The sequence below is a fragment of the Clostridium sp. UBA5712 genome (genome assembly GCF_002419845.1).
GTDB lineage: Bacteria > Bacillota > Clostridia > Clostridiales > Clostridiaceae > Clostridium_J > Clostridium_J sulfidigenes.
Map to the genome: position 1 here is coordinate 251,258 of NZ_DIGW01000011.1, position 57,671 is coordinate 308,928.

61 protein-coding genes and 1 pseudogene (1 of these 62 cut by a window edge) are annotated in these 57,671 nt (G+C 29.9%); 5 read left to right on the forward strand and 57 right to left on the reverse strand.

What is annotated here, in order from left to right; translation table 11 throughout:
- The 20 genes and pseudogenes from B3B03_RS07455 to B3B03_RS07550 all read right to left on the reverse strand — a co-directional run.
- Positions 1-553 (reverse strand): annotated as a pseudogene (locus B3B03_RS07455) (collagen-like protein); the annotation flags it as partial.
- A gap of 158 nt (positions 554-711) precedes the next feature.
- Positions 712-1,194, reverse strand: a complete 483-nt coding sequence (locus B3B03_RS07460) for a GNAT family N-acetyltransferase (protein ID WP_346876893.1) — start codon at positions 1,192-1,194, stop codon at positions 712-714.
- 70 nt (positions 1,195-1,264) lie between these two features.
- Positions 1,265-1,516, reverse strand: a complete 252-nt coding sequence (locus B3B03_RS07465; RefSeq protein ID WP_346876894.1) for a GNAT family N-acetyltransferase — start codon at positions 1,514-1,516, stop codon at positions 1,265-1,267.
- Positions 1,507-1,725: a hypothetical protein gene (locus B3B03_RS07470; RefSeq protein ID WP_346876895.1), complete on the reverse strand. Its 219-nt coding sequence runs from the start codon at positions 1,723-1,725 to the stop codon at positions 1,507-1,509. The genes B3B03_RS07465 and B3B03_RS07470 overlap by 10 nt, the downstream gene beginning before the upstream one ends.
- Before the next feature lie 246 nt (positions 1,726-1,971).
- The gene (locus B3B03_RS07475; protein ID WP_346876896.1) at positions 1,972-2,610 is read right to left on the reverse strand and encodes a nucleoside deaminase; all 639 of its coding nucleotides are present in this window, start codon (positions 2,608-2,610) and stop codon (positions 1,972-1,974) included.
- Positions 2,591-3,637 (reverse strand): NUDIX domain-containing protein, encoded by a 1,047-nt coding sequence (locus tag B3B03_RS07480; RefSeq protein ID WP_346876897.1) that lies wholly within the window; start codon positions 3,635-3,637, stop codon positions 2,591-2,593. The genes B3B03_RS07475 and B3B03_RS07480 overlap by 20 nt, the downstream gene beginning before the upstream one ends.
- A 257-nt stretch (positions 3,638-3,894) precedes the next feature.
- Positions 3,895-4,044: a hypothetical protein gene (locus tag B3B03_RS07485; protein ID WP_346876898.1), complete on the reverse strand. Its 150-nt coding sequence runs from the start codon at positions 4,042-4,044 to the stop codon at positions 3,895-3,897.
- The gene (locus B3B03_RS07490) at positions 4,034-4,378 is read right to left on the reverse strand and encodes a DUF1801 domain-containing protein (RefSeq protein ID WP_346876899.1); all 345 of its coding nucleotides are present in this window, start codon (positions 4,376-4,378) and stop codon (positions 4,034-4,036) included. The genes B3B03_RS07485 and B3B03_RS07490 overlap by 11 nt, the downstream gene beginning before the upstream one ends.
- Before the next feature lie 54 nt (positions 4,379-4,432).
- Positions 4,433-4,960 carry a GNAT family N-acetyltransferase gene (locus tag B3B03_RS07495; RefSeq protein WP_346876900.1) on the reverse strand — a complete coding sequence of 176 codons (528 nt, stop codon included), beginning with the start codon at positions 4,958-4,960 and terminating at the stop codon, positions 4,433-4,435.
- Between the two features lie 119 nt (positions 4,961-5,079).
- Positions 5,080-5,238 (reverse strand): hypothetical protein, encoded by a 159-nt coding sequence (locus tag B3B03_RS07500; protein ID WP_346876901.1) that lies wholly within the window; start codon positions 5,236-5,238, stop codon positions 5,080-5,082.
- A 3-nt stretch (positions 5,239-5,241) separates the two neighbouring features.
- On the reverse strand, positions 5,242-5,868 hold the full coding sequence (locus tag B3B03_RS07505) for a helix-turn-helix domain-containing protein (protein ID WP_346876902.1): 627 nt from the start codon (positions 5,866-5,868) through the stop codon (positions 5,242-5,244).
- A gap of 274 nt (positions 5,869-6,142) precedes the next feature.
- Entirely contained in the window at positions 6,143-6,610 is a 468-nt protein-coding gene (locus tag B3B03_RS07510) for a hypothetical protein (protein ID WP_346876903.1), read from the reverse strand.
- A 92-nt stretch (positions 6,611-6,702) separates the two neighbouring features.
- Positions 6,703-7,437: an MBL fold metallo-hydrolase gene (locus B3B03_RS07515; RefSeq protein WP_346876904.1), complete on the reverse strand. Its 735-nt coding sequence runs from the start codon at positions 7,435-7,437 to the stop codon at positions 6,703-6,705.
- A gap of 101 nt (positions 7,438-7,538) precedes the next feature.
- The gene (locus tag B3B03_RS07520) at positions 7,539-8,372 is read right to left on the reverse strand and encodes a GNAT family N-acetyltransferase (protein ID WP_346876905.1); all 834 of its coding nucleotides are present in this window, start codon (positions 8,370-8,372) and stop codon (positions 7,539-7,541) included.
- Between the two features lie 326 nt (positions 8,373-8,698).
- The gene (locus B3B03_RS07525) at positions 8,699-9,943 is read right to left on the reverse strand and encodes an SEC-C metal-binding domain-containing protein (protein WP_346876906.1); all 1,245 of its coding nucleotides are present in this window, start codon (positions 9,941-9,943) and stop codon (positions 8,699-8,701) included.
- 155 nt (positions 9,944-10,098) lie between these two features.
- Positions 10,099-10,245 (reverse strand): hypothetical protein, encoded by a 147-nt coding sequence (locus B3B03_RS07530; RefSeq protein ID WP_346876907.1) that lies wholly within the window; start codon positions 10,243-10,245, stop codon positions 10,099-10,101.
- Entirely contained in the window at positions 10,220-10,915 is a 696-nt protein-coding gene (locus B3B03_RS07535; protein WP_346876908.1) for a class I SAM-dependent methyltransferase, read from the reverse strand. Before B3B03_RS07535 ends, B3B03_RS07530 begins: the two co-directional genes overlap by 26 nt.
- A 68-nt stretch (positions 10,916-10,983) precedes the next feature.
- Complete coding sequence (locus tag B3B03_RS07540) at positions 10,984-11,460, reverse strand: NUDIX hydrolase (RefSeq protein ID WP_346876909.1); 477 nt, start codon at positions 11,458-11,460, stop codon at positions 10,984-10,986.
- A gap of 544 nt (positions 11,461-12,004) precedes the next feature.
- A complete protein-coding gene (locus B3B03_RS07545; protein WP_346876910.1) occupies positions 12,005-12,697 on the reverse strand; it encodes an MBL fold metallo-hydrolase in 693 nt (230 codons plus the stop codon).
- A 43-nt stretch (positions 12,698-12,740) separates the two neighbouring features.
- Positions 12,741-13,373 (reverse strand): HD domain-containing protein, encoded by a 633-nt coding sequence (locus B3B03_RS07550; protein WP_346876911.1) that lies wholly within the window; start codon positions 13,371-13,373, stop codon positions 12,741-12,743.
- 346 nt (positions 13,374-13,719) lie between these two features.
- Between B3B03_RS07550 and B3B03_RS07555 the strand changes: the two genes are divergently transcribed.
- Together B3B03_RS07555 and B3B03_RS07560 are read left to right on the forward strand one after the other, a co-directional pair.
- Complete coding sequence (locus B3B03_RS07555; RefSeq protein WP_346876912.1) at positions 13,720-14,073, forward strand: hypothetical protein; 354 nt, start codon at positions 13,720-13,722, stop codon at positions 14,071-14,073.
- Between the two features lie 399 nt (positions 14,074-14,472).
- Positions 14,473-14,940, forward strand: a complete 468-nt coding sequence (locus tag B3B03_RS07560; RefSeq protein WP_346846636.1) for a VOC family protein — start codon at positions 14,473-14,475, stop codon at positions 14,938-14,940.
- A 183-nt stretch (positions 14,941-15,123) separates the two neighbouring features.
- Here the strand turns inward: B3B03_RS07560 and B3B03_RS07565 are convergent, their stop codons facing one another.
- From B3B03_RS07565 to B3B03_RS07575, 3 genes are all read right to left on the reverse strand, one after another.
- Positions 15,124-15,762 (reverse strand): hypothetical protein, encoded by a 639-nt coding sequence (locus B3B03_RS07565; protein WP_346876913.1) that lies wholly within the window; start codon positions 15,760-15,762, stop codon positions 15,124-15,126.
- Entirely contained in the window at positions 15,759-16,262 is a 504-nt protein-coding gene (locus tag B3B03_RS07570; RefSeq protein ID WP_346846634.1) for a flavodoxin family protein, read from the reverse strand. Before B3B03_RS07570 ends, B3B03_RS07565 begins: the two co-directional genes overlap by 4 nt.
- A gap of 102 nt (positions 16,263-16,364) precedes the next feature.
- Entirely contained in the window at positions 16,365-17,186 is an 822-nt protein-coding gene (locus tag B3B03_RS07575) for a GNAT family N-acetyltransferase (RefSeq protein ID WP_346846633.1), read from the reverse strand.
- A 720-nt stretch (positions 17,187-17,906) separates the two neighbouring features.
- Between B3B03_RS07575 and B3B03_RS07580 the strand changes: the two genes are divergently transcribed.
- A complete protein-coding gene (locus B3B03_RS07580) occupies positions 17,907-20,063 on the forward strand; it encodes a C25 family cysteine peptidase (protein WP_346846632.1) in 2,157 nt (718 codons plus the stop codon).
- A gap of 121 nt (positions 20,064-20,184) precedes the next feature.
- Here B3B03_RS07580 and B3B03_RS07585 read toward each other — a convergent pair whose 3' ends face one another.
- From B3B03_RS07585 to B3B03_RS07715, 27 genes are all read right to left on the reverse strand, one after another.
- Positions 20,185-20,535 carry a hypothetical protein gene (locus B3B03_RS07585; protein WP_346846631.1) on the reverse strand — a complete coding sequence of 117 codons (351 nt, stop codon included), beginning with the start codon at positions 20,533-20,535 and terminating at the stop codon, positions 20,185-20,187.
- A 159-nt stretch (positions 20,536-20,694) separates the two neighbouring features.
- Positions 20,695-21,438, reverse strand: coding sequence for an NAD(P)H-dependent oxidoreductase (locus B3B03_RS07590; protein ID WP_346846630.1), 744 nt, complete (start codon positions 21,436-21,438; stop codon positions 20,695-20,697).
- A 153-nt stretch (positions 21,439-21,591) separates the two neighbouring features.
- On the reverse strand, positions 21,592-22,002 hold the full coding sequence (locus B3B03_RS07595) for a hypothetical protein (RefSeq protein WP_346846629.1): 411 nt from the start codon (positions 22,000-22,002) through the stop codon (positions 21,592-21,594).
- A gap of 117 nt (positions 22,003-22,119) precedes the next feature.
- The gene (locus tag B3B03_RS07600) at positions 22,120-23,559 is read right to left on the reverse strand and encodes a HAMP domain-containing sensor histidine kinase (RefSeq protein WP_346846628.1); all 1,440 of its coding nucleotides are present in this window, start codon (positions 23,557-23,559) and stop codon (positions 22,120-22,122) included.
- Positions 23,559-24,215 carry a response regulator transcription factor gene (locus B3B03_RS07605; protein ID WP_346876914.1) on the reverse strand — a complete coding sequence of 219 codons (657 nt, stop codon included), beginning with the start codon at positions 24,213-24,215 and terminating at the stop codon, positions 23,559-23,561. Before B3B03_RS07605 ends, B3B03_RS07600 begins: the two co-directional genes overlap by 1 nt.
- A 117-nt stretch (positions 24,216-24,332) precedes the next feature.
- On the reverse strand, positions 24,333-26,198 hold the full coding sequence (gene htpG / locus B3B03_RS07610) for a molecular chaperone HtpG (RefSeq protein WP_346846626.1): 1,866 nt from the start codon (positions 26,196-26,198) through the stop codon (positions 24,333-24,335).
- A 117-nt stretch (positions 26,199-26,315) separates the two neighbouring features.
- A complete protein-coding gene (locus tag B3B03_RS07615) occupies positions 26,316-26,738 on the reverse strand; it encodes a hypothetical protein (RefSeq protein ID WP_346846625.1) in 423 nt (140 codons plus the stop codon).
- Between the two features lie 230 nt (positions 26,739-26,968).
- Positions 26,969-27,217, reverse strand: a complete 249-nt coding sequence (locus B3B03_RS07620; protein ID WP_035133546.1) for a (2Fe-2S) ferredoxin domain-containing protein — start codon at positions 27,215-27,217, stop codon at positions 26,969-26,971.
- Between the two features lie 5 nt (positions 27,218-27,222).
- Complete coding sequence (locus B3B03_RS07625; protein ID WP_346846624.1) at positions 27,223-28,911, reverse strand: [FeFe] hydrogenase, group A; 1,689 nt, start codon at positions 28,909-28,911, stop codon at positions 27,223-27,225.
- A 4-nt stretch (positions 28,912-28,915) separates the two neighbouring features.
- Positions 28,916-30,790 (reverse strand): NADH-quinone oxidoreductase subunit NuoF, encoded by a 1,875-nt coding sequence (gene nuoF, locus B3B03_RS07630; RefSeq protein ID WP_346876915.1) that lies wholly within the window; start codon positions 30,788-30,790, stop codon positions 28,916-28,918.
- 1 nt (position 30,791) lies between these two features.
- Positions 30,792-31,268, reverse strand: coding sequence for an NAD(P)H-dependent oxidoreductase subunit E (locus tag B3B03_RS07635; RefSeq protein ID WP_346846622.1), 477 nt, complete (start codon positions 31,266-31,268; stop codon positions 30,792-30,794).
- 314 nt (positions 31,269-31,582) lie between these two features.
- Positions 31,583-32,962, reverse strand: a complete 1,380-nt coding sequence (gene citG / locus B3B03_RS07640; RefSeq protein ID WP_346876916.1) for a triphosphoribosyl-dephospho-CoA synthase CitG — start codon at positions 32,960-32,962, stop codon at positions 31,583-31,585.
- 123 nt (positions 32,963-33,085) lie between these two features.
- The gene (gene citC / locus B3B03_RS07645) at positions 33,086-34,123 is read right to left on the reverse strand and encodes a [citrate (pro-3S)-lyase] ligase (RefSeq protein WP_346876917.1); all 1,038 of its coding nucleotides are present in this window, start codon (positions 34,121-34,123) and stop codon (positions 33,086-33,088) included.
- Between the two features lie 39 nt (positions 34,124-34,162).
- The gene (locus B3B03_RS07650; protein ID WP_150842468.1) at positions 34,163-34,366 is read right to left on the reverse strand and encodes a hypothetical protein; all 204 of its coding nucleotides are present in this window, start codon (positions 34,364-34,366) and stop codon (positions 34,163-34,165) included.
- 110 nt (positions 34,367-34,476) lie between these two features.
- On the reverse strand, positions 34,477-35,823 hold the full coding sequence (gene citS / locus B3B03_RS07655; RefSeq protein ID WP_346876918.1) for a citrate/sodium symporter CitS: 1,347 nt from the start codon (positions 35,821-35,823) through the stop codon (positions 34,477-34,479).
- 118 nt (positions 35,824-35,941) lie between these two features.
- Positions 35,942-37,492: a citrate lyase subunit alpha gene (citF, locus tag B3B03_RS07660; protein ID WP_346846618.1), complete on the reverse strand. Its 1,551-nt coding sequence runs from the start codon at positions 37,490-37,492 to the stop codon at positions 35,942-35,944.
- Entirely contained in the window at positions 37,485-38,393 is a 909-nt protein-coding gene (locus B3B03_RS07665) for an aldolase/citrate lyase family protein (protein WP_150842466.1), read from the reverse strand. Before B3B03_RS07665 ends, citF begins: the two co-directional genes overlap by 8 nt.
- A 12-nt stretch (positions 38,394-38,405) precedes the next feature.
- Positions 38,406-38,690 carry a citrate lyase acyl carrier protein gene (gene citD, locus B3B03_RS07670; protein ID WP_346876919.1) on the reverse strand — a complete coding sequence of 95 codons (285 nt, stop codon included), beginning with the start codon at positions 38,688-38,690 and terminating at the stop codon, positions 38,406-38,408.
- A 242-nt stretch (positions 38,691-38,932) separates the two neighbouring features.
- Positions 38,933-39,604 (reverse strand): GntR family transcriptional regulator, encoded by a 672-nt coding sequence (locus B3B03_RS07675; protein WP_346846615.1) that lies wholly within the window; start codon positions 39,602-39,604, stop codon positions 38,933-38,935.
- A 222-nt stretch (positions 39,605-39,826) separates the two neighbouring features.
- Positions 39,827-40,630: a polysaccharide deacetylase family protein gene (locus B3B03_RS07680; protein WP_346876920.1), complete on the reverse strand. Its 804-nt coding sequence runs from the start codon at positions 40,628-40,630 to the stop codon at positions 39,827-39,829.
- Between the two features lie 150 nt (positions 40,631-40,780).
- Entirely contained in the window at positions 40,781-41,551 is a 771-nt protein-coding gene (locus tag B3B03_RS07685) for a copper homeostasis protein CutC (protein ID WP_346876921.1), read from the reverse strand.
- Positions 41,552-41,662: 111 nt separating this feature from the next.
- A complete protein-coding gene (locus B3B03_RS07690) occupies positions 41,663-42,658 on the reverse strand; it encodes an asparaginase (RefSeq protein WP_346876922.1) in 996 nt (331 codons plus the stop codon).
- A gap of 183 nt (positions 42,659-42,841) precedes the next feature.
- Positions 42,842-44,230 carry an MATE family efflux transporter gene (locus B3B03_RS07695; protein WP_346876923.1) on the reverse strand — a complete coding sequence of 463 codons (1,389 nt, stop codon included), beginning with the start codon at positions 44,228-44,230 and terminating at the stop codon, positions 42,842-42,844.
- A 186-nt stretch (positions 44,231-44,416) separates the two neighbouring features.
- A complete protein-coding gene (locus B3B03_RS07700) occupies positions 44,417-45,925 on the reverse strand; it encodes a DUF1846 domain-containing protein (protein WP_346846610.1) in 1,509 nt (502 codons plus the stop codon).
- Between the two features lie 132 nt (positions 45,926-46,057).
- Positions 46,058-47,125 carry a nitronate monooxygenase gene (locus tag B3B03_RS07705; protein ID WP_346876924.1) on the reverse strand — a complete coding sequence of 356 codons (1,068 nt, stop codon included), beginning with the start codon at positions 47,123-47,125 and terminating at the stop codon, positions 46,058-46,060.
- Between the two features lie 241 nt (positions 47,126-47,366).
- Positions 47,367-48,017, reverse strand: a complete 651-nt coding sequence (locus B3B03_RS07710; protein WP_346876925.1) for a zinc dependent phospholipase C family protein — start codon at positions 48,015-48,017, stop codon at positions 47,367-47,369.
- 19 nt (positions 48,018-48,036) lie between these two features.
- Entirely contained in the window at positions 48,037-48,711 is a 675-nt protein-coding gene (locus B3B03_RS07715) for a hypothetical protein (RefSeq protein ID WP_346876926.1), read from the reverse strand.
- Between the two features lie 236 nt (positions 48,712-48,947).
- On the opposite strand from B3B03_RS07715, the gene B3B03_RS07720 reads away from it, so the two are divergent.
- Positions 48,948-50,741, forward strand: coding sequence for an ABC transporter ATP-binding protein (locus B3B03_RS07720; protein ID WP_346876927.1), 1,794 nt, complete (start codon positions 48,948-48,950; stop codon positions 50,739-50,741).
- A 62-nt stretch (positions 50,742-50,803) separates the two neighbouring features.
- Here the strand turns inward: B3B03_RS07720 and B3B03_RS07725 are convergent, their stop codons facing one another.
- The 4 genes from B3B03_RS07725 to B3B03_RS07740 all read right to left on the reverse strand — a co-directional run bounded on the left by B3B03_RS07725 (position 50,804) and on the right by B3B03_RS07740 (position 52,957).
- Positions 50,804-51,277 carry a lasso peptide biosynthesis B2 protein gene (locus B3B03_RS07725; protein ID WP_346876928.1) on the reverse strand — a complete coding sequence of 158 codons (474 nt, stop codon included), beginning with the start codon at positions 51,275-51,277 and terminating at the stop codon, positions 50,804-50,806.
- Positions 51,252-51,578 carry a lasso peptide biosynthesis PqqD family chaperone gene (locus tag B3B03_RS07730; RefSeq protein WP_346846604.1) on the reverse strand — a complete coding sequence of 109 codons (327 nt, stop codon included), beginning with the start codon at positions 51,576-51,578 and terminating at the stop codon, positions 51,252-51,254. The genes B3B03_RS07725 and B3B03_RS07730 overlap by 26 nt, the downstream gene beginning before the upstream one ends.
- Before the next feature lie 105 nt (positions 51,579-51,683).
- On the reverse strand, positions 51,684-52,625 hold the full coding sequence (locus B3B03_RS07735) for a hypothetical protein (protein ID WP_346876929.1): 942 nt from the start codon (positions 52,623-52,625) through the stop codon (positions 51,684-51,686).
- 101 nt (positions 52,626-52,726) lie between these two features.
- Positions 52,727-52,957 carry a hypothetical protein gene (locus B3B03_RS07740; protein WP_346876930.1) on the reverse strand — a complete coding sequence of 77 codons (231 nt, stop codon included), beginning with the start codon at positions 52,955-52,957 and terminating at the stop codon, positions 52,727-52,729.
- Positions 52,958-53,268: 311 nt separating this feature from the next.
- On the opposite strand from B3B03_RS07740, the gene B3B03_RS07745 reads away from it, so the two are divergent.
- Positions 53,269-53,520 carry a hypothetical protein gene (locus B3B03_RS07745; RefSeq protein WP_346846601.1) on the forward strand — a complete coding sequence of 84 codons (252 nt, stop codon included), beginning with the start codon at positions 53,269-53,271 and terminating at the stop codon, positions 53,518-53,520.
- A gap of 51 nt (positions 53,521-53,571) precedes the next feature.
- Here the strand turns inward: B3B03_RS07745 and B3B03_RS07750 are convergent, their stop codons facing one another.
- The 3 genes from B3B03_RS07750 to B3B03_RS07760 all read right to left on the reverse strand — a co-directional run.
- The gene (locus B3B03_RS07750; RefSeq protein WP_346876931.1) at positions 53,572-55,959 is read right to left on the reverse strand and encodes a right-handed parallel beta-helix repeat-containing protein; all 2,388 of its coding nucleotides are present in this window, start codon (positions 55,957-55,959) and stop codon (positions 53,572-53,574) included.
- 91 nt (positions 55,960-56,050) lie between these two features.
- On the reverse strand, positions 56,051-57,280 hold the full coding sequence (locus tag B3B03_RS07755) for a nucleotidyltransferase family protein (protein WP_346876932.1): 1,230 nt from the start codon (positions 57,278-57,280) through the stop codon (positions 56,051-56,053).
- A 183-nt stretch (positions 57,281-57,463) separates the two neighbouring features.
- Positions 57,464-57,671, reverse strand: the final stretch of a protein-coding gene (locus tag B3B03_RS07760; protein WP_346876933.1) for a phosphodiester glycosidase family protein. The gene runs 710 nt beyond the window's last position; the window shows 208 of its 918 coding nt (coding positions 711-918); the start codon falls outside the window, past its right edge; its stop codon occupies positions 57,464-57,466.

Sequence of the window (57,671 nt, forward strand, 5' to 3'; positions counted from 1 at the left end):
CTTGTGGGCCTGTTGGTCCTTGTAATCCCATGTAACCTCTTGGACCTTGTGGGCCTGTTGGTCCTTGAGCTCCAGTTGAACCTGTTGCTCCTATTGGACCTGTTGGTCCTTGTGCACCTGTCGCACCTGTTGCTCCTTGTGGGCCTGTTGGTCCTTGTAATCCCATGTAACCTCTTGGGCCTTGTGGGCCTGTTGGACCTTGTGGTCCCATGCATCCTCTTGGACCTTGTGGTCCTGTTGGGCCTTGCGGTCCAATGCATCCTCTTGGACCTTGTGGTCCTGTTGGCCCTTGCGATCCCATGCATCCTCTTGGACCTTGTGGTCCTGTTGGGCCTTGCGGTCCAATGCATCCTCTTGGACCTTGTGGTCCTGTTGGACCAATACAGCAGCAACACTGTTGTTGACATTGGTTGTAATAAGGACATTGTGAGCAATTATATTGATACTCTGGGCAATAGCTTGAATCATTACTATAATCACTATTGTCTACATTTAAACCTTGGTTTGTATAATTTATTTGATTGATGTTTTCACCATTATAATATTCTGACATAAATGATTTCCCCCTATTATCTATATGAAATTTTATTTCTATTAGATTCATTATTATTATACTCACCTATAATAATAAATGTTCATAAAAAACAATAAGGTACTAGGGGATTTATTTCCCTCAGTACCTATCTTTAAATTATATTTTTTACATTTATATTAACTCAAGTTTAATTCCATTCTTCTATTTCTTACTGTCATTCCCAATGATTCATAGAATTTAATAGCATCTTTATTAAACTCCCATACAATCAACTGTAAAGATAAAGCTCCTTCTGATTTTGCATAACTTACAACATAATCAAAAAGTAATCTTCCAATACCATTCTTTTGCTTACTAGCTTTAACACAAAAATCATCTATATAAGCAAATGTCATTGGTCTAAGTATCTGAATACTTCTATGGGCCATAATTTTCACAATGCTATATGCTACTAACTCTTTATTATTAAGATCTTCTACTACAAATACCTTTGTGTCACTGGTGCTTAATAACTCATAAAAATCTTCTTTTATCAAAGGAGTATCAGTATTCACATAAACATCTGGTCTATTTTCAACATGTAAATTATGTACTTCTTTAACAAGATTATTGATCTCAATATAATCGCTTATAATTGCTTCTCTTACATGCAAATTCATAAAAATCTCCCCTCTTTATCCTTGTCTTCTAAATTAGAATTTGATTTAATTTATCTATAATTTGAGTTCATTATCCCCAATCATCTTTTATTGTATTTATGCACTTAAATCCATTATTCAAATACAATTCAGTAGCTTTACTATTCAAGTCTGCAACATATAAAATAATTTGCTTGACTCCAGATTTTTGTAAATAATTAATAGCAAAAAATAATAATTTCTTTCCATATCCTTGATTTTGATACTTTTCCTTCACAAACAAATGGTCTATAACATTTTCATTTATTTCAACAGAACCTATCATTTCTTTTTTTATAAACAAAATAAAACAGAAGAATTCTTTTTTATCATTTCCTCTCTAGTATAAAATGAATCTGGATCTAGATTTGTAGCTATACTCAAACTACGAAAACAATCACAACAAATGCTTCGGTAATCATTGTAATATTCATCACTATAATTAACTACATCTATGTCCAAATTCACTTTTTCACCATAATATTGCATTTCATGTACAATAACTTCAGCCATTTTATACTTCCACTCTTTCTTCCCATGAACAGCTTCTTAGTAAGAAACTACTATCCTACCATAGAAATTTCTAATAAAATTTAACTATAGACTATAATCGTAATCTATACTTCTTAACGATAAATAAAATGCTTTATTTCCTTTGAATTATTTAATGTTAATACTTCTGCAACTCGATAACTAAAAACAAAGTCATTAGTTTTGAACAATATATCTTGATTCATTAAGGTGCTCCTCCCAATAATATTAAATATTGTTAAATCTAAGTATTACTTCATCATATATTTGTCCAATTTCCTTCCTTTGCTTTATAGCTTCTAAAAAATAACCTTCATCATACAGTTGTTTTCCCAGCAAAACGCCTTTTCTACAATAGGTTCTCCATGAGTTCAATACTTCTTCTAATCTCTTATGATTTCTTGAATACTCATAAGCAGATTGTAGACAAATATGAAATAACTCTAATTCATCATCTTCTTTATATATAAATATTTTTTTGCTTTTTATATAATCCATATTATAATTTAATTCCGTTGAACCAGCAAAACCATCCCTTGCTGCATACCTCAAATTTCTTATTCCCATCATCACCATGGTCCCAAAACACATAGGACAAGGTTCCATAGTTGTATATAAGGTATATTTCTTTATATCGGGATGTTCCTTTTCTTTTAAATTTATCATAGCAGTCATTTCAGCATGAGCCATATTACTTCCTACCAACGGATTGTTAATAGAATCATCAAAGATTCTATTTCTTCCTCTTGATATGATATTGCCTTCTTCATTAACTATAACAGCTCCTATAGGAATAGTATTCCTTTTAAAAGATTCCCAAGCTAATGAAAAAGCCTCTTGCCAAATATTATCTAACTCCATCCACATTTAAATCTCCTCCTTTAAAATTATTATAATATTTATCAATCATCATCCTATGACTATTTGGTATATTGTTAGGTAATTGTTCATAACTAAAAAATTTCAATTCCTTGGTTTCAAAATCATCTATATTTAATACTCCACTAAAACTTTTAGTAAAATATCCAACAGTTATAAAGTATGCTTTATCGCCATTAGGTAAGTCCATATAGCATTTTTCTCCTGATGTAGTTCCTAGTAGCCTTAGCCCCTTAATATCTAATCCTGTCTCTTCTTTTGATTCTCTAATAGCAGTTTCTTCAAGGGATTCTCCTAATTCTGTAATTCCTCCAACTAGTCCCCACTTATATGGAAATGTTCCCCTTCTTTGAAGCAAAATTTGATTATTTTTGTTGATTATTAAAATATTTACCCCTGTTAAATTTATTGCATCATGTCCAACTCTATCACGTATGTATTCTACGTAATTCATATTCTCAAATTTGCTCCTCCTATTAATTATTTCAAGAATCTGACTTACTATAGCCTCTACTGGTAAGGAACCATCTATTACAAAATCAGAGTTTGGTTTAATTGAATTCAACGCTTCTAAATAACCTAATCTTCCACGTGATAAATAAACATCTAAATCTTGCCTTATACTTTCAAAAGAAAATTCTTTAAAATCTCTCAATATACGCCTAGCCATGGCAATATCCAGAGATATATCAATAAATACTGTCAAATCTATATATTTACTCATTTCATTGTGTTTGTAAGCAAATGGATAATCAAGTATTATGTAGTCTAATGATTCTATAGAATTAGAAAGCAAAGAATTTAAATCATTAATTAAAGGTGTAAAGTTCCATTCATTATAATCTGAACCTCTCTCAACCCACTCACATATATCTTCAGGACCATTAAATTCATAATCGTCAAAGTATAATGCTTTAGAATTATGTAATTTTTTGTTTAATACTGTTGTAACAGTAGTCTTTCCACCACCTGATACTGCTGCTATAGCAATAACTAACGTCTTCTTAGCATCCATTTTAATCCTCCAGTTCTTAATTTATATTTCAGATATACTTTTATTATCTTGTTATAATTTAATCCATTCAACTATATATTTGCTAAAAAGTTTATATTTATCTTTTTATATAATTTTACTCCACAGTTTCAATATTACTGGTATTACATATTATAAAATAAAACTTTCAAATTTCTTGGAATTGCTTCATACCATTGCTCAATCCCTAGCATATACACTTTCGATTTAAAGCCTGCTGAAAAAGAATCAATGGATTTTCATTCTAATAACATATTAGTTTCTTCTTCTGTAAAAAACATATCCTCATTAATTTTCTCTTTTTCCTCTGAATTCATTTGACAAATATGCTGACAGGCTAGACAATCATATAAGGTGTTATGGGCAGTTATAGGAATCCTAATATACACTTACGAAACAAGCCCTAAATATCTTTGATATAGTTTCAAATGGTATTACTTGATTATCAAATATTTGTAGCGCGCCTTTTGGTGTAATTTTATATTCTAATAACTCATCTTTATATTGAAATACTTTATCTACAAAAATATTTATATGATCATTGAATACGCGAATAACAATAGTTGTTCTATCTATATAGAAACATGGAACTTTAGTCCACATTTTTTCCTTTATATCAGGAACTATATCGTGAATTATATTTCTAATGGACTCCAATCGTTTTTCTTTTTCCACTCCATAACTTGCAAAATAATCTGAAACTTCTTTACATTTAATCCCCATAATTTCCTCCCACTTTTATACTTAATAATTTAACTATAGAGTATACTCACACTGTCAAAGTAATTTTTCATATAATCTAAACCAATTTAACCCATAGTTTCCAAGCCCTAAGTCAACGGTATCAATATATTTAAAACCACATTTTTCATATAGCTTAATTGCAGGTATATTACCTTCATAGACATCCAATCTAATTGATTTAACCTGTGACTTAATACTATGCTCAATAGCAAAATCCATTAACGCTTTACCTACACCACATTTCAAAAACTTTGGTTGTACTACAAATGTATATACTACAAAAACATCTGAATAATCAGACTTAAATCCCCATTCTGCATTATAATATGCAGGTTCAGGCTCATGGCTTAAAATAATAGAACCAACTATTTTATTATTATGCTTTGCTACATAAAGATTTCCATGTTTAACTCCATCAATTGCATTTTGCCGTACAGGATATATCCCTTTTTTCCATCCAGGATAGTTTACTCCTTCTGCTAAATGGTCATTTAAATCGTTATAAAGCTGTTCTAACTCATCAAAATCATCAGCTTGTCCTAGTTCAAAAACTATATCCATATATGTAGTCCTCCAATCAACATAACTTCTCTATTAAATTTCTTTTTAATTATCAAAATGGAAAGGTTGCGAATTAACACAACCTTGCATTATATTCATTTCACAAAAATTAATCCCCGTTACTCAAAAAATTTAAGTATACTACCATCAATAGTGGTAACCTCACAGGTTTTTCCTCCCCATGGCTCCGTTACAATCTCTGTTATTTGATTCCATCCATTCTTCTTGACAAATTCATATAATTGTTCTATACCTTGCACAAGCATGAATCCAACCATTATTTAAAGTGCATCTCTCTTAAACATATGAATTCCTGTGAAGGGCGCAATATGCAACACTTCTATTTCTATAGGTATGTTGCTTACACAACCATAAGTACCAATGCCATCTTCATCTCTTGCATCAATTTGTCCATACCATCCAAGTACTTCTTTAAACCATTTTAACGTTTTATCCATATCTTGGGTGTAATATACCGCTCCTGTTTCTTTTACAACATAGCCTCTTTCACTAAAATCACTCATAATTACTTTTCCTCCTGATAAATTTGATTTTACAGATATACGGGAGAATGTTTTTAAATTACTCCTCTTCTTTCTTGCTATGGATGGAGTTATCCCATGAAATCTGGAGAATGCTCTTGTAAAACTCTCATTAGTTTGATAACCATACTTTATGGCAATATCTAAAATACTGCTTTCTTCCCTCAAAAGTTCATACCCAGCTAATGTCAGTCTACGGTTTCTGATATACTCTCCTAAGGTGCAATCACACAATATTGTAAATATCCGTTGAAAATTAAAACTTGATGTGTATATCTTTGCAGCTAATATGTCAGCATCTAGTTCTGACTCAATGTTATCTTCAATAAAGTCAATTGTGTTTTGAATACTCTCTATCCAGTCCACATTCTCACCTCCCTACAATTCTTATCATACTAAAATACAATTTATCATTCTTGACATTTTATGCATAAATTTGTTCGGATATTCTGATCGCCTTTTAGTTAAGCGAAGCACGCGCATAGTATATTAATGTTTAGATATAAATGCCATTTAATGGTTAGATAGTACAATTCCCTTGCGTACAGTTAAATAGATTTTTACATACCTTAAATATTACTCATATATATCCATATATTAATAAATTTTTTTCTATTTTAAAATTAATTATTATAAGTATTTAGTAACCAGCCATCTTCATTAATTCCAATAAATTCTCTGTTATATTTGTTTTTAAATCACCATATTTTTCATCTGAATATTCATACTGACTACCATATCTTTGTTCCTTTGGATAAAAATAAGATGGTCTGCACTTATTCTCTTCAGGTTCCCAATCATAACGAGCTTCAATATGCGCATGTAAATAGTGATCTAAATTCATCAAAATAGAGTAATTAATTCTTAATGGATTACATGCTTTTATAATAGCGTCTCCTATTAATGTCATATCAGTTAAATATTGAGTTCTTTCCTCTAGAGATAATTCATTTAATGAACTCGCTCTCGGATATCCAAGAAGAACACAATATCCAGGCAGAAATTGATTATCTCCTATAACAGCAAAGCCACTTTTCATTCTTACCATTACTGTAGGATTTTCACCTCTCTCTGCAGAACCAATCCTATCATTTTTCCAGCTATTCATAATATATTTCCTCCAAACATTATTTTTTAACAGGTTTTTACTTATATTGTTTTTTCTTTATCCATTTTTAAATCTATCTAAAACTTTATATTCTACTGATTATTTATTCTATTAAGTATTATTTCTCTATGCCTTGATATTTCCTCATATATTTCTTCTCCATATAGTATTCGTCCATGTCCTGGAACAAGAATTTCAGGTTTTAAATCTTCAATTAATTCTAATGTTTTTAGCCAATCAATCCATAATTCTTTATTTCCAAAAGCTAATGTAGGTAAAAAATCTGAATATATAGTGTCAGCAACATATATAACCTTGTCCATTGGTTCATAGACCATTATATTCTTATCTGTATGCCCATTGGCTATATATATTTTAAGATTAACACCTTCAATTTCTAATTCTGTATCTCCCTTAATTTTTATATCTGTTTCAAAAGACTTAACCCCTTCAAAATATAAATAAGCCTCTTTATTTTTTCTTCTTCTTTCAATTGTAATTTCATTATTGCATTCCTCTATATAACTATCTATCTCCTCTTGTTTTAGACTTACTCCCTCACGGGCTAATATTTTTACTCCTTTAGATTCGAAAAAAGAATTACCAAATATATGATCATAATGACCTTCTAAGTTAATAAGATAGGATACTTTATTCTCTGGAGCAACCGCGTTAGCGTATCCTAAAATAGTTTGAGCTGACTCTTTATTAAATCCAGAATCAATAATAACAGTCTCCTTTTCTCCTATAATAAACCCTGCATTAACAGAAAAACAATCAGCATGAGATAAACCTGTTAGACAATAACATTTATTAGATAGTTTCATATTTTTCCTCCATACTATTTTAATATAATCATTTTAACCAACTTTTTATAATAGTAATTTCAAATAAAATTTAATAGATTAATTATAAATTACGCTCTTTTCTACTTTATACCTTTAACAACAAACTCATGTGCACGTTCTTTTATAAAACCTACCTTTTCATATAAAAACCTTGCTGAATTTCCTTCAACTACCCAAAGTGCTACTGTTGTATATCCTTTATCTAACAATCTATTAACAGCATAGCTTAACAATGTTTTTCCATACCCTTTATGCTGATGCTCTACTACTACTGCAAGTGAATCTATTTCATTAGCTTCAAGTCTAACAGCTGCTACTATTTCATCATTTTTACGTAACAAAAATATATTTTCTGCATTTTCTTTATACTGATTTCTTTCTTCCTCACTTGGTAGGCTCAATGTAGAATCTAAACCCACAGATAAACGCATTTTATGAAATGATTCACTGAAAACTTTTTGACATTCATGATAATACTTATCTTCATAATTTATAATTTCATCATTATCTACCGCCAATTTACTGCCATTATAAGTCATAAAATTAGATGTAAACCAATAGTTATACCCATTTTTATACAAAAATGTTTTTTCAACATCACTAACTCTAAAATCACAAACTATTTCCTCAACTCCAACATTTCTCATTGTATCCTCTAAGTACTTTAACAAGGCAGCTCCTATACCTTTTTTTCTTTTTGATGGTTTCACATATAAAGTCATACTAGCCTTTTTACTTACTTCAGTAAATACACCTACCCCAACCACTTCATATTCAACTACAACAATTCTCCCATGCTGAGGCCATCTATTTAAGCAGCTAATAACATCGTTTCTTACAAAATCATCATCTGAAATAAGCTCATTTACTTCATCTTTATATTCATACTTATACTCTTTAATACATAAGTTCATAATTAAATACATCCTCCAAAACATTTATCATAAAGATATTTCTACTATATATCCATTTCTATTCTGCTATTCTTCATTTAAATCCCAATAATTCCTTTATTTTAATAGCATCTTTTTACCATCTTTTATATATACGCTAAAAACTTTAATATTCCTCTTTTTATAAAGTTATACTTTATTTTACATGGATATCTATTTATCTTATGCGCAAATCAAACAAATTTAAACAAAAATAAACTTCAGAAGAGCATTATCTCCTCTGAAGTTTATTTACTTATGTTTACTATTAAATTAAACTTTATAAAACTAAGACTTTCCTAACCAAGTTATAATCCCTTAGATTCACAGCATTTTTTATACTTTTTACCACTACCACATGGGCAAGGATCGTTTCTTCCAACTCTTACCTTTTCTATGTTAACTCTATTAGAATTATTTTTCTCTGCTTCTGTATACCCATTATATTTCCAAGCTGGGATTTTCCTACAAACATCATCTATTGCATTAATTATTTCACTTTCCAAAAATTCTGGTACAGATAGATGATCAAGAGCCTTCTTAATTAGTTCTTCTTTACCTTCTAATTGATATGTTTCATATGTAAACTCCAGTAATTGTTCTATACCATCTCCTGGTATATCATAGTTATCCTTAATAACTTTTATAAATTTTTTATAGTTATTTTTATCACCTATGTAATCTCTTCTACTAGCCTTAAGCAACTCTGTTTTTGTAAGTTGTTTGTAGTCATATGTTAATCCTTGTAATTTTAGAGCTTCCAACTCCTGTATATCACATAAAAAACCATTTAACCCAAAACTATCTTCATAGATATACTCAGCACAAGTTTTTTCTCCCATAGCTAAAATTTTCTCTACTTCTTCTAAGGGTAAATCTATCTTTGCATCCTCAGGTAATCTTTCCATAAATTCTTTTGCAGCGATCCCACCATAATAGTAAAGCATACCTCTAAATAACTTTATTATTTCATCATTCTTCTCTATAGACTTCTTGTCTATTTGCGGTATAACTTTAAGAAACTGCTCTGGTGCACAAAGATATAATTTATCATCACTTTCAGCAATATATAACATTCCCATTTCTTGCATAAATATAGAGTTTTCGGACTCATCCATATGTCCACTTATAGGAATAATTCCATTATTTTTTAGTATTTTTTGTAAAGAAATATAACAATCACTATCTACATATTTCAATACTTTTAAGATTGCATCTTCATAATTAATGGCAATTTTATCAATCAAATCATCTTTTTTATCAGCTGACTTATATTCAATGTTTAATTCATTCATTATCTCTTTTAAAGTATCCTTGGTTTCCACTTTTAGAAGTTCCTTTAAATCTTTAGAACACTCTCTTTTCAATGCACTCTTAGCTGTCCTTTGAATTCTTTTAAGGATAATTTCATCTACTAACCCTGCAATTTCAGTATCTACATCTTCTAAATATTTTTCATTCTTTAAGTCATTAGCTTCTTGTTCTAGGATGTTTGTTTCATTAGTAGTTTCATCCGTAACTTGTTTTTCACAGAAATAAGATTTTTCTTTCATTGTTCCCTCCTGATTTATCTTTATGTTTCAAAAACTATTGTACTATAATTATTTATTAATTTCTATTGAAGTAAAATAGTTAATTCCTTATTTAATAAATTATAACATAAGACAATGATACTTTTAATATCATTGTCTTATGTTATAATATTAAGTCATCTTTTCCTAGTTATATACAAAGAAAACTTAAAGAACCCACTTACATATCCTTCATTATTATTTATAACCTCTTCAATTTCACTATCCATCTTTTTAATGATTTCCTCATCTAATCCATCAATAATAGAAGCAAATGCTGGCATTGATTTTGTAGCCTTTAAATAACTGCCTTGAATTATTTCTTACTTCTTGTGTATATTCTATTTTTTCAACTAAATCAAACAACTCAGATGCTTCTATTTCTGCCTTTCTTTCATCATTGGTTGATATTCCATCATGTACACGTCTTTCAGGTTTTCTATTGTCAGTAAAGTAATTAGAAATGTACTTTTTAACAATACGTTCAACCTTTCTTTCTATTTCTTTTGTTCTAGGAAATTCATCATCACATGGATTATACCAAAATAAAACAAGATAGCCATTCTCCTTTAAAAGTTCATGACATTTTTTATATTTAATATTTTTATCTAGCCAATGAAATGCCTGAGCACAAAAAATCATGTCATATTTTTCATTATTAGAACAATTCCATTCCTCAAAAGATACTACATCAACTGAAACATTGGGGTAGTCTCTGCACTTATCTCTTAGAATTTCTGCCATATCTTCCCCTAATTCTATTCCATGAACTCTAAAGCCTTTATCTGCAAATTGTATAGTTGCTTTTCCAGTTCCTGATCCAATTTCAAGTAGCCTATCATTGAATTTTAAATCAGTCTTTGAGATTACATCTTGAATTAATTTTTCTGGGTAAGAAGGTCTTATCTCTTCGTATATATCAGCAATACCTTTATAGGGTTCTATTTTATTCATTACATTTAACCTCCTTAATATTCACTATATATGTACTAATAACTCCATATATCCTAAATAATATTAAATTAAATGCTTTCATATGTGACAATATGTTCAACAGTATCACTAATACATGTTAGTTTCTCTGCAAAGAAGCTAGGAAAAGCTAAATAATCCCTCAATTTTTCAATAGGTAGCCAATGCATATATTCACGACCACCTAGGGAATAACTATTGCTATTGAGTTCTTGACTTTCTCTTGGCTTCATTAAAAAGTAAAAGGTTATTTCATGACATTTTAACCCTTCTAATGATCCAGTACCATGAAAAAAGTTCTCATGAATAAAGGCTAATCTTTCAATCTCATATTCTACGCCTGTTTCTTCAAAAACCTCTCTTCTTACTGCATCTTCTGCTTTTTCCCCAAGATGCACACCTCCCCCAATGGAGTAATAATAATCATCTACTTCGTTTTTAGCAAAAAGTACATGTCCATTTTCTATAATAATTGCTGCTGCTCTATATCTAAACCATCCATCTTCTTTTTCAAATCCACAATCCATTTTAAACCTCCAATTAAAATTTATTTATCTTTTCCATCTAATTTCGTTTTTATATCATTAAGTTTTTCTATAATAATCATTGAGCATACTATTATTATTGCAGCTAAAATCCCTATTCCAGAATCTCCACCAAATAGCACTGTAACAAAATAGTATACTCATAATCCTATAAAACCATAGACTATATATAGCACGTTTATCCTTCTTTATATACTAGATAATACATTATAACCCATAAATTAATTATAAACCAATAAAAGTAAATATAAAATAAAAAATTCTTACTTCATTAACGCTTACCACTAAAACATGAAAACCGCCCGAAACCCGCATGAATAAAACAACTATTTAAATAGTTATATATTTTAATAGTTTCCTATATACCTATGTAAATAGTTTTCTATATACATATTTTCCCATTTTAATGAAAATCCAAATACATTCTTTAGTTTTATATATTATATTGCAGAAATTATTTTATAACATAAGTGTTTATAGAGTAGATTATGCTTCTTATATTTATAGTTGTATACAATAAATCTATTCAAATATGAATTGCAAAATTCTCAAATTCAAAGACTCCAGCGTCTTGATGCCGACAACCTTCTTTCTTAATTTTAGAGAATCCTTGATTAATTTCATCAACTAAATTAATACTAATATCTAAACTGTGGTGTCCTGGAAAAATTTTTTTAATATCTAGAGTACTGATTTTTTGAACTGATTGCATGAAATCAGTAGGATTTGTTGTAGGATAAAAGGCGTCTAAAGTTCCTTTGTAAATCAAGTCACTTGAAAATAAATATTCTCTTTTCTCCTCGTAAAAACACATATGTCCAGGAGAATGTCCAGGTGTATGAATTACTGTTAATTTTCTTTCTCCAATATGAATCTTTTCACCATCCCTTAAAAGAAAACCTGGATTTCCTTGAAATATTTCATAATTGTCTATATTAAAATCACATGGGAAATCACAAGGATATTTCATTAAATTATTCTTTACTACTTGAAGAGGAATGGGAAATTTTTTTGATATCCAATCTTCTTCATTTTCATGGATCCCATATTTTGAGAAATATTTATGACCACCTATGTGATCCCAATGAATATGAGTCGAAATCACCTCTATGGGTAAATCTGTTATTTGATCAATTATATTTTTTATATTTGCAATACCAAGTCCTGTATCAATTAAAACACATTTATCATTTCCAATTAATATGTAATTCTTTATCATATTTAAGATTGAATCCAAACCTTTTTATCAAAGCTAAAATACACTAGAGAACTGAATCAAATGTATTTTCCTTTATATTAGGTAATAAACTGTAAATTGATCTTCCGATTTTTTCCTCAAAATATTTTTTAATTTCAAAAGTTGACTTCCATCTTGGAATTGTATATTCGTTAACTCCTCCTCTTAATGCCATCTCTACAAGCCTTTTCTCAATTAAAACGAATCCACTTGGTAGTGCTAAATAATCACATAATTTTATTAATTTATCATAATCAGTGTCCTCTGTACGAGATAAAAACTCCTTAGCAAAATTATATTCTTCAATTGTACCGTCCCATTTACCTACAATAACAACTTCTTTATTATATTTAAATCCAGTATGGCTTATACAAGTTCTAGCTACTAAATCATATCCTTTCTTAACTACATAATTATATCCATCTACACCATGCCTCATACCATGTATGCCTTCTCTTCTTCCTATATCATGCAATAGCCCTAAAATATATGCTAATTCAGGATCTAAATCATCTGTCTGCTCTGCTATTAGTTTTGCTCCCTCAGCTACATTAATTGAATGCTCAACCCATTTACCTGGATTGAGTTTTTCAGCTTCTTCTAAAATCATTTTTGCTTCTTCTAATGTAGGTACACCTTTTTTATAACAATATTCCATACTTATCTCTCCTTATAAAAACTTTTTTCACCAAAAATAGAGTTACTAATAAACCTATAAATTGATTATACGACAATAAAAGTAGATTTAAAATAAATTTATCACATTTAATCCAGTATTTTGAAATATAATCTTCTTAATATTAACTATGGATTTACTCTACTCATATATTACATTTTATTATATCTTTAAGTAATAGTATATAAATGTTGTAAAATCAGTTACAATAACTTGGTCTTTGAAACTGAATAGAACCGTATTGGAAAATATGTTATACTATGTATATTAATTAAACAGAATCAATAAATAATTTTAATGCATTCTGAGTGAATAGGAGTAATTTAAAATGAATTCATGGAAAAAATACAAGCACCTTATCATCGTATTGGGTATACTTTTATGGATTTTAGCTAAACTTATTGGAATTCAGCAATGGGATAGTGCCATATTAATGATAACCATTCTATTGTGTAGTATTGATGATATTATTGAATATGCAAAAAAAAATGGCATTAAAAAATTTGCTATTTTGATTGGTGTATTTATAATTATATGCTTATTAACATCACTGATATTTATTAAAATATCCCTTAGCTTTCATTTATCACTAATTTCAAAAACAGTTATTATAATTTTAGGATTAGTCATTGATTTATTTATCATAGGTTATACAATGAAGAAATTAGGAACAACTATCTAATCTTTTAGAAAATTGAGCTATTGAAAACAACTAGCACTTAGCCATTAAACAATAAGAGCTGTCAGGGATGACAGCTCAATATAAATTTATACACATTTCTATTTACACTTGGTTTATTTAGCTAGAAGCTCCAAGAAAACGATGGTTGCTTTGGGTATGGCTGTGATTTAACAATTCTTGCAATACCTATATATTCATGTGTATAACACTGACATTTATATTTATAACTAGAATTTTTACAATTATTCTTATTGTACGTTTTTTCCTTAAACATGATAATCCCCCCTTTTCATTAATGAAAAATTTTTCTTGCCAATTACACAATATGAAAAATAGGTTAAAAAGTTACTATAATAATTAAATCAAATAAGAATTATTACTTATATGAGGAGGAATATAATGAAATTTTTGAGTTCATTAATAGTGGTTTCTGATATAGAAAAATCAAAGTTGTTTTATTATGAAGTGCTTGGATTAAAGGTTGTTGAGGATTTTGGTGCAAATGTGACTTTAACAGGAGGTATTGCATTACAAACAAAAGATTCGTGGTGTACTTTTATTCACAAAAAAGATAATGAAATTGTATTTGGAGGAAATGACACAGAATTATACTTTGAAGAAGATAATTTTGATTGCTTTATTCAAAGGCTTAATAACATGACAGATATTAATTATGTACATTCCATAGTAGAACATTCTTGGGGGCAGCGTGTTGTTCGATTTTACGACCCTGACAATCATATTATTGAAGTTGGTGAAAATATGATCATGGTTGTCAGAAGATTCTTGAATAATGGTTTATCAATTAAGGAAATTGCTATTAGAATGGATGTGCCAGTTGATTATGTGAACTTTTGCCTAAAGTAGATTATGACTATATTAAGTTGAGTTTAAGCTTTTTTCAAAGGTTCTTCAATAAATAAAAATACCGTATTATTCATAATGAATAAGCGGTATTCTTATTTCCAAATTTAAATAATTCAATATTAATATTTTCTTTCATATCATTTAGAATTTCATTATTTCTGTTCTAAATAAGTAAAAAAACTATTATTTTCTTAAAAATAAGTCTTTCCTCTTTAATCCATTTCCTTTAATAGATTGTCTCCATCCCATTTCTGCAGCAAACTTATAGGCAACCCTTGGAAAATTTGCTGTTATAAATATATTTTCTTCTGAGGTAGATTTTAAAATATTGTTTGCAATTTGGTTTATAGCTTTTTTTAAGTCTTTCTTAGGTCCATTACCAATAGGTACATTTTTTAAGGATGGGAGCATGCCGCCTGCACCAATTCCAAGCCCTTGTCCCCACTGAAGTCCTGCTTTTATACACCAATTTTCCATAATTTCAATGGCTAATTTATTCTGATGACCTTCATAAAATCCACAATTCACCAAAGAATAAACTTTAATCTCTTTTTCATTTACAGCTTGAAAATAATTTTCTAATTTTGTAAGACAACTTAGCAAATGAGATGGAATTCCATCTACATATAGAGGAAACGCAAATACTAAATCATCACATTCTACTAGATTCTCCATTTCCTTTATACTCAATTGTGGCTTTCTAAAGTGATATTCTATAATCGTATTATCTTGCTTACTTAAAAAAACTTTCAACTCTTGTAAGATGCAATCAGAGGCACTATCTTTAATTTTAGGGCTTCCATTAATAATAGCTATTTTCATAGTATCTCATCCTCCATTTTCTCAATGCTATTAACAAATGAAATACTACTAACATGACAATCCAAATTAATAGAATTTGCTTTCACCAATTTTTCACTAGTTTGTTTTTCTTTTTCAGTTATATTCTCACCATAAAACCAAACTCTCATATCTATATGATTTTTATATCTTCTTCGATGATGCATTTCTCCATTTCTTATTGCAAAATAGGGATGGATATAAGAAATGCTTCGGTCTAATACATTTTTTACGAAGGGACTAAATCCACCATAACAACATTTACTAATAAGAATGACCTCTTGACACTTTGACAAATACTCTCCCATATCACCATATTTATCTCGTATTATACAAGCTCCAGGTGTTTTTATCCAACAACCAAAACAACCAATGCAATGATGTATTGTACCATCATCTGAAATAATAATTGTATCATCTAATTGATTAGGAAATATCTTTTTAAACTCTTTATTTTCTAAGTCATGTATCAATAACTTCATTTTACAATGTTCCTTTCTTATAGTTTATAATATAACTTTCAATTATTGTATCCTCATATAAATAATCATCATTACAAGTTAAGTATTTCATATAAAATAGCATTAAAGAGACATCCCAATTGATGATTCTGTTTCTTCGTGAAACTCATATCCTACACTATTATAAACTGACAATGCTCTTTTGTTTGCACTCCAGACTTCTAGTCTTGATTCCTTGATATTTAAATCCTTTAACCCTTGAAAGGCTCTTATAATCAGATTTTTTCCAACACCTTGCTTTCTCCATTCTTTTGAAACAAATAAATCATCCACCCAACCATATTTATTGTTTAATCCATCTTCCTTTACGATAATAATAATATTACCTACAATTTCGCCCCTATGTTTAGCTGCTATACTGAACCATTGATTTTCTCTTCTTAATTCCTTTATATCCTCAATGGAATAGCCTCTAACAAATACTTCGTTTTGCTTTTCTACTAACTGTTTTATCTCGTCTTCGTTTATAAATTCAAGAGTAGCAAAGTCTATACCCTCAATATCTGTAATCTGGAAACTCTCCTCAGTTATTTTTTTCTTTATAATATGCATTCCTTCATCATGGTTAAAGCCTTTTTTAGAAGAATAATATGCTATATTCTCTTTATTGTCTGAAAAACAACAATGATAGATTCTTACATCAAGCTCCTTATTTTCTTGTCTTATTACTTGTGATTTCTTCATTATTTCATCAAAGATTTGATCTTTTAACTCCCTTTTATCTATAACATCCTTTACTTTAATATCAATGTAGATATTTAATCTAGGCCTTTCATATAAATCAGATTCCATAAAAGGTGAAATTATACCTTCCCCTACTAAGTTATTGTCTTGGTCATAAGCTTCTATCATATGTTTTCTTTTACTATCTTTAATTTTATACATCATAGTTCCCCCACTTTTTAAATTTAATTTTCACCTAAATGTTTTATTATATAAACTATGCTCTTACTACTAGATGAACTTATCACTTTTTCTTTAAGTTATTATCTTTAATAAGGAAATTATAACATATAATACTAATAAAGTATTATTTAAATTTATAGTTATCTCGTTTTATCTAACAATTATTCGTCATACAATAAAGTTACACCTTACCTATGCAAATTTTCAGTATATCGCATATCATATACACTATTTTGAATTTAAGCTATTGTTAATTGTTTCCATATTATTAACTTTTTAAAGAAATTTCACATTTCATATTTACAATTATGTAAATTTGTTCTAATATATAAATAACATAAATTTTTCATTTAATTATTACATATAATTGTGCATAAAATCCATATGCATTCTTTCATAAAAGTGATGAACTACTTTTATAAACATCTTCAAAAATTATTCATCCAATTTTATATAATATGATTTATCTATTGTCACATAATTAATTTTCAAACCCCATATTAAAATTATAATTTTTCATAATATTATATTTGAGATAAACAACTTTAATAATTTCATATTTTAGTTGTTATCTATATAGACAAAACACACTTCATATCATAAGTTACAATTATAATAATTTAAAAGGAGGGATGTACTATTTAGATAATTTTCTATTTATTTTATCTCTATTAAATTCTAATTTTTAGGAGGGAATGTATGAAAAAATTGTTTAAATCAAAACTATCAGTATTTTTATTTCTACTGACATTTTTAGTTACTCAATGTTTCTTCGTATTTAATACTAGAACCACTTCTAGTCTTGACAATGATGGTAACTCAAATAGCACTGAAGATGTTAGTGTTACTGTGTTAGAGTCTGATTCTCACCATACAGTTGTAAAATTTGATATTAATAATTTTAGTAAAGACTTAGTAAACATTAACAATAAATCTTACTATAATATTAATTGTGAGGGTACTAGCTTACCTCTTGAAGAAGGGGCTCCTGAACTTCCTCGCATATGCAGAAATATAGTTATACCAAATGATGCCGACGTTAAGTTGAACGTTATATCATCAGAATATAAAGACTATAAAAACATCCCTATAGCTCCATCAAAAGGTTCTATAACAAGGGATAAAAATCCTGAAGATATACCTTATAAGTTAGGTAAGGAATATAAAAATAAAAACTTTTATCCTTCAGAATTAGTTTCTTTTAGTGAACCTTTCATAATGAGAGAATTAAGAGGGACAACTATTACACTAAATGCATTTCAATATAAACCTAAAAATGAAACTTTAAGAGTTTATAAATCTGTAACTGTAGAAATAATAACAGATGGTAAATCATCAGTAAATTCACTTACCACTTCAAGGTCTAATAAAACCACTTCTGATTTCGAACCTGCTTATTCAAACACATTTATTAACTACAGTAATTTAAAAACTCCTACTCATCGTTTAATGAATAATCCTTCAGAGACAGGCTCTATGCTTATCATATCCTATGATCAGTTTAGTAGTGCTATGAATTCCTTTATTAATTGGAAAAACTCCAGAGGAATAAACACTACATTAGTAAATATGTCTACAGTATCATCATCTAATAATCCAACTGAAATAAAAAACTATATACAAAACTATTACAATCAACACCCTGAATTAACTTATGTACTTCTTGTAGGTGACTATGCACATGTATCCTCTCCTACTTACTCTACAGGGGTTTCTGATCCTACTTATACAAAGGTTGCAGGTTCAGATGATTATCCTGATATATATGTAGGCCGTTTTTCTGCAGAAAGTATTGCAGATGTTGAAACTCAAGTACAAAGATCTATTGAGTTTGAACAAAATGGTTATAATACAGCTGCATGGTTTAAAAAAGGCGTTGGTATAGCATCAGATGAAGGTTCTGGAGAAACAGATATACAACAAATGGATAGTATAAAGAGTAGACTTCTAAATGCAGGTTATACTCAAGTGGATAGTATATACGATCCAGGTGCATCAGCTTCTTCTGTTACTAATAGTCTAAACCAAGGCAGAGGTATAATAAATTATTGTGGACACGGTGCTGAAAATTACTGGGTAACAACAGGCTTCAGCAATACCAATATAAAAAATCTTCAAAACCCAGGACAACTTCCTTTTATTATAAGTGTTTCTTGTGTAAGTGGTAAATTCCAAAGCGGTACTTGTTTTGCAGAAACTTGGCTTCGCTCAAAGAATAGTAACGGAAACCCAATAGGTGCAATAGGAACATTAATGTCAACAGTAAATCAACCTTGGATACCTCCTATGAATGGTCAAGACGGAATAATTGACTTACTTTGCAACAACAGTAGGGTGTCACTAGGCGGCTTGTGTTACTCTGGTGAAACTAGAATGCTAGATAACGGTACAAGCAGTGATTTGTTAACCTTCAACACTTGGACATTATTCGGTGACCCATCTATACAAATCCTACCAGACTCTACAAATCCAACAGACCCTACAGATCCAGAAGAACCAGCAGACCCATATGAACCAAACGATTCTACTTCCCAAGCATATACTATAAATAGTGGTGTAGATTATAGTTCATATATATATTCAAATACAGACGTTGATTATTATAAAGTAACAACTAACAAATCTGGTGTTATCTCTGCAACATTAACAAATCTACCATATGACTATGACTTATACCTCTATAACTCATCAGGAAAAAGAGTAGCCTCTTCTACTAAAAGCTCAACATCAAATGAATCCATTTCTTATTCAGCACGTACACTAGGCACATACTATCTTAAAGTTGTTGGATATAATGGTGCTCATAGTACTTCTACAAAATATAACCTAAATGCAAGTTATCCTATAGCTAACTAAATCTATAATATATAAGGGGGTGCTTGTAGCACCCCCTTAGTATTTAATCTATATTTTAGCCATAAAAAATAACTATCTTAAATTAATAAAATGGTTATTAATGAAGTCATTAAATTTTTATCTATACCGGCCTTCGTTTTAGTATGTTAATATCTACTTCATGTCTACCTGTCATGTCCTTTAATACTTCTATGCTTTCTTTTACTTCTTTAACATTTTTAGAAATGTTTTTTATTGATTTCTCAATTAAGTCTGTCTTCTCTTCTATTATTAAATCTGTGCTTTTAAATGAACTTTCATTTTGTTCCCTATGTGAACTTTGTACTTCTACAATCATATCTATATTTTTTTCTATAGCTTCAATTTTTATTGAATTTTTCTTTATCTCACTTTTAACACCATTAATTTCTGTCTCAAGTCTTGTTTGACCTTCTAACAACTTTACAAGTATATCTTCAATTTCTATATCCAAAACCATCACCCCAACCGCGGATTTTTTATTTAATAACTATAATATGAATACATTATTAAATAATGTATTCATATTATAGTACTTATCATGTTATAGTTCAAGCTAAATTCTTATATCTTTCATATATTATTTTCCACTTTTTATATATTTATACATACCTTATTTATTCATTAACCCATAAATAATTGTTCCCATTAATTTTTTTAATATACCAATAGGAACTTTAGGTGAGAATACACCTTTACTCATATCTTCACTATGCCAGTAATCATAGTCTGCACTTCCTTCTTCATATTTCTCCTTTGACATGGCTTTCCAAAGGTTAAACATAACTACTGATTTTAAGGAAGGTTTATGAATCTTTTTAGATTTTAATTCCTCACTAAATTTTTTTCCACACTCTAATACCTTTTTTTTATTTTTCTCTGTAAGTTCCCTACTTCTATAAGCAATTGGTAAAGTTTGAACATGATTAAATCCCCAGTAGTTTAAAACACTTCTCACATAGTTTGCAGCATCCTTATGACCTGCGCCAGCTGTGGTGGTTATTATTAAAGCCTTCTTTGTAAATAAACTTGGTCTATGGAAATTGTAAGACATATGATCTATAAAGTTTTTTAGTAATCCACTTATTTGCATAGAGTATACAGGAGAAGTAATTATTAGTGCTTCTGCTTCTTTAATTTCTTTCATAATTTTACTCATAATATCTTTGTGAGGACATTTATCTTCGCCCTTATAAATGCAATTAAAACATCCTATACATAGGGGAAGATTTTCTTTTCTTAGCTCAATATCAATAAACTCTATGTCTAAACTTTTTCTCATTTCTTCCTTTACTAGAGTTAATACATTCCACGTATTTCCTCTTCTTGGGCTACCATGAATAACTACACATTTCATATTATTATCTCCTTCATAGTCGTAGTATATATACAATATTTTACCATAACTATCCAAACTAATGTAAAGAAATATTATAGAAAAAAGGAAGGTAGATATACTTATATAAATATATCTATCCTTCCTATAATATTATCTACCTAAATAATAAATTTAGTTATTTATACAATTTCCTCTACCAGCACCTTTTCCTTGGCCAGCTCCTCTACCTTGACCTGCACCATTACCTAAGCCTTGATTAAGTCCATAGCCTTCCTTGTTTTCTCTATTCATGCTAGTCCCATCACAAGTAGCACTATTTTCAGCCATTTCAGCTTTAATTTCTTCTCCTCTTTCTGCAGTTATTGTTCCTCTTTCTACCGCAGCATCTACTCTTTCATATTTCTCTTGTAGCATAATTTTCTTTGCATCTTCTAAAGTCTTTCCTTCTTCTACTAAGCTTTGAACCTGTGTAGCTCCACCATTTCTAAAAGCTCCTCCTAAATTTTCCTCCGCAAAGGCCATAGTTGCTCCCGAAGCGGTAATTACTCCTACTAGTGCTAAAGCTATCATTGATTTTTTCATATTAAATCCTTCCCTTCATTAATTATTTTTTATTTTTTTTACACCTTTATAATAACAAAGGAATGTTACATTAATGTTACAACAATCTAATAGTTAGATTAAAATAAATATACATTTTTATAACCTTAAGCTTATCCAAAATTCCACACCATGCTTCCTATTCTTTACCCCATAGGTACCCTCATGAAGATTTACTATTTGTTTCACTATGGCTAAACCTAAACCTAGGCGTTTTTCTTTATAGTTTCTTACCTTATCTACCCTTATAAACCCTTCCCAAATCCTAGTAAGGTTATCATCTTCAATGTTACTGCCACTATTATACACAGAGATTACTAAATTATCTTCAATTACTTTTAGATTAATATCTATTATTTTATTTTCATCTACATGGCTAAGGGCATTATTAATATAATTTTGTACTGCTTGCTCTAATCTAACTTCATCCACTATAATAGTAATATTTTCACCTTCCGTAAAGTTAAGATTTATGTTCATTTCTTCGAATCTAAATTTATTTTTCTCTAGAGTTTTTTTTATCAAACTATTTATATTTACTTCTTTTTTATTTAATTTAAAGGTATTTGATTCTAGCTTATATAAATCTAAAAGATCATTGACTATGATACCTAATCTTTCTGTTTCTCCACCTATTACATCTAAATAATATTTTCTATCCTCTTCTGAAGATATAAAACCTTCTTGAAGTGCTTGAATATAACCTGAAATAACAGTTATAGGGCTTTTTAGTTCATGAGATACAGATGACACAAATTCCCTTCGAGCTAATTGATTTTTCTTTTCATTATTCATCATAGTCTCTAACTCTAAATTCTTTTCTTTTAGATTTTTTAAGGTTTCTTCTATTTTATGGGATAAATTATTAACACTTTTAGCTAGTATTCCTATTTCATCAATACTCTTTATATTTAAATCCTCACAAAAGCTTAGCTCTTCTATTTTTCTAGTTTTTTTAGTTATTTCTATTACTGGCATAGTAAATTGTCTTGAAAATAATGCTGTTATAAAAAGTGCTATAAATCCAACAGGTACCATTATCATAAATAAAAGCTTCATAGATTTATTTACTGCATCATCAATAACAGTAATTGGTGTTTTAACAGTTATTTCGTAAGTATATACATTTTTTCCTACAGCAGTTAAGAACTCTACACCTGTAGATCTATCAAGAGTTATGGTTTCACTTACTCCTTCTTTTTCACCTATAAATTCTATAACTTCAAACCTATGCTGCCCATTCATCATATTATTTTTACCCATTTTATGGCTAGAAAATCTGCTCTCTGATGTTAGTGCATCTTTTATATCTATTTGAACACTATACTTCTCTGAAAGTCCTTCTAACTTCCCATCAACTCTATTATCATAATCTTTATCTATATAGTTTTTAATTTCTTCAATTACTTCATTCATTTCCATTAACTTTTCCCTTTGAAAAAAGTCTTTATATGTGACTCCATAGGTTGCAATCCCTAAGATAAAAATACTGAATATGAGAACTATACCAGAAAATAACTTTAATTTAATTGATTTCATCATACTTCTCCAAACTTATATCCAAAACCCCTTATGGTCTTTAGATACTTATTATAATCTTCCAATTTATTTCTCAACCGACTTATATGAGTATCTACAGTTCTAGTATCACCAAAGTAATCTTCATCCCATATAACTCTTAGTAGCGTTTCTCTACTTATTACTCTATTTACATTTTTTACAAAGTAAAGCAATAGTTCATATTCTTTCGGATTTAGTTCTTTCTCCTTACCGTCTATTTTTACCATGTGACTTTCTTCGTTTACTTCAATCCCTTTAAATACAATGCTTCCCGCCTTAATAATTTTACTTTTTAAAAGTCTATTAACTCTAGCAAGTAATAGGGCTATGTTAAATGGTTTAGATACATAGTCGTCCACTCCTATATCAAAGGCAAAAAGTTCATCTAAATCACTATCTTTAGCCGTTAATATAATTATAGGTACTTCTGATATCTTTCTAATCTCTTTACATACAATCCATCCATCATAAATAGGCATCATAACATCTAAAATTACTAAATCAATGGTATCATCAAAGTTCTCTAAAGCAAGTTTACCATCTTTTGCAGTAACTACTTCAAATTTATTAAAAGTTAAATAATCCGCAATAAGTCTTAAAATTCTCTCATCATCATCAGCAACTAAAATTTTCATTGAAACCTCCTAATATAATATATCATTTTTATTTTATACCATTATAGTATAAAATAAAGTGTATGTCCCCAAATTATTTTAGGACATACACTTCATCATTACAATTATTAGGTACCTCTAGTTAATTAATCTTCCAAGTAAATCATTGCTTCTTTTTATGAAATCAGACATTTCATCAGCACCTAATTGTCCATGACTTATCATAGCTAAGTCATACACATGGTTACAAATATCATTAACCAAGTCTTTTTTATTTTCATCTTTAGATAAATTAAATAATTTTTTAATTAATGGATTTGAACTATTTACAACTAAAGTCTCTTCTTTAGGGAACATTGACATATCCCCTCCTCCAAACATCGCACTCATCTCAGCCATTCTTCTAGACTGTTCTGATAGAGTAATCATAGCAGGAACTTCCTCTGTTTTAATAGGCTCTATAGAGATTTTTAGTTGTTCCTTATTTATAGAATTCTTAAATATCTCTTCTATAGCCTTGTTCTCTTCAGGACTTTCATCTATTGCATCAGCCTTTAATATTTCTGTTAAGTCAGAGTCAATTCTACTAAATTGTACTCCTTCCTCTTTACTCTCCATTAAAGTAATAAAATGACTGTCTAGTGTGGTATTTAAAATCACAGCTTCTAAGTTATTGTCTTTTAGCATTTTAATATATTGAGACTGTTGCTTTTCATCATTAACATAAATAACTTTTTTATCATGATTTTCCTTATTGTTTTCTAGATATTGTTTTAATGTTACATGGTCTCCATTAGTAGTTTTGAAAATTAGTATATCTTTAACCTTGTCATAGAATTTTTCATCTCTTAGACAACCATATTTAATAAAAATATTTATATCTTTCCAAAAGTCATTGTACTCATCTCTATGATTTTTAAATAGAGATGTAAGTTTATCAGCTACCTTATTTACAATGTGTCTAGAAACCTTTGATACATTACTGTCCTTTTGTAGAAAACTTCTTGATACATTTAAAGGAATGTCTTCGCAATCAATAACACCCTTTAATAAAAGTAAAAACTCAGGAATAACTTCTTTTATGTTATCTGCCACAAAAACTTGCTTATTATAAAGTTTCACTTCTCCTTCTGTAGCTTCAAATTCATGTTTTAATTTAGGGAAGTACAATATCCCTTTTAAATTAAATGGATAGTCTACATTCATATGAATCCAAAATAGCGGATCATTATATTCATTGAAGACTTTTCTATAGAACTCTTTATACTCTTCATCTGTACAATCCTTTGGAGCTTTCATCCATAATGGTTTTGTATCATTTAAAGGAGTTTTTTCTATATCCTTCTCTGAATCCTTATCATCTTTTTTCTCATTCTCATCTATTAGATAAATCTCAACAGGGAAGAAGTTACAATGTTTTTTTATAATTTGCCTTAATTTATAATAATCTAAGAATTCATTGCTATCTTCACTTATATAAAGAGTAACAGTTGTTCCTCTAGAAGTTCTTTCAGAAGATTCAATTTCATATTCTGTACCGCCTTCACAAATCCACTTAACAGCTTCTTCGCCCTCCTTATAAGATAAAGTATCAATTTCAACTTTTTCTGATACCATAAAAGCTGAATAAAACCCTAATCCGAAATGGCCAATTATGCCTTTTCCTTCATCAATCTTATCTTTATATTTAGATAAAAACTCCTCAGCTCCTGAGAAAGCTACTTGGTTAATATATTTTTTTACTTCCTCTGAAGTCATTCCTATACCGTTATCTATAAACTTTATAGTTTTTTCATCTTTATTTAAGGATACAGTAACTTCGTATTTAGACTTCTCCACAGTTGCTTCTCCAAAGGTCACTAGTCTTTCTAATTTATTAATAGCGTCGCAACCATTACTGATAAGTTCCCTTATAAATATATCCTTATCAGAGTATAGCCATTTTTTTATAATCGGCATTATATTTTCAGTGTGAATTGAAATGTTTCCATTCTCTTTAAGCATATATATCTCCTCCAAACAAAAATAATAAAATTTTATACTCAACCGTATAAAATATTTTATACCTAATTCTATATAAAATAAAGAATATATTGTGAATTTTTTGTAAAAATATCACATTTACTCTGCTTGAGTTAGTAATCTTTTCATTATATCTCTCAATTTTCTTTCTTCTAATTGGTCATTTCCAATGATAACAATAATTTTTATATCTTTATCTGATTGATCCCATTTATAGGCCTTTGCATCTATAATAGCTTCCTCTGGAATAAACTCTTCCATATCTAAGGCCATCTCTTCTGCTAAACTGAGATATTCATCAAAAATGTCGTCCTCTTCCATTTCACTTAAATTAAAATCATCATATTCTTCTTCTATAATCTCATTTAAGATTGAGATTTTCACACTTAAGCAAAAGGCATGAACATCTTCTCTTTTAGTTCCCTTTGTCATATCCTTAATTACTTTAAAATCAGTTTTACTTTCTATTATTTCTTTCATCTCATCATTATGAATTACATTTTCACCAAATAATACATACATTTATATCAGCTCCTGTTAATTAATTCTTAAGTTTTACATGCACATCATTATATCACATATATAGATTTTAATTAACAACTGCAGAGATTTTTTAGAAGTTATACTTATTTACTATTAGTAAATAGAGCTTCTTCTCAAAATAGCTCACTAAAACTTACAAAATATTGAACCTACACTTTATTATAAGTGTAGGCTCAATATTAATTTAACATTTAGCTTGTTTTATTACCTTATTTTACTCTTGGTAATACTTCTTTTTTAAAGAAACTCTTTGCCGTTAAGCCTGATACACTGAATACTTCTCCGTCATCAATTTTTACAGATACAGCATCAGAACAATGACCTAAACAAAATACTGCCTTTAAGTCTACTTTATCAGATAGATTATATTCTTCAATGCTCTGTTGAAAAGCATTTATAACATTATAAGATCCCTTTACATGACAGGCGCTACCTATACAAACACTTAAGTTTACCACAGCGTTTACTCCCCTCTATTATAATTCACATGTAATAACTTATGAACTTTTCCCTTTAATAATCCTGAATAAAGAGACATCATTACTGGATTTTCTTCTGAACGTTTAAGGCTACTCATCTTATCAGCTGCATATAAACCTTCTCCACGTTTTTGCTTTCCTTCAAACATAGTAAATGGTTGTCCTGCTCCACCTACACATCCACCTGGGCAAGCCATTACTTCAATAAAATCATAATGTGCTTCTCCTGATTTTATCTTTTTCACTAGGTCATCAGCGTTTTTAAGACCACTAACTACAGCAATTTTCAATTCCTTGTCATTTACTGTAATACTAGTTTCCTTTACACCAGACATTCCCCTTACTCCATTAAATGCTATAGTTCTTAGTGTAGATACAGATTTGTCATCTAAAACTCTTCTTAAAACAGCCTCTGTAACTCCACCTGTAACTCCAAATATAACTCCCGCTCCACTACTAACACCAAATGGCATGTCTACAGCTTCTGGTTCTATCTCTGAAAATACAATTCCGGCTTCCTTTATCATAGCTATAAGCTCTTGAGTAGTTATAACATAATCTACATCCTTAACTCCATCAACTTTAAATTCATCTCTATCAGCTTCAAATTTCTTAGCTGTACAAGGCATTATTGCTACATTAACTATTCTTTTACTAGAATGACTATAGTGCTCTTTTAAAACAGAACCAAACATCTGCATAGGAGATTTACATGTTGAGATATTACTCATCATCTCTGGGTAAGTTCTTTCTACATAGTTAACCCAAGCTGGACAACAAGAAGTAAATAACGGAAGTCTTTCATTATTTTCTAATCTTGAAATAAATTCTCCTGTTTCTTCCAGTACTGTAAGATCAGCTCCAGTAGATGTATCAAATACTTCATCAAAGCCCATTCTCTTTAAAGCTCCAACGATTTTACCCATTACATTTTCTCCATCTTTTTGTCCAAGCTCCTCACTTATTCCAACTCTTACTGCTGGAGCTATTTGCACTACTACCTTAGTATTTTTATCACTTAAATCTTTCCATAGTTTTTGTGTATCATCTTTTACTACTATAGCTCCTGTAGGACATACTGCTGCACACTGACCACAACCTACACAGTTTGATTCTGCTATAGGTTTGTCAAAAACTGTACCTACACTCATCTCTGCTCCTCTTTTTATAAAGTCAATGGCACCTACATTTTGAATTTCATTGCACATTCTTACACAGTCACCACAAAGTATGCATTTACTCTTATCTCTTACTATACATAAAGATGATGTATCTAATTCGCTTTTTTCTGCTGTATTGTCAAATCTTACTTGTCTTATCCCAAATCGATGTGCTAACTCCTGTAGTTTACAATGTCCATTTTTCTCACATGTAGTACAATCTCTACAATGATTTGAAAGTAATAATTCTAATATATTCTTTCTATATTTTCTTAATCTAGGTGTATTAGTATATATCTCCATACCAGCTTTTGGTGGTGTAGAACATGCAGCTTCAATTCCACCCCACTTATTTTCTACCATACACATACGGCAAGCTCCATATACAGAAAGCTCTGAGTAGTAGCATAAAGTTGGTAAATCTATTCCTGCTTTTCTAATAACCTCTAAAATATTTTTTTCTCCCTTTATTTCCACTGGGATGTCATCTATAATCATAAATTGTTCATTCATTCTATTAATCCTCCTTTATAGCTTTAAAGGCACAAGCTTCAATACAGGCACCACATTTAATACATTTATTTTTATCAATTACAAAAGGTTCTTTAACCTTACCTGAAATGGCACCTACTGGACAAATTCTTGAACATTTTGAACAACCCTTGCAAAGGTCTGCATCTATATAGATAGTCTTAAGTTTTTGACATGTCTTGGTTGGACATTTCTTATCAATAATATGCGCTTCATACTCACTACGGAAATTCTTTATTGTACTTACTACTGGGAATGCTGCAGTTTTTCCTAATCCACATAAAGCTGTAGAAGATATTGTATCTGCAAGTTCTAGTAATAAATCAATATCTTCAATTTCACCTTTACCTGCTACAATTCTCTCTAATATTTCAAGCATTCTCTTAGTACCTTCACGGCATGGTATACACTTACCACAAGACTCATTTTGAGTAAAGTTCATAAAGAATCTAGCGACTTCTACCATACAAGTATTTTCATCCATTACAACTAGCCCACCAGAACCTATCATAGCTCCGGCTTTCTTTAAAGAATCAAAATCTAGTGGTAAATCTAAATGTTCTTTTGTTAAACAACCACCTGAAGGACCTCCAATTTGTACAGCTTTAAACTCTGCTCCTCCTCTTATTCCTCCACCGATATCAAATATTATTTCTCTTAAGGTTGTACCCATTGGAACTTCAATAAGTCCTGTATTTTCGATGTTTCCTGTTAATGCAAAAGCTTTTGTTCCATTATTCTTCTCTGGACCCATGGTTTTATACCAATCTGCTCCATTTTCAATTACTATAGGTACATTAGCAAAGGTTTCTACGTTATTAAGCACTGTTGGTTTTCCAAACAATCCTTGTTCTACAGTTCTTGGTGGCTTAACTCTAGGCATACCCCTTTTTCCTTCAATAGAAGCTGTTAGTGCACTTCCTTCTCCACATACAAAAGCACCTGCTCCTTTATTGATTTTTATATCCATACTAAAACCTGTACCAAGAATGTTCTCACCTAATATTCCATACTTTTTAGCTTCTTCTATAGCATTCTTTAATCTGCTAACAGCAAGAGGATATTCTGCACGTACATATATATATCCTTCCTGTGCTCCACAGGCTACTGCTGCAATCATCATTCCCTCTATAACTCTATGTGGGTCTCCTTCCATTATGCTTCTATCCATAAATGCACCTGGATCTCCCTCATCACCATTGCATACAATGTACTTCTCACCCTCAGGTTGACGTTTTACTTGACCCCACTTGCGGCCAGTTGGGAAACCACCGCCACCACGGCCTCTTAAATTTGAATCATCGATTTCTTTTATAATTTCATCCGAAGTCATATCAAATAGTACTTTTTCTAAAGCAGAGTATCCACCTATAGCAAAATATTCTTCTATAGATGTAGAATCAATATGACCACAATGTTCTAATGCCAATCTAGTTTGTTTTTTATAGAAAGGTATTTCATCTTGAGTTCTGTAAACCTTACCATCCTTTTCATAAGCCAATCTATCTACACATTGACCTAAAACAATAGTCTTATCTATAATTTCTTCACAATCCTGTGGCTTAACCTTTATGTATAAATATCCCCATGGTTCAATTCTTACTAGAGGTCCCATCTCACAGAATCCATGGCAACCACTTTTTTTAATTCCAACAGATTTTTCATGAGATTCTTTTTCTAATTTAACCTCGCATCTTATATCTTTTTCCTTCATTAGTCTTACAAACTCATCGTATATTTCTAATGAACCACCTGCTATACAACCAGTACCTCCACATACAAGAATTTTTACCTTTTCGTTGTGAAAGCTTTCTTTATAGGTATTTCTTATATTAATTAAATCCTCTCTATTAAGAAGCATATTATTTGTCCTCCTTAAGCATATTTAAAAGTTCTATTGCCTTCTCAGGAGTAATAGCCCCATAAACCTTGTCATTAACAGTTAGTGCTGGTGCTAAACCACAGGCTCCAAGACATGAAACCGTTTCCACAGTAAACATTAAATCATCTGTAGTAACTTTGTTTTCTGAAAGATTCAATTCACTTCTTAGCTTCTCTAATATTGGTATAGATTTTCTTACGTGACATGCTGTTCCATCACATATTTTTATTACATATTTCCCTTTAGGTTCTAAAGAAAAGTTTTCATAGAATGTAGCTACGCTGTAAATTTTTGCTTCGCTAATACCTAATTTTTTAGAGAAATATGGAAATATTTCCTCTGGAAGATATCTATATATCTCCTGAGTATCTTGTAATATTGCAATTATACTACTAGGGTTATATCCATGATTTTTTAATATAACATCTAGTTCTTCATAATTAAAGGATGTATTCATTGTTTTCCCCCCTACAATGCTTGTTAAATTATTATCACTATTACATTTTATACTGAATTTTCAAATATTTCAATACATAAAAATAATTATTTTTTTAATTAATTTCTATATATTATATTAAATATGTAAACTATTATTCCTGCATTTTTTATATTTACTTTAATTTTACATTAATTTCTATATATGATTATTATATATTCTCTATATTCCATGGGTATTTTTGAAAAAATTATAAAATAAAGTAGATATATTTAACATCCTGTGTTAATTAAATATATCTACTTTAAAAATTTACATCTGTAACGAGTTAAAGTTTATGAAAAGAACCTTTCAGACTCTGTCAAAAATATAACTAATGCCAATAAGTCCGCTGATCCTCCCGGACTCACATTTTCGTCTATACACTGCTTTTCAAAGTCATGGGCTGCTTTAATTCCTTCTTCGCTATTGAAGCCCCCCAAGTTTAAAATTTCATAGGCACGTCTTTGAACTTCACGAAGTTTTTCTATATTTTGTCTATGCACAATGGTACTATCTTCTACTTTACTAATCAACATAAGCAATGTTTCAGAATACAAATCATTTCCTTTTAGATTAGAATCTTTATGTTTGGGTATTATTTCCTGGAAAATATTTTCAAGACCTTTTTTAATTTCTCCTCTAATTCCAGCAAAGCCATATTTTAAATATAAAGCCTCTCCATGAGTTAAGTCTTTCTTTTTATGCAAATCTTTAAAATCATCCAATATATTTTCACACATATTCTTTAGTATAATTTGAACTTTATTGAAGGATATTTTCTCATATAGAGCTTTACCTAGCGCAGTAGCCACTACTCCTATTAAAAATATCATACCTTTATGGGTATTTATACCTTTAGTAACTTTAAACATAGTCTCTTCACATTTTATTCCAATAGTTCTAATAGCTTTAAAAATATTTTTTGGAGTTTCATAGCTATATCCCGCTTCTACCATTTCCTTTATAAATGGTGCTATGGCAAAACTACTCTCTAAAAATGTATAGTAATCCATATCTTTATGAGACCCCTTTGTAACAGGTGAAACTAATCCATAAGAAGGCATAGTTGATACCTCTGTAATCATTGATTTAAGGGCTAGTTGAGATATCTCATAGGACAATCTATCTCTTTTATCTACATAGCAGGTATATTCTTCATACTTACTAATAAAATACTCTTTTATCCTCTCTATACTATGCTTTTGACTTCTAGAACATATTCTAGCTTCTTCTTCACATAAAAAACATTTTCTAGGTTCTAGGCCTATGTCACTTCTAGATACTCCACGCAAGGACGGCATCAATGGATCACTATCATCAAGATAATATACATCTATGTCTACACATCTGCCTAATATATGATTTTCTTCCATATATATAAGTTGCTTTTTTACTTCAATGTTATCAGTATTAAAAATGAAATGACCTATAACTCCTTCTTTATTCTTATAGATTTCTTTACAAATTATATTTTTATTATGAAATAAATATATATCCTCACAAACTATCTTGGCAATTCTATCTGTAATATAATTAGATTTTTTTATACCAGGATAGTTTACTCTTACAGTGGCAAGAGTAACTCCACCAGATGTATTTCTCAGAAGTTGTTCTTGATATAATACTCTCTTTTCTCTATGATTTAAAAATTCATCTATTTCTGTATAGTCCATATTAATGTAAGGATAGGCAATAATTATCCTATCACTTTTCCCCTTCCTTACTATGATAAAATTAAATGTTTATATTGTCTATTAATTAGCCTTCAATTTTTGTCATAGGAAATATTTATTATTTTAATGAGGCAAATCTCTAAGTTTAAGCTTCTCTATAATATCTTTCCCTAGGCTGCTTGTTAAAAATTCATAGGTAGTTAATGGGACTAACTCCCTTACTTCTTCTAGTCTATCTTCTTTAAGTAATTCTCTAACTCTAGACGCACTTATAGCTTTATTTTCTATCTCGCATCTCTCTATAATTTCAACTTCCACACCGTATTTAGGCAATACTTCTCTTAAAGTTTCATTATAAGTATTGGTAACATTGCAGTAAGGTTCACTTCCTACATATCTTTTAGTTATATTTAGTTCCTTACAAAAATATTTTCCAAAGACGTTTCCATCTATTTTAGTATATTCTTTTAAAATGTCGTCATCTTTTCTTAAAAAATAATTTGGAAAAGTAGCTGATGATATAATATAATTCCCACCAGGTATTACAGTTACATTATTAAATTCCTTAACTCCATCTTTTATTAGTTGAAATCTAACTTGGAATGGAAATGAGGACTTCTCTTCTTCTACCACAAAAATTATAACATTTTTATTATCCATAGCTGCTTTCTTAACTATATATTTATGTCCTAATGTAAAAGGATTACAGTTCATAATTAACGCAGCATATTGCTCTTCTTCCTTTAATTCATAACTCTTCTTTATATTTTTCAACTCACTATGGATATTTTTATTTCCAGCTTCCAATAAACTAACTTTATCCGTATCAACAATTACCTTATATCCAAGTCCTTGAAACAGAAAATTATTCGAAGGCTTTGTAAAAATAAAGTTATGGTATATGTCTTCTTCAAAGAGTTTATTAGTGATATCAGTAATAAGTATATTTGATATACCTTGACCTTGATGCTCCTCGCTTACGGCAAAACATTTAACGATATTATTTTTCTTAGAACAGGTAGCTATTATTTCTCCCTCTTCCTCTATTATTAAAGTATAATCTACATCTTCATATTTAAGGGCAAATCCCCTTAAAAATTCCTCAACCCTATTTACTTCTATTTTAGAATTAAGATTTATTTTTTGAGTGTTATAATACATTTCTTCACCTCATTTAATAAATTACATCCTATCTTAATTTTATAAGTTAAAGTATCTTCTTACAAAGGATATTATTAGTAATGCAATAATTACAATAATTACTGAAAACACAGCATCAAATCCACTTTTAAATTCATATTTCTTTTTCCCTTTAGATATTTCTTCTGCTTCACTAAACATTCCTTCTGCATGAGCTTCTTGTAAAATTTCTTTATTTGTTTTTCTATTTTTCTTTTTACTCATATCTTTCACTCCATTATAAGTTTATAACTATAGGATACTTACATTGTATCATAATATAAAAAGAGTGTTGACAGCAACACTCTTTTTATATTTATTTTCAAAATCTGATTTTAGAAGAACATACCAAAGGCTATACTTGCTAATATCAGCATTATTCCTCCACCAAGACGAGAAGAAATTTGTGCAAAGGACATTAAATCCATACGTTTTGCTGCTGTAAGAACCGCAACGTCTCCTGAACCTCCACGGTTTGCCATACATAATCCAGCTGAAATTGCTGTCTCTATTGGGTAGAATCCTACTAACCATCCTACAATTCCCGATCCAAGAATTGCTCCTAAGACTATTAGGCCTGCTATAACAACGTTAGCTATATTGAATGCTGCTATAAGCTCTCCAAGATCTGTCATAGCTATACCAACTCCAACCATTACTACTAGTAAGAATTGTTTAGAGAAAAATCCTTGAAGCTTTTTAGCTCCTTCTTTTAATTCTAATGGAATTATATTAGCTACATTAGCTATAGCTACTAAAATAACCATCCACGCAAATCTATGAATATCAATTTTAACATTGATTCCCATTAACGTAAATTCCGGTATAATTAAAGTTTTTGATAAAATATTTCCAAGTACATAAAATGCACAGGCAAGAATTAGTCCTGCTGCAACTTCTCTAGCTGTAACTTTAACTACTCTAGTTTCTTCTAATTTAGATATATCTTCTGCATTTCTTATTAATTCACCATGTCCATTAAATTTAGCTCCAGCTTTAGTTTCACCCAATTTATTTAATACTGACGCTGCTATTATAGCTATAATATTAGCTATTGTAAGAATTGATAGAGCAAAGGATAACCATGCTGCTGGATCCCCACCAGTAACACTTGAGTAAATTTCACTCATTGGAATTGCTCCTGCTCCAGTACCACCACCCATTATTGGAAGTACATACTTAGTAGCTATTTCTGACATAGGAATACCAAATATAGCTCCACCTAAAGCTCCTAATACAAATGCTGCAATTACTCCACCCAATATTGCTGGAATATATCCAAGGAAAGCTTTCATAAGTAGTTTCCTATTAACTGATAATATTGATCCTGTTATAAGTACTGCTATAAATAAGTCTAAGAAATCTGCGGTATCCATGAATATTTTTACAGCTTCAACACTTGCTTCTGGTATTATCCCATAGTAAACTAACGCTGCAGATCCTAGGAAAGCAAGAATTGGACCTCCTCCAACATACTCTTTCCATATTGGAATCCTATCTCCAATCATAGCAAATAGGATACCTACTGAGTATAATAGTGCAAAGGCACCTACAGAGTTTTTAGGTAAAAAACCTTTGATTGCTGCAAAGAAAACTACTACTGCAACTCCTGCAAAAATGTACCACGGCATGCCGTATACTTTAAAGGGACCTTTTTTTTCTTCAATAAGATTTTCTGGCATAATTAATCCTCCTAAAATTAAATTGTATAATTTCATTACTAGGCCTTACTTTTAGTAAGTCCTAATAGGGTTAACAAGTTATTTGTTTAAACCTTTCAAATCAAAGATAATATCTAGCTTACTTTTTAAGCTTTTTAACTACGTCTATAATACTTCCATCTCTGTATTCTATTACTGCTACTACATCATCAGAAAACTCTAATTCCTTAGGAACTCCTATTAGCTTAACAGCAATTTTTCTTAATTCTTCCATAGTTATTAATGGAAGGCCTGCCTTCTTAAACTTGTTGATTAAATCTTGTCTTCTTGGATTTACAGTTACACCATAATCTGTAACAACTACATCTACTGTACTACCTGGAGTAACAATAGTAGTTACTTTTTCAATTATAGTTGCAATTCTTCCTCTTGTAAGAGGTGCTACTAAAATTGATATTTCAGCATTAGCTGCTGTGTCACTATGTCCACCTGATGCTGCTCTAATAACTCCATCAGAGCCAGAAATAACATTAACATTAAAATCAGTATCTATTTCTAATGCACTTAGGACAACAAAATCTAATTTGTTAACTGCAGCTGATTTATTAAATGGATTAGCATAAAAATCTGCACTAACTTCTATATGTTTTTCATTTTTTCCAATGGACTCTGCAGCTTTTAAATCAAAGCATTGGACATCAAATAGTGTATCACAAAGTCCCTCTTCTAAAAGATCTACCATAGGTCCTGTAATTCCACCTAGGGCATAACTTAATTTAATATCTCTTTTCTTTAATTCTTCTTTAACAAAACGAGTAACTGCTAGAGATGCTCCACCACTACCTGTTTGCATAGAAAATCCATCTACAAATCTTCCAGATGCAAGCATTACATCAAGTACTCTTTTTGCCATTAAAAGCTCTTTAGGATTTGATGTAAATCTAGTTGCTCCAGACATTATCCCCTTTGAATCACCAATTTCATCAACTACAACTACATAGTCAACTTTAGTTTGTGGAATGCTCTGTGGGAAGTTGGGATAATCAACTAAAGTATCTGTTACTACAACTACCTTATTAGCATACTCTGCATCTACCTTTGCATAACCCAAAGATCCACATATGGATTTTCCTTTTACACCGTTGGCATTTCCCATGCAGTCAGCAGATGGAGCTGCTATAAATGCTACATCTATTTTCAAATCTCCTTCTACAATAGCCCTAGCTCTTCCACCATGAGAACGAATAACTGCTGGATGCTTATCTAAAATTCCTTCAGATATTGCAGCTGCAAGTTTTCCTCTAAGACCACTGCTTTCAATTCTATTTACAACACCATTTTCTATATGTGCTACAAGTCCATCATGAGCACTTGTTAAAGAACTTGATGCTACTCTTAAATTTTTAATACCCATTTCTGCCAATGTATCTACTACCATCATTAAAAGCTTATCTCCAGCTCTAAAGTGATGATGGAAAGAAATAGTCATCCCATCTTTAATTTCACATTTTTCTATAGCAACTCTTATAGATTCTACTACTTTAGTTCTCTTTACTTGCTCTTTTAAATTTTCACCATCACTTTCAACCATAGTTCCCTTTGGTTGATTAATAAAGGGAGTTTCATAAACCTTTCTATTCTCATATCCCGGTATGCTATTTAATAATTCTTTGCTTATTCTATTATTCATTATCTTCACCTCCAACTAAAACCCCCGCTGCTTTAGCAAGTTCTAAAACTCTTTGAGCTCTCTCTATAATTGGTTTATCTACCATTTTACCGTCTACAGTAAATACTCCCTTATTTTCACGTAAAGCTTCTGCTGTAGCATCGACTATCTTTTTAGCTTTAACTATTTCTTTTTCACTAGGAGTATATACACTGTGTATAAGCTCCACTTGTCTTGGGTGAATTAATGACTTACCGCCGAATCCCATTCTCTTAATAAGATTAGCTTCTTTTAGGAATCCTTCATCGTTATTTACATCTGAATAAACGGTATCTAACACTTCAAGTCCACAAGCTCTTCCTGCCATAGCAATCATTCCTCTTGCCACATAAAGCTCATCTCCCTCTGGAGTTCTCGTTGTCTTCATACTAGTTACAAAATCCTCACCACTTAAAGCCATACCTATTAACCTTTTAGTTGGAGATTTTGCTATTTCAAAGGCATGCATAACTCCTAAAGCCGATTCAATGGCTACCATTATCTTTGTTGAACCAATTTCTCTTCCACAAGCCTTCTCTATTTTTTCTATTTCTCTATCTACAGTCATAACATCTTCTACAGTTTCAGTTTTAGGAATTCTTACAACTTCAACCCCACCTGTAACTATTGCTGCTAAATCTTCTTGCCAAAATTCTGTATCTAAACCATTGATACGAACCACCGTTTCTATACCCAGTTCTTTATAGTAATCTCCTAGATTTTTTAACATATTGTGAACTAAAAATCTTGCAGAATCCTTTTCTGATATAGCAATTGCATCTTCTAAGTCAAACATTACTGAATCAGGTTTGTATATGTGTACATCTCTTATGATTCCTGGATTATTTCCAGGAACAAATAGCATCGAACGTCTTAGTTTCATCTTAATCTCCCCTTACACCCATTTATATTCCTTGTTTTCAGCTGATCTATGAACTGCAGTCTGAACTCTACTTTTTATTACAGGGTTGATTGCACCTTTATCATTAGCAAACACCTTTGCACTTTCTACCCCCAAGGATTTAAGAGTTTCTTTGATAACTGCTTCTATTTCCTCTCCAAATTGTGCTTTAACAGTACTTTCTAGAGTAATTTCTATTCCAGCAGTTGAAGGTTCAATTATAATTTGAATATCACTGGATTCCAATGTGCCAGCACTAGCTACTGTTTTAAGTTCCATATTTACGCCTCCTGATTAAAAATATTCAATAGTTTTGTATCCCTTTTCATACTTTAAATACTTTTTGTATACATCTTGTTTATAGTGTATACAATTAATTTATAAAAATCAATAGAAAATTAAATATTTTTTAAAAAATTTTCGTAATTTCAACCTTGCTACAAAGCATAAAAAAAAGAATTGTTAATACAGTTTTAGTATTAACAATTCTTTATGTTTTATAGGTAATGGTTTATAAACTACTATTTAACCACTGCATTTTGAAAAGATTTTTTAGCACGCGTAACATGATCTCTTGCTCTTTCTTCAGCAAGTTGCTCATCTCCAGCTTCTATAGCATCTACAATTTCTATATGCTCTTTAAGTGCATCTAATTTCCTTTCTTTTGTCATTAAACTAATCTTTCTTAGGCTCTGTAAGTATTCATATATATATTCCATTTGTGATATTAGCCTTTTATTATGACAAGCATCTAAAATTATTTTATTAAATCTATTGTGAACTTCTACATATTCCTTTTCTTCATTAGTATCAATAAGTTTTTTCATATTTTCTATGATTTCTCTCAATTCTCTTATTTCAATTCGAGAAATATGCATACATGCTCCCCTTACTGCAAGGCCCTCTAAAACTTCGCGAATATCATATATCTCTATAGCATCCTCAATACAAATCCCCTTGACTATAGTGCCTTTTCTAGGGATATTCACAGCCAAGCCTTCACTTTCTAACTGTCTTAGTGCCTCTCTAACTGGGGTTCTACTGACCCCCATAGCTGTAGCAATATTATTTTCTATCAATCTATCTCCCGGGTTTATATCTCCTGTAAATATAGCTGTTCGAAGATCTTTAAGAACTATTTCTCTTATAGATTTTTCTTTTCCATCATCTAAATTCTTTAAAATACTACTCATAAATATCTACATCCTTAATAAAATAATTTGTGACTATACTACACATACTTTATTTTAATTATAAATTTTCATTACAAATAAAATCATTCCAATTAATATTTTAACTATACAAAAATATTAATTATATACATAAATATTACATACCTTTAACCCTTTGTCAAATTAAATCAAGTATAATACTTATGCATATAAAGTAATTATTATTTTTAAAGGATTAGATTCTTAATTTGAAGTATCCGTTTGCTTTGGTTGATTATATTTATTAATCTGTCTTTGATTCAAAAGGTGAGATAATTCTTCCTCAGATATATCTCCAAAATTCTTAAATTCGTAGTCATTATCCTTAAAATATTTTATTATATAAGGAAGCGCCTTAGGTGTTGTAGAATTTGAGGCCCCATCGTGCATGAGTACTATAGCAGTATTGGGATCTATAAAAGTTTTTTTAAGCTCCTTTTTAAAGGTAGATAAAAGTTTTTCTACAGGCACATTTGTAGAAAGAGCATCCTCAATAGATATATTCCAATCCACATAGTACAACCCCTCATCACATAATTCATTTCTAATAGCTCTAACAGTTCCCTTATCTCCAATGGTAGTGCTAGACCCTCCAGGCATTCTCATGAATTTTGAAGGTTCATGACCAAGGACATCTGTGATAGCTTTATTAGCTTTGTCATAATCTTCTAAATATTCTTCCTTACTTGAATAGATGCAGTTCTTATGATTATAAGTGTGTATACATATTTCATGCCCTTGTCCTTCAACTTGCTTTAATATATCAGAATTTTCTTTAGCTAGCTCTCCTATAACAAAAAATGTAGCTTTAACATTTTCTTCTTCTAAAATCTTCAGTATCTTTAAAGTATTATTGGTAGGTCCATCATCAAAAGTTAGATATACTATTTTTTTTAAGTATTCCTTGTCAGTACATTCCCTATTGTCTTCAGCTAATGCTAAATTGAAAGTACAAAATATACATATAAGTATAAGTACAACCACAGAAGAATATTTTAATTTCTTCATTACTAATCCTCCTTATATAAATAGTTAATTATCTTAATATATATTGTGCTCTTATTTATAAAGATATACTATTATTTTAAAGGTTAAATTAACAAAAAGAGGTTGTCTCAAATTTAACATGAAACAACCTTTGTTAAAAATAATTTTTATCTATTTTATACAATTAGCTTTAGTAATAGTTTTTATATTCTCACACATTTCTTTTAAATATTCGTAATTAGCTATATCATAGTCAATCTCTTTTGGATTTAGAGGACTTCCAAAGTAAACTTTTGGATTGCATTGGGTTGAATGATCTTTTCTTCTAGTAAAAGAGGCTACATGAAGCTGATTAAACTTCAAAGTTTCGATCATCCATTTTACATTATGAGGTCTTACCCCCCCTGGAAGTATTTCAATTTTTCCCTTACTATACTTTATCAACTCTTTTAAAAGTTCTGCTCCATCTTCTATTGTATTTTTTTGTCCCTTAGTAAGAATTCTTTTTACACCTAAATCAACTAAAGTATCCAATACTTTAAAGGGATCTTTCACTACATCAAAGGCACGATGGAATACAGCTTCTCTATCTCCTATAATATCCATAAATCTTTTGCATAATTCTACATCAAGAGTACCATCTTCCCGTAATGCTCCAAATACTATACCATCAGCACCAGCTTTAATTGCTGCTTTCATATCTCGTTCCATGGTTTTAATTTCATATTCAGAATAACAAAATCCAGCTCCTCTCGGTCTTATCATTACCATAATAGGAATATCTACTAATTTCTTAGCTTCTTCAATAGTACCTATTGATGGGGTTATTCCCCCCAAAAACATATTTGAATTTAACTCTACCCTATGGGCTCCAGCTTTTTTAGCTATTATAACATCTTCTAGTGAACCACAACATATCTCTACTAAAACATTTTCTTTCATTATTAATTACCTCCATCTCAACCTTTTAATATGTAATATACTTCCTGCAAATAATTACATATTAATATATAACTATCTAAGTAAACTTAATATTAAAAATAGGTTGATCTGCTATAGCTTAAATCTTACAATACTTTCTCCTACTTCTTTATTATTATCATTAACAATAACCCTTGGAAATACCCTTTTTAGTCTATCTATAGTATCTTTATTTTTATAATTAATCTGCTCTAATATAGACGCTACAATTAGCGGCCATTCTTCCTCTGATCCGTCTATTATCTTAATTGAAAATCCAAGTCTTTCATCTCTAAGTCCAAAACAATATACTCCTTTTGCTCCACCCTTTGCAACTATATTATCATCCATTAAAAGTAATGAACATATTAAATCAGTACCGGAAACCATCTCATAATTTTCATTCATTAGTTTAGTAAGCTTTATTACAGCATCTCGTGTTAACTCATCCCCAATAGTGTCAGGACATGCCATCTTCATATAAGCCATAGCTAAATTTTTCATAGGCATTGCAAATACAGGAACTCCACATCCATCTGTACCAACTTTTATCTGTTCTCTTGGATATCCAGATATCATTGAAATGTGGGAAAGAATTTCCTGTTGTGCTGGGCTATTAATATTCCAATATTCCCTTTTATCACAGTTCATATCAGTGCATAAAGTTAAAATTCCCATATGTTTTCCTGAACAGTTGTGATAAATTCGTCTCTTTTCTCCACCATTTCTTAGTATTTCTTCTTTAGCATTCATTGATAATGGATATGTAGGTAAACATATAAGTTCATCTTCATCTATCTTGACTTTATCCATTATAGATTCTAATGCCGTAACATGAAATGGTTCTGCCCTATGAGAGCCTGTCATAACTGTAATTTCTTTATTACTAAGATTATACTTTGTATCAATGCCTCTCTTTATTAATGGAATAGCTTGTATTGGTTTTGCTGATGATCTCATAAAAGTTACAAATCCAGGATCACCTATAGAGTAAACAACCTGTCCATCTTCATTTACACAACATATATATCCTCTATGTACACATTCTAAAAGTTCTCCCCTATATTCTTCAATTAAAATCTCATCCATAATAACATTCATTCCTTTCGCTGTGCTCAATGCACAAAATTTTATGAAAGTGATTAACTTCTAAAACACTATCAATAATATAGACAAGTATAAAACAATAATATATATTAAATACACATAGGATAATTATTTATCCCATGTGTATATTTTAACATTAATTCTGATTTCATCCCATAGATTCCTTTATTTTGCCTCTTTCAATTCTCTACAATCCTTATGATGAATTATATTTTTCTCCCAGGCTCCTTTGCGATACATTATATACCCAAAAATACATATTATAAGATTGCTAAAACTCATAGAAAACCATATGCCTACAGAACCTATATTTGTAAAATTCTTAAATAGTAATATCATAGGAAGTCTCACAAACCAAAGTCTTCCCACTTCCATCTCCATGGAATATCTAGTATGACCCGATCCCTGAAATACCCCTTGCAATACACTGAATATACCCATAAGTGGCATAGACCATGCTATATATTGCAAATATGTTATCCCCTCTGAAATTACCATCATGTCGTCCTTAGACTGCATAAAGAAACCTATAATTTGTTTATCAAAAGCTAATAAGACAATTAATCCTAAGACAGAAAAACCGATGGTAAGCTTTATGGCTTTTACAAAGGCTTCCTTGGCTCTTTTTAGTTGGTTACACCCTAGATTTTGACCTATAATAGACGTAAGGGCTGCTCCGATTCCCATGGCTGGTTGAATTACAAGAGATGTAATTCTATTTACCATAGCAAAAGCTGCTAGTGTAGCTGTACCATAGGATACTATAAAACCATTTAAAGCCATAAATCCTAAGGCTGAACCAGATTGTCCAATCGATGATGGAAGGGCAACTGATATGATTTTCTTAATTATTTCTCTATCAAATCTAAAGTTCTTAAAAGAAGGTTTTACCTTAGATGATCTTCTCATCAATACATAAATTCCAGCTATTGCTAAAACAGCCTTTGACAATAGAGTTGCTATAGCTGCTCCTGCGATTCCCATATTAAATGTAAATATAAATATTGGGTCTAAAATCATATTAAGAACCGCACTAATTGCACTAAGGACAGTTGGAAATACTGTATTTCCCTCTGCATTCATTATGGAGTTAAAGTTAAAAAATAAAAACATAAAAGGCATATCTAAGAAGGTAATTCTTAGATATATTATACTATTTCTTGCGAGTTCCCCTGTACCCCCCATTACTCTTACAACAAAGGGAGATATTATATATCCTACTATAGCAAATAGTATTGAAGATAAAAAAGATACTACCAAAAGCTGACTTGCATACTTATTAGCCTCTTCATATTTATCAGCTCCTATAAACTGAGAAATGATAGATGTACCTGCTATAGATAAGCCCATTCCGATAGATATAAATAAAAAATTAACTGGCCAAACAAACCCTGTAGCTGCAAATTCTACTGATCCAATTTTACTTACCCATAATCCATCAACTAAATTATATAGTGTTTGTATTAAATTATTTATCATAATAGGAATTGCTAAGACACCTATTACTTTGTATAAGTTATCATTTAAAATAAAATTTCTTTTATTCTTAACCATGTTCCCTCCTAAATCACATTTAAATTTGTTATTACTACTATATATATTATATACCATAGATACTATAAATTTCTATAAAAAGCTTAGGATGTCGAAATATATTTTTTTCTAAATAAAACAGTGTATATTTCATGATTTTAAATTCATCATCATATACACTGTTCATTTATTTTTATTTATACTATTTTACATATTATAAAATAAATTTTGTGAAGGATACTCAGCATCACAAGTAACATCTATTCCCAGTTTTCTAAATATTTGCTCGTCACCAGTACTTAGAATAGTAGTAGAGTGAGCTTGACACCCTTTAAGCTTTATAAGTTTTTCTAAAGCAACTTGAGCCATAGGATTAGTAGCAGCACAAATGCTAAGGGCAATCAGTATTTCTTCTGAATTTAAAGATGTATTATTACTTCCTAAAGCATTGGTTTTCAAACTTTTTATAGGTTCTAATACCACTGGTGAAATTAAATGAATCTCATCAGATATGTTAGCTAGGTACTTTACTGCATTTAAAATAGCTGCTGAAGATGCATCCATTAGCTCTGAACTTCTACCTGTTAAAACAGTACCATCTTCAAGTTCTAGAGCTACTACAGGGCAGGCATCATTTTTGTTTGCTTCTAATTTAAGCTTACTAGAATATTCTCTAGCAGGAATGACTACTTTTCTATCCTCTGGTTTAAGATTTAAACTTTCCATAATTATTTTAATTCTTTGAAAAACCTCTGCATCTACATATCCTTTTTTATATTCAACACTAGTTTTAAAGTATCTTCTAATTATCTCCTGTATAGAAGCTTCCTTAACAACTTCATCATCAGTAATTCCAAATCCTACTCTATTAACTCCCATATCTGTTGGTGATTTATATATAGATTCTTTTCCAGTTATCTTCTCAATAATCCTCTTTATAACTGGGAACATCTCAATGTCTCTATTATAGTTTACTGCAACCTCATTGTATGCATCAAAGTGAAAAGAGTCTATCATATTTACATCTTTAAGATCAACAGTAGCTGCTTCATAGGCAATATTTAAAGAATGTTTCAAAGGCACATTCCATACAGGGAAAGTTTCGAATTTAGAATATCCAACAGCATTTCCTCTTTTATTCTCATGGTATAATTGATTTAAACAAGTAGCCAATTTCCCGCTTCCTGGTCCTGGTGCTGTTACTACTACTATTGGCTTAGTAGTTTCTATATATGGATTCCTTCCATAGCCCTCGTCGCTTACGATAGTTTCAACCTCTGTAGGATAACCTTTAATAGCTTCATGCTTATAAACTTTAATACCTCTACGTTCCAATTTATTTATAAAGATATTAGTAGCTGGTTGACCACTATAACGAGTTATAACCACACTATTTACCTGTAAATCATATCCTCTAAGATCATCAATTAATCTTAGTACATCCATGTCGTATGTAATTCCAAAATCGCCTCTTATCTTATTTCTTTCAATATCACCAGCATATACACAGATAATTATTTCTGCCTTTTCTCTAAGCTTATGAAGTAACTTTATTTTTGCATTTTCATCAAAGCCTGGCAAAACTCTTTTAGCATGCATATCAAATAATAGTTTTCCTCCAAATTCTAGATAAAGCTTATCATAATTATTTACTCTCTCTAAAATATATTTTGATTGTTCTTCCAGATATTTTTCATGATCAAATCCAATTTTCATCTTTACACCTCATCCTAATAATAAAACATACATATTATTATTACATATTTTCATCATTAGTAAAACCTAAATTAAAAATTTTTAATTTTTTTGTTAATTCTAAATTTGATGTTTATGATTTATTTCTGGATTTTATGCTTTTAAAATTTCTGCTTTTAACTCCTCCATTAATTCCTTTACTGTAACTATACTTTTTATCCTATGGGCATTGTCTCCACAAAATACTAAAGCTTCATCCATATTTCCCTTAACACCATTTATTAGTGCTTCACTAATGCAATAAGGAGTTTCTTTTGGATTACAGTGAGATATACATCTATAGCATTTTTCCACCTTCAATTTCCCTTTAAAAGTATTCTCTACAAATGGATTACATATAGCTCTTCCTGGTAACCCTACAGGACTATCTACTATAACTATATCATCTTCTTTTGAATCAACATAAGCCTTCTTAAAATTTTCTGATGCATCACATTCTACTGTTGCTACAAATCTAGTTGCCATTTGAACTCCATCTGCACCTAGTTTTAGGTATTTAGCTATATCTTTTCCATCGTATATACCTCCAGCCACTACTACTGGAATTTCCTTATTATACTTTTCTCCATAAATTTTAGTTTCATTAATTATATCTACTACTTCTTTATCAAAGGCTTCTTCAGTCATATTTATATTTTCTTTTTTAAATCCTAAATGTCCTCCTGCTCTTGGTCCTTCAACTATAACCATGTCAGGGGCTACTTTATCATGTCTATCCCAAAGCTTCAAAATAACTTTGGCTGACTTTAAAGAAGATACTATTGGTGCAATTTTTACTGAAAAACCTTTGATTAACTTTGGTAATTCCATTGGTATTCCAGCTCCTGAGATTATAATATCCGCACCCCCTTCTATGGCTGCCTTAACATGCTCTTTATAATTATTCATAGCGACCATTATATTAACTCCAATAACTCCTCCATCAGTAGCTTTTTTTGCTAATAAAATTTGTTTTTTTAAAGCTCTAATGTTTGCAGCTAAATTATTACTTTCAAAGTCCTCTTCATCATATCCTACTTGTGCTGCAGATATAACTCCGATTCCTCCTTCATTAGTCACTGCTGATGCAAGTTTTGATCTAGAAACTCCTATCCCCATTCCACCTTGAATTATAGGCATAGGTACAAATATATTTCCTATCTTAAGACCTTTTATATTCATAAAAACACTACCTTTCAAATTAAGATATTTTACTTTGAATTTCAAATACTTTGATAATCAAAGTTTATTTTATTATAAGCCATTTTAATAATTGATGCAATAAGTATCCTAGTGGAATATATATATAATTAACTCATTCTTCATAAAAAATCTACTATTATATTTATAAAGGAATACAAAAATAAAAGAACTATAACATAAAATCATATGTATAGTTCTTATTCTTAATATTTTTCTTTATTTATTGAATTTTACCTTTTAAAATACCATTTATCTTTTTAGAAGTATCATCTATAAACTTATCCATTTCCTCTTCATTAAGATATATAAAATTCTCCTTAGTTTCTTCATTATCTCCTAAATAATATTCTGTTATATACTTAACTTGCTTCATTAAAGCCCCTTTAGGAAAATAATCTATATAATCCGGTACCTCGTCTATATTTTTGAATATAGTATGAAAAATAAAATTAGAATTTTTTTCTAAATATAAAAAATCTAATCCATACCAATCCTTTTTTATGGTCCAAATAAAACTTGCATCCTCTTTTAATTTTTTATTATATAAAGCATTTTTCTTTTTTTCATTGAAAAACTTAGACCATTCAATATCTGTAAGCAAGTGTATATAATATCCAAGGACATAAGAATATTTTGAGTATTCCATCAAATTATTTTTTAGATACCTATCAAAAAACCTCTCTGCATCTATATTATTTTCTTCATTAATCCAATGAGTAATTTTTTTTGGTGGATTGAAGCTACTCCAATCTTCATTCGGAACTCCAGAATCTGGACCAACATTTCCAAGTATAAATGCTATAGAATCTAAATCATCCATATTCTTCAATATGTTTTCTGCAATTCTAAGATGAGCTATCCAAGTTGCCATTAAACCCCTCCTTCTTGTACTATCCTACGACCTCTTGTTCATTAACTATAGTTTTTTTAGACTTTTTGGCTATAGCCATCATAAGACCTAAAGCTATTGATAAGAAAGCCGAAGCAACTACTCTATACTGTGGTGGCATTAAAAATACAAGGGTATGACATGGAATCCAGAAAAATGGAATTGTTTTTAACATACTAAACCCTATGAGCATATTAAAATCAATTTCTTTAACCAAATCATTTATAGTTACCTTTTTCATCCCTCTATATTTAACATCAATATATAAATCACAAAACTTATGAAATAAAAACATAAAGGGTGCAAAAGTAATATTCATCATAGCACTTGTTAAAAATGCATGTCCAAACTTTGAGCCATGGAAAGGTAATCTGCCTATATCTTGTGCAGCTAACACTCCTTCTGAATATAGTGTAAAGGCTAAAGTTATCATCATTCCAATTATTCCCCATATAATTGCTTTAAAAATTAATCCTTTAGTCTTTTGCCACTGTCCATGTAAAATTCTAGCTCCCAACATGTCTCCCATGGTAGCTAAAACAAAGAATTTAAAAAAGCCACTTATATATGGATATGCTTGTGTCATAGCCATAAATACTTCTCTAGTTGTTGGAACTACTAAAACTGCAGCCCATAAAAGTAATAAACCTCCCCATAAGTAATCCCCTAATTTCATTTGATTATTCTCCCCTTTTCTACTGTATCTTTTAAAATTTGTTATTTAATAAATATTATAACGTTTTCAATTCCATTTATCTACAATAAATTTTCATTTTTCAGAAACTTTTTATAAGTTGAAAATCTAGCTTAGTTATGTTACCATATTATTACATTTATATTCATATTTTACATGTTATTTCATTGAAGTATATTTAATTCTTTAATATTAAATAAAGTCTATAGGAGGACTATATGAACAATTCAATAAAGGACATATATCTTAAATACATTAGAATAAGTAAATTAAATAAATATATAAAATTGGAGTCAAAAGAAGATTTTAGAAATTTCTTTGCAAAAATGAAATGGGTTAGTTCTCAATGTAAACCTATTCTTCCTTTTTTTATTTCTACAATAATAATCAATTCTGCATTATCTTTAATTGGAGTTTATAATGCTATAATATCAAAATCTCTTATAGATGCTGCTATTAGTGGTAAAACTTCAACGGTTATTCAATGGCTCATTGTAATGGCCACTATAATGTTTGGAAGAATGCTCATATCTCCTATTACCTCATTTATGAGTACTAGGGCATCTACTAGACTCAATCAAGGTATGCAAAGTAAGCTTTATAAACATCTTACCTATAGTGAATGGATTGAACAATCAAAATTTCACAGTGTTAGCTTGCTTACTAGAATCACATCGGATGTAGGGACAATATCTTCAACAATATTAGGTACTATTCCTAGCATTATATCTCTGCTAGTAACTTTTATAGCTTCCTTTTCTACTCTTATTTATTTTGCTCCATCCGTAGCAATTGTAGCAGTGATAGTAGGTCCTATATTGCTTTTAATTAGTCGTTCCTTTGGTAGAAAACTAAAAAAACTATATAAAGAAATACAAGAAGAGGATATAAAATATCGCTCTTTCATTCAAGAATCTATTCAAAACTTAATGATAGTTAAAACCTTTTGTATGGAAAAATTTAATGTAGATAAACTCCATCTAATACAAAAAAAAAAATATGAGTTAGCTATGAGAAATACTAAACTTAGTGTTCTTTCAGGGATGTCCATGGGATTTTGTTCTACCATTGCTTATTTCTCTATATTTTGTTGGGGGGCTTTAAACATTTCAAAGGGATTGGGAACATATGGTACTTTTACCGCTATGATACAACTCTACAGCAATATTCAAGGTCCTATTTCTGGACTTGCTAACACTTTTCCAGCCCTTATAGGGTGTATCTCAGCTACTGAAAGACTTATGGAGATTGAAGAAATCTCTCTTGAAGATGTCAATGTTCCAAGTATTCCCGAGTCATTTAAGTCTCCCTATATTAAGTTTAAAAATGTATCCTTTAGTTATAGGGAAGGAAACCCTGTAATAAATAATGTAACCTTTAACATAGCTCCTGGAGAAATTGTAGCCTTAATTGGTCCCTCTGGAGAAGGTAAAACAACCTTAATAAGACTTTTACTATCGCTTATTCACTGTGATGAAGGAGAAATTACCCTAGGAAGCTATAACATAAGAAACAGTGATGAAATAGTTTTAAATAGAAATCATAGGGAACTTATTTCTTATGTGCCTCAAGGAAACACTCTCTTTTCTGGAACCATAGAGGATAATCTTCGCTACGGTAAAGATGATGCTAATTCAGATGACATTGAAGAAGCCGCAAAAGCAGCCTATGCATTGAAGTTTATAAACAAATTAGAAGATAACTTTCATACCTTAATAGGTGAAAAAGGTAGTGGAGTTTCAGAAGGTCAAGCTCAAAGGCTAGCTATAGCAAGAGCTCTACTAAGAAAAAGACCAATTTTAATCCTAGATGAGGTAACTTCATCTTTAGATGTTGATACAGAACTCAATGTCCTTAAATCAGTAAAAGAACTAGAACATAAACCAACCTGTATTATAATAACCCATAGACCTTCTGCATTACCTATCTGTGATAGAATTTTAAAACTTGAAAAAGGAACGCTGAAAGAGATTGAGAATAAAGTTATACTAGAAACTGCAGTAAATCAATAAATAAGCCACCAATGAAATTTTTTAGGATTTCATTGGTGGCTTTACTCATATGTTACACTAATTCATCTTTTCCATCCCAAAGTTGAAAATTTAGCTACCACTGCATATCCACTTCTATTCTCTCCACCTGTAATAAAGTAAGACCCACACCGTGTCCATGCATGTGCTACCATCTCATTTTTTTCATTCTTTTTAACCCCTAGATAAATTGTAGTTGGTATTCCCTTTCCTCTCATCATTCTTTGTGCAGTAAGAGCTTTAATAAGACACTTACTTTCCCATGGCGTATATCGTGAAGCATTAATAACTGCCCACTTTATGTCTCGCGCTATTCTATATGAATTTATATCTACCTCATCAGGCGACTCTTCTTTTACATTACCCAATCTCTTCCTAAGTTTATTAAAAGGTACAAAGATTATTAAAGTCCTATATATTCCTGTATATATATAAGCTTCTAGAAATTTCAACTTAATACTCCAATCTAAAATAGCAAAGGTTCTAATCTTTCTAGTTAATACTGATAAGCTCTGCATTTTTAAGTTTTCCTAAAAATTCTACTACATTTTCTTTACACTGACTCTTTTCAACCTGAAACTCTCCAAGCAATGTATTAATAATATTATTAACAGTAGAAGGCTCTTTAATAATCTCCCATATTCTACTTCCAACCTGGTTCATCATAAAATATTGACCTTTTTCTAAATTCATCATAACCACTTCACCATCTAAATCTGTAGCATCAATATCAGAGTTTCTTGTAATCTTAGAATTTAGTGTCATCTCCATGTTTTCATTAATTTCAGCAGATTTAACTTTAAGTTCTTTAATCTCCATCTCTCTCATCCTCTCAAATATAATTATAAATTTAACCCATATAATATTATGCTATTTATAAATGTAACTATAACTCCAATTATTAATATGAATTAACTTAAAAATTTACATATCCCTAAACCCTTTTTTCTCTTTAAATATCTCCTCAATAATTTCTATTTGATCATCCACCGTGTACTTATCCCTAGGCCTTGTAATTCTATAAAACTTAGCTTTTTGAGCGATCTCTATACAGTTTTTGAAATATTTAGGAGTCATACCTTCCATAGATCCTATATATTCATTTCTATATATATTTTTAATAATCTTATTAAGCTTTTCTACTCCCCTTATCTCTTCCACTCTTACATTATCAACCTCACCCATATCAAGCTCACAAATTGCTGTTAGTGGAAACTTTTCTTTAGAAAACCCATGAAAATCTGGAACTATATACTTTATCTTTCCATCAACATGAAAGCAAGGATAAGATTCTTTAACATAACACATATTCTCTAAAGCATCAAAGCATAGTTTATGGTAAGGAAAGCCTGGTTCAATGACTATTTTATTATCAAAACTTAATGCAGCTACATCATCTGCTACAAAATTATAGCCTTTTTTTACAAGTGATGTAGTCAATGTCGACTTTCCAGCCCCCCTTTCTCCTGTAAATATAATAGCCTTTCCATTTATGACAACGGTGCCTCCATGAATAGCTGTTGACTCCCTTTGAAGTAGGAGAAACCCTAAGACACTTCCCATTATATAAACTTTCATAAGACTTTTATCACAATTCTCACAGGGATCTACTATCACAGTATTTCCATTTTCAATACAATAAGTAGCCACATGGTCTATATGAAACCAAACATGATCCTTTGTTACGTGAATACTTTTTCCCTCTTTAATTTCTTCTAAAATATTATTGGGAGTTTGTCCATATAATATAGTTACAATGTCTTTATCTATAAAATCTTCATTTCTTTTAGGGAATTCTAGAATTTCTATATTGGAATCTATATTAAGTCCATATACTCTATAGAAATACTTTTTATCTATATACATACTTTCATTAAATCCTTTCTGGAATTCTATGTTTCTAATATTTCCTTAAATCAAGACACCTATATCAAGCTTTATTTTGATATAGGTATCTTGGACAAAAATTATGATTGTTTTGGTGCACTTCCATGATTTTTAGGATGCCATCTATTGTGCTTGTAACACCACACCCAATATGGATGATCAGCAGGTTGAATATTAGGATTAGTGTAATCTTCATTATTAAATTTAATACTCATTGGTTCTTGCCAATTACAAAAATCAATATATTCAGTTTCATTTGTATCACTAGCAGCTAATTGTAATAATATTGGTTTCTTCCACTCTCTTTTCATTTTTTTCCTCCTTCTATTTAAATATCATCTATATACACATATTGTTTTATGTGTATAATTTTACCATCTTATTGTTTAAGATTCAATAGATGAGTTTATTATTTAAACCTATATTTGATAAAAATCTTTGCATGAAATCTGTTATTCATTACATGCTTTTTTCTAATTACTTTATATAATGTATTTAATAAACTATTACTTTTAAATTAACAAAACTAGCATTATTCTTTAATATCCATCATAATTATTTATATAATTAATTTACATTTATTTACTTTTATAGTAACATATTATAGTAGGGAGGTGAAAAGATGAAAACTTGGAACAAACCAGAATTAACAAATTTAAGTGTTACTGAGACTAAAGATACAAACCCCACATTTTGGAACCCACTTATAGGTGCATGTAAAAATCCTGCTGGTGCAGGCAATAATTGTCCATTAACTTGGGAAAGAGATTGTAAATATTATGAACTACTTAGCTTAGATCTTTGTACTGGATATGGAAAATGTACAAAAAAAATTCAACCAACTCCTCCAGATCCTCAAATTCCAACATCATAAGTTAAACATAAATATAGATAAGAAAGCCTATACCTTCTTATCTATATTTATTTATTCGGTATAAATTATAAAATATTCATTATTAAAATATATTGGATTTAGAATTTTTGCGTTTCCATTTATAGTATTTCGAATATCATTAAATTCAAATAATCCTTTCTTTATGGTAGTTCCGCTAAAAATATACGGAGATGAGTTTTGGTTAAATACGTTTTCTCTTAAGGTAACTTTTCCGTTGGGATTACTATAGGTAGTATCAAACATATTTAAAACAGAATTACTACTGCTATTATTAACTTCATTATTATTAAATATAAGGTTTTTCATTTTTCCTGATGACAGCTTTATGAAATCATCAGATGAAGAACTCATTTCTATAATATTATTCTCAATCTCTAATACTGTTGAACTTCCCCATGTTTGGGTAAGAAGGTTACAATCTATTATCTTGCATTTATTCAAAATAATAGTTCCTGTATTTCCATGGGTTCTTACTATAGATTTGGAAATGATACATCCATTCATTGAAGCATTTAATAGTACTGTTAAAACGCTATCTTCAATAATACAACTATTAAGTTCAGCACTTAAATAGCATTGTTTCATTTTCAAACTGCAATCTTTTAAATTTCCAACAATTCTCACATTTATAGTTCCATCACTAGTAACTATTGAGTTAAAAATTATATCTTCCTCAGTCATTCTATCAATACTGCTATTTATAAAAGTTTCTCCATAAACATAAGGTCTTTCAGTCACTATAGTATTTCTTGGTTGCAATCTTAAATTACTATTTATAAACTGATTTTCTTTACTTTCAATTTTAGATGAATATTCATAGATTACAGAATTAGATTTAAATATATTTTTAATAAATTTATAATTAGTTGTTCTTCCCCACATATATACCATTCCTGTAAATTCATTTCCTTCAAATATAATATTATCTCCTGCGCAAGTAACTATATCTCCTGATTTATTCCCCATAAATTTATTATTTTCAACTTTAATATCCTGCATTAGATCCCATCCATCTTCAAAGTCAATAGCATAACCAGGTGCTTGACCTCCATTATTTTCAAAAATATTATTTTCTATAGTCCATTGCTGACCTCCACAAAATGCAATTCCTAAACTTCTATTATTTGAAATGTTGCAATTCCTTAAAATCATATTAGTAGGCGGCTCAAAATTACTAATCCAACCTACATAGCCTAAATTACTAGCTATATCTATCTGTGGAAATACAAATCTCACATAGACTGCTCCTTCTGGTATAATAACCTTTCTAAACTGAAGGCACTTCTCTGAAGAAATAAACTGATTATTTTTATCATAGAAATAAGATATATATTGGGGTTGCTTTATATAAGGATACCCTTGATATCCTAAAGTATATCCAAACTCAAATTTCCCGTTACAAGCTGAAATGTTATAAGCTTTAGTCCTAGAAACAATGTTACTTTCAATAATTTCTCCTTTTAGATTTATATCTCCAATCCGAAAATCTTTTACATAAACAGTATTATACCTATTTTTATTGTTACCGCTATTAGTAGCAACGCCATAACCTGGTACATTGATCACTGAAATATTATCTATAATACAATCTAAACCACCATTTACTACTAATCCACATCCCCACTCATGAGTTCCTGGTACTGTAATATAATCATGGGTTTCTTTATCTCCTTCTAAAATTCCATTGGTAAATATAAGGTTTTCTGCTCCATCTTCAAAGCTAACAATAGAATATCTTTCTAGTGCATTACTGTTAATTTTTAGAGTAGAACCATTTAAATCTATAGTTATATCTTTTAATTTAATTACTATTGGATTATTTTCATCTATTAAATAAATACCCTTTGGAAAGATTATCTTTTTATACTTTAGTGATGATGACATGAATTCTAAGGCTTTATTAATACCTTTAGATGTTTCTATAGGTGAAGTTCCATCGTTTTTAATATTAAAATATTTCAAATCAATAATATACTCAGTACTTTCCTTCTTCCTATACTTGAAATCTATAACTACATTGGGATTTTCTATAGTTAATATTACTTTTACTTTACTCTCGGTAATTAGATCATAACCTTCTATTGACTTTGCTTCATAATTATATTCTCCCATATCAATATTCTCTATATTAATAGAAGGTATTAATTTTTCATTTGTATCAATATTTATATAGTTAATTTCTATACATCCATAAATAGGCTCTGGTATATCCTTCTTATTATAATAAAATGTTATAGTATAATTTTTTATGAAGAAAATCACAAATAAAAAGATAGTGCCTTTTATTGGAGTATATCCATTAATATCTTTAGCTTTGTATATATATAATCCCGTCTTTACATTTTCATAAATATCTTTGGAGTATATTAATGCCTTAGTCTCATTATCTCTATATTCTATAGTAACTGTACTACTCATATCTTTTCTCCCTTTGGACTTTAATTTATACTATAGACTTGTCCTATAATATAATATTCAATTATTGGGATTAGTGATATAATTCTATGCCCTATAATTCCATCCATTTCAGTAATTTATTTTTCTTTACAGAAATAGAAGCTCCCCTTATTATAAACTTACTCTTTTCAATAAAGGAATATTCTTTTCTAAACAAACCTGCTATTAAGTGGTGAAACCATGCTATAGGGATTAATATTTTACATATCTTTGCATAATTATATTTATATGACATACATTCTACCCTAGGAAACATAAAACGTATGTATCTCTTTATGGCTCCTAAAGTGGCATTATTATCTTTACATTCATAGTTAAAAGCAATTTGATTACCGAAGGCATTTACCACGTCCTTTTTTCCATAAACTCCACCCTTTAAAATTTCATCTATGAGCAAATTAATATATTTTACTTGATCCAATTTAATATTTATTAATTCATTAGGAACTTTCATGTTAAATAATCTATTACATAATAAAAAAATTATAACGTTAAACTTTTCAAAACCATATTTCTTGGATTTGTCTAAGAAACTTATCCATGAAATTTCATTTCCCTTATTTTCTACTAATAATACTAAGTCACAAAGCTGTCTTAACCCAAATCCATTGGCAGCTAAATGAGATGCCATATGCATACATAGGTGTAAAGCTAAATCTTCATAGCAAAGAGATTTTACTTCTGAGTCACCTACATTAATTTTTATAGAATTATTCCATACGTCTTCTTCAAATTTATCAAGATCAATACTAAATCCATCTCTCTTAACAATATGCCAGTGTACTTCTATAATAGGAAAAGTATAATGATAAAATACTATATGATGAGATGAAGCATGATCCTCTAATTGGCTATAACCCAAGTCTAATAAAATACATTTAGCTTTTTTCAAATCTTCTTTATGAACTAATATATCTGCATCATTCATATCCCTTTGTTCTGGGTGAGGATAAAAATTCCTTACCACTAGTCCCTTTAATACAATTACAGGAATTTCTTCGTCATTAAACCTACTAAATATTTTAGCTAAATTATATATATTTCTCAGTTGTTTTGTTCCAGTATGAAATACTGATATCTGAAGCTTTTTTAGCAATTCACAATCTAGCTGTGATATCATATCTTTTTCACTTAAAGATGAATAAATTATTCCCTCCACTTTATGTAATTGGGCTATAGTTAATATTTTATCCCAATTAACGTTATTATATAATCTATATGTTATTTTCCCCCTGATTGAATGAGACAATAATTCTATGAATTCACTCTGTGTATTGTCCATAATTACACTCCTAACTATATTAAATTTACGTTCTTTATAATTCACCTTTACTTTGAATTTATGTTAATATATGTATTACACAACAATTGTAACATATTTACAATTATGTGAACACCTTTATTCTTCATGGTTAGATATTTCCCTCTAAAAAAGTTACCCAACCTTAGTTGAATAACTCTAAATTTAATTTATGAAATATAATATATCTGAAATATTTCTCTCTCCATTAAAATCTGAAGGTTCATTTATAACTTCACCATTAAAATATAATGTAGATGAGCCTCCTCCATCTAAGTTATATGCAAGGTTGCAACCTAACTTTTGAAATTCAATTGCTAAATCATAACAACTCATCCCCTTGGACCTAATACTTCTTCCATCAACCACAATT

Coding starts and splice junctions, on each gene's coding strand:
- B3B03_RS07755 (WP_346876932.1), bottom strand. CDS start 57,280: ATGGACAATACACAGAGTGAATTCATAGAATTATTGTCTCATTCAATC.
- B3B03_RS07545 (WP_346876910.1), bottom strand. CDS start 12,697: ATGATAAAGAATTACATATTAATTGGAAATGATAAATGTGTTTTAATT.
- B3B03_RS07565 (WP_346876913.1), bottom strand. CDS start 15,762: ATGAAAATAGCTATTATTAATGGAAGCCCTAAAATTAAAGATAGTGCC.
- B3B03_RS07525 (WP_346876906.1), bottom strand. CDS start 9,943: ATGAAAGAAAAATCTTATTTCTGTGAAAAACAAGTTACGGATGAAACT.
- B3B03_RS07720 (WP_346876927.1), top strand. CDS start 48,948: ATGAACAATTCAATAAAGGACATATATCTTAAATACATTAGAATAAGT.
- B3B03_RS07710 (WP_346876925.1), bottom strand. CDS start 48,017: ATGGCAACTTGGATAGCTCATCTTAGAATTGCAGAAAACATATTGAAG.
- B3B03_RS07500 (WP_346876901.1), bottom strand. CDS start 5,238: ATGGTTGGATTCATGCTTGTGCAAGGTATAGAACAATTATATGAATTT.
- citS (WP_346876918.1), bottom strand. CDS start 35,823: ATGCCAGAAAATCTTATTGAAGAAAAAAAAGGTCCCTTTAAAGTATAC.
- B3B03_RS07605 (WP_346876914.1), bottom strand. CDS start 24,215: ATGAAAATTTTAGTTGCTGATGATGATGAGAGAATTTTAAGACTTATT.
- B3B03_RS07690 (WP_346876922.1), bottom strand. CDS start 42,658: ATGGATGAGATTTTAATTGAAGAATATAGGGGAGAACTTTTAGAATGT.
- B3B03_RS07540 (WP_346876909.1), bottom strand. CDS start 11,460: ATGGATTGTGGATTTGAAAAAGAAGATGGATGGTTTAGATATAGAGCA.
- B3B03_RS07735 (WP_346876929.1), bottom strand. CDS start 52,625: ATGTATATAGATAAAAAGTATTTCTATAGAGTATATGGACTTAATATA.
- B3B03_RS07615 (WP_346846625.1), bottom strand. CDS start 26,738: ATGTATGTATTATTTGGTGAAAATGTAATTCATAATGATGAGATGAAA.
- B3B03_RS07700 (WP_346846610.1), bottom strand. CDS start 45,925: ATGAAAATTGGATTTGATCATGAAAAATATCTGGAAGAACAATCAAAA.
- B3B03_RS07495 (WP_346876900.1), bottom strand. CDS start 4,960: ATGGATATAGTTTTTGAACTAGGACAAGCTGATGATTTTGATGAGTTA.
- B3B03_RS07570 (WP_346846634.1), bottom strand. CDS start 16,262: ATGAAGTTATTGATACATGACTTAGAAAATAAAGAGTTTAAAAAGATA.
- B3B03_RS07460 (WP_346876893.1), bottom strand. CDS start 1,194: ATGAATTTGCATGTAAGAGAAGCAATTATAAGCGATTATATTGAGATC.
- B3B03_RS07590 (WP_346846630.1), bottom strand. CDS start 21,438: ATGAAATGTGTAGTTATTCATGGTAGCCCAAGAAGAGGAAATACGTGG.
- B3B03_RS07475 (WP_346876896.1), bottom strand. CDS start 2,610: ATGTGGATGGAGTTAGATAATATTTGGCAAGAGGCTTTTTCATTAGCT.
- B3B03_RS07480 (WP_346876897.1), bottom strand. CDS start 3,637: ATGGATGCTAAGAAGACGTTAGTTATTGCTATAGCAGCAGTATCAGGT.
- B3B03_RS07510 (WP_346876903.1), bottom strand. CDS start 6,610: ATGAATAGCTGGAAAAATGATAGGATTGGTTCTGCAGAGAGAGGTGAA.
- B3B03_RS07600 (WP_346846628.1), bottom strand. CDS start 23,559: ATGAAATCAATTAAATTAAAGTTATTTTCTGGTATAGTTCTCATATTC.
- B3B03_RS07625 (WP_346846624.1), bottom strand. CDS start 28,911: ATGAATGAACAATTTATGATTATAGATGACATCCCAGTGGAAATAAAG.
- B3B03_RS07560 (WP_346846636.1), top strand. CDS start 14,473: ATGAAATTTTTGAGTTCATTAATAGTGGTTTCTGATATAGAAAAATCA.
- B3B03_RS07580 (WP_346846632.1), top strand. CDS start 17,907: ATGAAAAAATTGTTTAAATCAAAACTATCAGTATTTTTATTTCTACTG.
- citD (WP_346876919.1), bottom strand. CDS start 38,690: ATGGAACTTAAAACAGTAGCTAGTGCTGGCACATTGGAATCCAGTGAT.
- B3B03_RS07685 (WP_346876921.1), bottom strand. CDS start 41,551: ATGAAAGAAAATGTTTTAGTAGAGATATGTTGTGGTTCACTAGAAGAT.
- B3B03_RS07750 (WP_346876931.1), bottom strand. CDS start 55,959: ATGAGTAGTACAGTTACTATAGAATATAGAGATAATGAGACTAAGGCA.
- B3B03_RS07520 (WP_346876905.1), bottom strand. CDS start 8,372: ATGAACTTATGTATTAAAGAGTATAAGTATGAATATAAAGATGAAGTA.
- B3B03_RS07515 (WP_346876904.1), bottom strand. CDS start 7,437: ATGAAACTATCTAATAAATGTTATTGTCTAACAGGTTTATCTCATGCT.
- B3B03_RS07555 (WP_346876912.1), top strand. CDS start 13,720: ATGAATTCATGGAAAAAATACAAGCACCTTATCATCGTATTGGGTATA.
- B3B03_RS07705 (WP_346876924.1), bottom strand. CDS start 47,125: ATGAATATAAAAGGTCTTAAGATAGGAAATATATTTGTACCTATGCCT.
- B3B03_RS07675 (WP_346846615.1), bottom strand. CDS start 39,604: ATGAGTAGTATTTTAAAGAATTTAGATGATGGAAAAGAAAAATCTATA.
- htpG (WP_346846626.1), bottom strand. CDS start 26,198: ATGCTTAAAGAGAATGGAAACATTTCAATTCACACTGAAAATATAATG.
- B3B03_RS07650 (WP_150842468.1), bottom strand. CDS start 34,366: ATGAGTAAAAAGAAAAATAGAAAAACAAATAAAGAAATTTTACAAGAA.
- B3B03_RS07535 (WP_346876908.1), bottom strand. CDS start 10,915: ATGAATAAAATAGAACCCTATAAAGGTATTGCTGATATATACGAAGAG.
- B3B03_RS07595 (WP_346846629.1), bottom strand. CDS start 22,002: ATGAAAAAATCAATGATAGCTTTAGCACTAGTAGGAGTAATTACCGCT.
- B3B03_RS07665 (WP_150842466.1), bottom strand. CDS start 38,393: ATGAAACTAAGACGTTCGATGCTATTTGTTCCTGGAAATAATCCAGGA.
- B3B03_RS07550 (WP_346876911.1), bottom strand. CDS start 13,373: ATGGAATATTGTTATAAAAAAGGTGTACCTACATTAGAAGAAGCAAAA.
- citF (WP_346846618.1), bottom strand. CDS start 37,492: ATGAATAATAGAATAAGCAAAGAATTATTAAATAGCATACCGGGATAT.
- B3B03_RS07530 (WP_346876907.1), bottom strand. CDS start 10,245: ATGCCAGCATTTGCTTCTATTATTGATGGATTAGATGAGGAAATCATT.
- B3B03_RS07730 (WP_346846604.1), bottom strand. CDS start 51,578: ATGGAGATTAAAGAACTTAAAGTTAAATCTGCTGAAATTAATGAAAAC.
- B3B03_RS07745 (WP_346846601.1), top strand. CDS start 53,269: ATGAAAACTTGGAACAAACCAGAATTAACAAATTTAAGTGTTACTGAG.
- B3B03_RS07470 (WP_346876895.1), bottom strand. CDS start 1,725: ATGGCTGAAGTTATTGTACATGAAATGCAATATTATGGTGAAAAAGTG.
- citG (WP_346876916.1), bottom strand. CDS start 32,962: ATGGACTATACAGAAATAGATGAATTTTTAAATCATAGAGAAAAGAGA.
- nuoF (WP_346876915.1), bottom strand. CDS start 30,790: ATGCTTCTTAATAGAGAGGATTTAATTAATATAAGAAATACCTATAAA.
- B3B03_RS07695 (WP_346876923.1), bottom strand. CDS start 44,230: ATGGTTAAGAATAAAAGAAATTTTATTTTAAATGATAACTTATACAAA.
- B3B03_RS07575 (WP_346846633.1), bottom strand. CDS start 17,186: ATGTATAAAATTAAAGATAGTAAAAGAAAACATATGATAGAAGCTTAT.
- B3B03_RS07680 (WP_346876920.1), bottom strand. CDS start 40,630: ATGAAGAAATTAAAATATTCTTCTGTGGTTGTACTTATACTTATATGT.
- B3B03_RS07725 (WP_346876928.1), bottom strand. CDS start 51,277: ATGCAGAGCTTATCAGTATTAACTAGAAAGATTAGAACCTTTGCTATT.
- B3B03_RS07715 (WP_346876926.1), bottom strand. CDS start 48,711: ATGAAATTAGGGGATTACTTATGGGGAGGTTTATTACTTTTATGGGCT.
- B3B03_RS07740 (WP_346876930.1), bottom strand. CDS start 52,957: ATGAAAAGAGAGTGGAAGAAACCAATATTATTACAATTAGCTGCTAGT.
- B3B03_RS07635 (WP_346846622.1), bottom strand. CDS start 31,268: ATGAATACATCCTTTAATTATGAAGAACTAGATGTTATATTAAAAAAT.
- B3B03_RS07490 (WP_346876899.1), bottom strand. CDS start 4,378: ATGGGGATTAAATGTAAAGAAGTTTCAGATTATTTTGCAAGTTATGGA.
- citC (WP_346876917.1), bottom strand. CDS start 34,123: ATGTATTATAACACTCAAAAAATAAATCTTAATTCTAAAATAGAAGTA.